Genomic DNA, 57671 nt, shown 5'->3' on the forward strand with positions numbered 1-57671 from the left:
CAAGGTGGGCCAGCAAACCGGCAAGGCCCGCTTTGACGCTATCGAAGAGGCTAGCAAAGCCCTTATCAAGGACTGCGAGACCGACGCCTTTACCCGCTGCCAGGTGCGAAGCTTCCACGGCGGCCTCTCCTACCAGCGCATTACCCAGACCATGTTTAAAGACGTGCGCCTGGTGTACGCGCCCCCAGAGGCCATAGGTAAATTTGGCGGCGACACGGATAACTTCGAATGGCCCCGCCACACCGGCGATTTCTCGGTGCTGCGGGTCTATGTGGGCCCCGACGGCAAGCCTGCCGAATACAGCCCCGACAACAAGCCCTATCACGCCGAGCATTTCCTGCACATCAACGCCCAGGGCGTGCGTGAAGGTGACGGCATTTTGCTGGCTGGCTACCCGGGCTCCACCTCCCGCTACCGCCTGGCCTCGGAAGTCAATTTTGCCAAAAACTGGACCTACCCCACCCAGGCCGCCGACTACCGCCAAACCCTGGCCATTATCGCCAGCCAAAGCCAGGGCCACCCCGAATGGGCCGTGGCTTACGCCAGCACCGTGGCGAGCTTTAACAACCGCATGAAAAAGCTCGAAGGGCTGATAGACGGCTTTAAACAAACCGATATCGCCTCCATCAAGGCCCAAAAGGAAGCGGCCTTGCCCAGCAAAGCCCACCTTGAGGCCCTGGAAAACGCCCTGAAAGAGGCCCAGCCCCAGTGGCAGCGCCAGTGGTATCAGGCCCTAAGCCACCAGTCGGCGCTGCTGGACACCACCATACGCCTCTATCGCAACGCCCTGGAGCGCCAAAAGCCCGATGCCGACCGTAAAGCGGGCTTTCAAGACCGCGACCAAGCCATGCTAAAAGCCGGCCTTGAGCGCCTGCAAAGCCGCTTTGTGCCGCAAATCGACCAGGCCATCTGGCAAGCCAAGCTCAGCCACTACCTGGCAAGCGACTACCGCGACCCGGCCCTGGATGCCCTGTTGCCGATCGTTGAGGGAAAACCCGCCTTAGGCGCCCTTTACCAGCACACCGCACTGCTTGATGCCAAGGCCCGCCTGGCGCTGCTGGACATGGACGCCGCTGCCTTTGCAAAAAGCCAGGACCCAATGGTGAAACTGGCGGTCGCCCTCACCCCGCAGGTGATCGCCGCCGAAGACCAGGAAGAGGCCCTGGACGGTGAGCTCTCGGCGCTGCGCCCGGCCTACATGCAGGACATCATCGCCTACAACGAGGCCCGCGGCCTGCCGGTGTACCCCGATGCCAACAGCACCTTGCGGGTGACCTTCGGGACCGTGGCCGGTTACCAGCCACGCGACGCTGTCTATTACGGCCCCTTCACCTCGGTGGATGGCATCTTGCAAAAAGAGCAGGACAGCGGCGAGTTTGCGGTGCCTGAGGCCCTTAAGGCCGCCATTAAAGACCGGCGCTTTGGCCAGTTCGAGCGCGATACCCTGTCGCCCAAGCCAGCCTGGTACTGCACCTTGCTGCCCTGCCCGGCGGTAAAACCCTTTAACTCGGTGCCGGTGGCGTTTTTGTCCAGCGCCGACACCACCGGCGGCAACTCCGGCTCGCCGGTGATGGATGGCCAGGGCCGCCTGGTGGGCCTTAACTTCGACTCCACTTATGAGTCCATCACCAAGGACTGGTACTTCAACCCGCAGATAACCCGCGCCATTCACGTGGATATGCGTTACGTGCTGTGGCTGCTCGAGTCGGTGTACCCGGCCCCCAATCTCTTGGACGAAATGGTGATAGAGCGCGAGTAACGGCGCTGTCAACAAGCCGTTGGATAATCTATCGAAACACATTAAAGCCTTGATTCAGCCTGCTTTTGGCAGGCTGAATTGCTAACTTATATCCTAAGTTAAATGCCATAGGCTCCCGGCCGACCCCGGCCCTGGTGTGAGCGGAGCAAAGGAGAACACATGAAAGCAGGCAAGATCCTGGCGATAGTGGTGGGGGTCATTCTGGTGCTGGTTATCGCCCTGGTGGGCTTTATCCTCAGCATCGACCCCAACAGCTACAAGGGCGAGATCCAAAAGGCTGTGCAGGACAACACCGGCCGCGAGCTCAAGCTCGATGGCGACCTGGGCTGGACCTTCTTCCCATCCATTGGCCTTTCCATCGAAAAGGCTGCCGTGTCCGAGCCTGACGGCTTTGCCAAAGGCACCACCGCCCAGATTGGCGACGCGAAAGTGTCGGTTAAACTGATGCCGCTGCTCTCAGGCAATGTGGAAGTGAACGGCGTGACCCTGAGCGACGTGGTGGTGAACATCAAGCCCAGCGACACTCAGGTCACCCAGCCCGAGGCGAAAACCGACGCCCAAACCGCCCCTGGCGCCCCAGACTTAAGCGCGCTGAAAAAACTCAACCTCGGCAGCATCACCCTCAACAATATCCAGGTCAACATGCTGGATGCCAAGGGTAAAACCACCCAGCAACTGGTGCTGGATGAAATGACCCTGGACGGCTTTGCCCCTGGCGGCGACTCCAGCCTGCATGCCCGCTTGCACACCCTCGGTGCCCAGCAGGCCGTGGCCACCCTGGACGCCCAGGTGAAATTCAACGACCAACTCACCACTATTACCCTGCCGCGCCTGGCCGCCACCGTGAAGCTCTCCGGCGACGGTTTTGCCAAGCCCATCGAGACCCAGTTTGCCTCCAAGGGCGAGCTGGATCTGGCCGCAGCCACCCTGACCATGGACAGCCTGCAGCTGGACGTGGGCAACCTGGTGCTGACCGGCAAGCTGGCCGCCAAATCCCTGTTTGCCGACCCCATGGCAAGCGGTAGCCTGAAAATAGAGAAAACCGACCTGCGCGGCCTGGCCGAGCGCTTAGGCATTGCCCTGCCAGAGCGCGCCGACAACAGCACACTCTCGGACTTTGCCCTGGGCTTTGACTGGCAATACGGCCAGAAAAAAGCAGCTCTGACCAACCTGGCCGGTAACCTGGACCAAACCAAAATCAGCGGTTCGGCCAAGGTAGACGTGGCCACCGCCGTGCCCGATTTGGCCCTGACCCTGGCCCTGGATAAATTCGACGCCGACCGCTACCTGCCACCAGAGTCAGACAAACCTGCGACCGCCAGCACCCCGGCCGAAAGCGCCGGCCCGCAAATCGAGCCGGATCTTTCTGCCCTGCGCGGCTTTAAGGCCAGCGCTGATTTAAGCCTCGGCGCCCTGACCATCAAGCACGTCAAGATGCAGGACATCAGCCTCAAGGCCAGCAATGACCGTGGCCAACTGGCCCTGGCCCCGCTCAGCGCCAAGCTCTACAGCGGCGCCATCAAGCTCAGCGCCCAACTCGACGCCCGCAAACAACCGGCGCGCCTGGCGGTGCAAAACGAGCTGAGCGGCGTGCAGATTGAGCCGCTGCTTAAAGACTTCATGCAGTCCGACAAGCCGCTGCTGGCCGGCACCACCAGTACCAAGGCCAACATCACCGCCATTGGCCTTACCCCCAACAGCATCACCGAGAGCCTCAACGGCAGCGCCGACTTCCAGTTCCGCGACGGCGCCGTGTACGGCATCAACGTGGCCCATGAGCTGCGCAAAGCCGGTGCCATCCTCAAGGGCCAAAGCGCCCCGCAAGAGGACTCCAAGAAGACCGACTTTGCCGAGTTGTCCGGCTCTGCCACCTTCAAGGACGGCAAGATGAACAACCCGGATCTGCTGTTGTCTTCGCCGCTGCTGCGGGTAACCGGCGCCGGTGATATCGACCTGCCCAAGAAGACCCTGGACTACGCCGTGGCCGCCAAAGTGGTGGGCACCCTCAAGGGCCAGGACGGCAAGTCCATGGATGAGCTCAAGGGCATTACCCTGCCAATCAAGATCACCGGCAGCTTCGACGATCCCAAGGTCCGCCCGGATATGGACGCGCTGTTAAAAGGCAAGGCCAAGGAAAAACTCGACGAAGAGAAAGACAAGGTCAAAGACAAGCTCAAGGACAAACTGGGCGAAAAGCTCGGCGACTTGTTCAAGAAAAAAGAAGGCAACTGAGCAAGGCCCCGCAAGGGGCCTTTTTTTATGGCCAAGGCTCTGGCCCGTGCCCTGCCCGCCATTCCATGCAAGCCCCGCTGCTGCTAGTATCGGGCGATATTTACTCATCCAAGGAAGGAGTCGTAGATGGCGCAGCACGCCCTCTATCCTGCCGGCCCGGCCAAGGTGCCGGCCAGTCTCACCAAACCCCGCCGTTCCTACCAGCGCCAGGCTACCATCGCCATGCTGGGGCTGACCCTCTTTATGCTGGGCTACATCGCCCTTGGGATCTGCTTTGGCATTGTCAGCGTCAGGGGCATCGAGCACCTGCTGGAGCGCTTTGACTGGGTGCGGCTGCTGGTAACGGTGTGCGCCTCGCTGCTCACCCTCTTTATGGCCAAATCCCTGCTCACGGTGCGAAAAGGCGGTAACCCCGGCGGCATCGAAGTGAGCGCCGAGCAGCAGCCGGAGCTGTTTGCCTTTGTCCATCAGCTGGCCGACGACATCGGCGCGCCCCGCCCGCACCGGGTGTTTTTAACCCCGGAGGTGAACGCGGCGGTGTTTTACGATCTGTCGCTGATGAACCTGCTGCTGCCCTCGAAAAAGAACCTCATCATCGGCCTTGGGCTGGTGAATGTGCTGAGCCTGGGGGAGCTCAAAGCGGTACTGGCCCACGAGTTCGGCCACTTTGCCCAGCGGGCGATGATGGTGGGGCGCTGGGTGTACATTGCCCAGCAGATCATCGGCCATATGGTCAGCACCCGCGATTGGCTGGATAAGCTGATCAGCTTTGTCAGCCGCACCGACCCGCGCATCGCCTGGATTGGCTGGCTGCTGGGGCTGGTGATTTGGTCTATCCGGGCGGTGGTGGACAGCCTATTCCGGCTGGTACTGATGGCCGAGCGCGCCCTCAGCCGGGAAATGGAATTTAACGCCGATCTGGTGGCGGTGTCGGTGACCGGCAGCGACGCCCTGGTCAACGCCCTGCATAAACTCCAGGCCGCCGACCACGGCTGGCAAACCGCCATTGACGTGGCCCGCAGCGAAGCGGGCAGAGGCAAGCGCCTGGGGGACTTATTCAGCGCCCAGCACATCACCATGGACGCCATGCGCACCGTGCTGGACGACCCCGGCTACGGCAAGCCCCCCGCCGCCGAGGAAGGCTGCGACCCGGCCCAGCACCGAGTCTTTGATGAAGACATGGCCCGGCCGCCGCAGATGTGGGCCAGCCACCCGGCCAACCGCGACCGGGAAGACAACGCCAAGGCCTGTTATATCGCCGCCGACATCGACCATCGCTCGGCCTGGGTGCTGTTTAGCGAGCCGGAGGCGCTGCGCCAGCAGCTGAGCCGCGATTTTTACAACCCCGAAAAGCGTGACGAGCTGGAGCCGGTGGCAGAGCAAGACGCCGTGATGCGCCGCTTTAGCCGCCAGTCTCTGCACCCGCGCTACCGGGGCAACTACCTGGACCGCGACCTGATGCGCAACTTCGCCTCCCTGGACGAATTGCTGCAAACCGGCGCCGAGCCCGGCACGGCCCTGGCCAGCCTCTACCCGCAGAGCCTTAAGGAAGATCTCGCCTCGGCCCGCAACCTCGATATCGAGATCGCCACCTTAAAGGCCTTGCAGCGGGGCGAGTTGCAGCCCTCGGGCGGGGTGATCCGCCACCGCGGCGAGGAAATCAAAAAAGACGACATCCCGCGGGTGCTAAAAGCCCTGGCCGCCGAGCACCAGCAGTTGGCCCACACCCTCAAGGAGCACGATGCCCTTTGCCACCGCTCACACCTGCAAGCCGCCGCCAGCCTTGGCCAGGGCTGGGAGCCCTACCTCAAGGGCCTGTTGGGGCTGCTGCACGCCTGCGAGCACATGGCGGCGGTGGTACGTAACGAACAAGCCCTGCTGGCCAATACCTGGCTGGTGATCACCGCCGACGGCCAGGTGGGGTATTTTGAGAAAAAACGCATGCTCAAGGTGGCCACCAGCGTTGGCGCCGTGATGGAAACCATCAACCAGGCCATGGCCGAGATGGTGCCCACCCAAAAATTGCTGGCCCACTTCGAGATTGAAAACTGGCGCGACTCCTTCCCCGAGTTTGGGCTGGTGGCAGTGGACAAACACAACTGGGGCGAATGGTGCCCTGCGGCCCATGAGCGCATGGACAGCATCGCCGGGGCGCTGGAATACATTCGCGACCTGCTGCTGGACGACCTTATCGAAGCCGAAGGCCAGGTAGAAAAAATGGCGGCCGGCGAGCTTGAGAGTAAAGCCGCGCCAACGCCTCCGGCAGCGCCGCCCAGCTACCCGGTGCTGATGCCGGGCAGCGAACACCAGTTGCAGCGGCGCCTGGACCTTTGGAACCGCTTCCAGCTGGCCCATGGCACCCTGCCCACCCTGGCAAGGCTGTTGGTGTCCATCGCCATTGTGGGCGGCACCCTCTATGGTGGCTGGGTGCTTGCCTGAGTGAAAACGGCGGCCCAGGCCGCCGTTTTTTATCCCCTCCCCGCCCTCGGCCGAGGCAAATTATTCAGATGCGGCACCTTTGGCCATCTTGCCCCTGCTCATTCAGACAGGCTGACAAAAGTTCATACAATAACCAGCCGTATTCTCCTTCTGGCACCCCAAGGTGCCCGCCGCGCGGACAAGGAAAACCGCGACGCCGAACATTGATGTTGTCTGCCCGGCCCCTGCCAGGAGGGTCATAGGCCTGGGCGAACTGAAGGAGAATTCCATGGGATCCCGTATCTGCGTGCTGGCCCTGGGGCTCATCGCCCTGTCGGCCCAGGCCGCTACCAACAGGCCAGACGGCTACACCACCATTTGCAAAAGCGACGAGAGCTGCTCGGTCAGCCAGGCCACCAACGTCGCCTTTGGCGCCTCGGGGCAGTTTGTTTACAAGGTGCTTAATGGCAGCTTTGTGTGCAGCGTTGCCACCTTCGGCAGCGACCCCATTCCCAGCAAGAGCGTCAAGGAATGCTCAATACCCAGCGACGGCTCCAGCGGTGGCGGTAGTGATGGCGGCAGCGCTGATGCCAGCATTACCTTAAGCGGCAGCGCTGGCGACGGCCAGGTAACGCTCAACTGGACCGACCCAGGCAACGGCTCAAGCTACCAGGTGTATTACGACACCGACAGCGACCCGGCCGGGCGTACCCGCCTAGCCACCCTCGCCTCCACCGTACACAGCTACACCGCCACCAATCTTGCCAACCAGACCCCTTACTGGTTCTGGATAAAATTCACCCAGAGCGACGGCAGCAGCGACAATTCCAATGCCTTTAGCGCCACCCCCAGCGCCTCGGCGCCGGTAGACCCGGACGCCACCGTGGTCAATAGCGCCAGCGCCCTGCTCTCGGCTATCGCCTCGGCCTCGGCCGGTGACACCATTTATCTTCGCGGCGGCACCTATGCCTTTGGCGACCCCATCGACCTTGACCAAAGCGGCACCGCCTCAAGCCCCATCACCTTGAGTAAATACCCCGGTGACAGCCGGCCCCGGCTCAACTTCTCGGCCATGTCGGAAAGCGGCAGCAACCGCGGCATTGAGCTTCGCGGCAGTTACTGGCGCATCTACGGTATCGACGTGGAGTACGCCGGCGACAACGGCATGCACATTACCGGCTCCTACAACACCGTGGAGTTCGCCACCTTCTCCCATAACGCCGACACCGGCCTGCAACTGGACAGCGGCGCCAGCAACAACCTGATTAAAAACGTGGACTCGTTCTACAACGCCGACTCGTCATTGGAAAACGCCGACGGCTTTGCCGCCAAACTGGGGGTGGGTGACGGCAACAAGTTCTACGGCTGCCGGGCCTGGAACAACCTCGACGACGGCTACGACGGCTATCTGCGCGGCGCCGACAATGTCACCACCACCTACGAGAACTCCTGGGCCATCCGTAACGGCTACCAGGAAAACGGCTCGGCCAGTGGCGGCGACGGCAACGGCTTTAAAACCGGCGGCAGCGACGACAAGACCCTCAAGCACAACGCCGTCTATATCAACGCCATTGCCGCCGGTAACGCCGTGGACGGCTTCGACCACAACTCCAACCGCGGCGACATCACCATCTACAACAGCATCGGATACGCCAACGGCCGCAACTTCGGCTTCTCAAGCACCAATGCTGCCAACAGCCTTACCATCAAAAACAGCATCTCGCTGGACGGCAACTCCTCTGACAGCCTTAAAGCCAGCAGCACCAACATCAGCTACAACAGCTGGCAAAACAACCTGTCGGCCAGTTCCAGTGATTTTCACAGCATGGATATCGACGAGCTAACCGGCCCCCGCAAAGCCGACGGCAGCCTGCCCGACGTGCAGTTCTTCCACTTGGTAAACGGCTCTGACCTTATCGACGCCGGCACCAACGTCGGCCAAGACTACCAAGGCAGCGCCCCGGATATAGGCGCGTTTGAAGCGCAGTAATGCAAAAAGCCCCACCTAAAGCGGTGGGGCTTAAAAAGCCAATTAAAAGAAGCGTATTCCTTTAATAATTACAAGTGGAATTTTTATTGAAAAATCAATTCTTGCTCGGCCAAATAGTTGGAAAAATCATTCTATCAGAATATAAAGAGCTGTCATTAAGAAACGACTTAACCAGTTCATCAATATAGCTGGCTTCATCTTCAAATTTTTTTATTTCCTGGGAGTTTAGCCGGACTGTCACATCAAGCTCTGCAACTCCACCTTTTAAAAAGGTTAAAATATAACCTTCATCATCTTCCATCAAGATATAGCTATATGGAACTTTTTTAAGTGTTTTCATTATTGGATACCTTCTTCATAGAGTCTTCAAGATCATTTTCCACGCACCATACAGTGCTGGTATAGACTCAATAAAATGACAAAATACCCCATGAAAATTCACCTTAAAATCCATTTTGAAAATCAGAAATCCGGCCTCATTAATATCTACTATAGAAAATTACCAACCCGAGAATACGCACTAAAACCATCGAAAACAAAACAAATAACCGAAACGTCGTTTTTTGTTTAATTCTAAAAATGCTTTAATTACTCAGAGGCTACAACTCTATAAAATTCTGAGCGGTGATCACCAAGGCACTCACAAAATCCCATTTTTCTCAGACTTTATTGACATAGGATGGTTAAAAATTTAGAATTATTATTTAGGTGACATAAATCATCTAGGATTTTAAATGTGAGATATTTAAAACTGAATCCAATTCAAAAGTCGTCGACACCAACTTAGGAGTTGGTCATTTATAATGTAGAGACGCTATAACCTTTATAAAAAATCGCTAATAGAAAAAGCTGCATTTAGCGTAAATAGAGAATAATTATTATCTAACAAAGCCTTCAAAATAACAGATAAATCGACCAGACTGGAACTCACCAAAGGAAAGAATCAATATTTTTTCATTGAACTTATAGAAGGCCAACTTCAGTCCTTTACGACATCCATGATAAACTTTTGCAAATCCCAAATCTGAAACATCGAAGCCTAAAGCATTAGCAATATTATCAACACCTTTTATCTCTTCATCATTGATCGCATCGACGGCAGAGATAATATTATCAGGATCAATGAAATAGTTATGACCATCCATATTGAACGAGGGCAACTGATTTTTCATATCTTCAATAGTTCCATCAAACACCAGCATTGAACTATTGTTTTTCTCTAGCGTCATGGTACCTCCTTGAGCATACCAAACTTAATCAATTGATTAACAGAGTGCTCGTGTTACATTCCATTCCCGGGTTTATCAAACCAGGGTTTAACCTTTACAACAACTTAAGAATAAGAATGAGATGACAACAAGGCATGCTCCTTGTTGCAAAGTAATCGATGTTATTATCTCCAGATCGCCTCAGGGCCACTCAATATCTCTTTATCAATATCAAGAATATGTTGCCAGAAAAGTTCGCCTTTATAATTAGGTTGGTGCCCTAAAATAACAGTAAAGCCGAAATCTCCTACAATACTTTTCGTGAAATTATAAAACCGACAATTAGCTGGAATTACTAAAAAAAACTTTTTAGAAAGCGTTCCATCAGGATCAAGAACTAAACATAAAGATTCTTCAGATTTAAATACAACAATTTTATTATTTTTCTCATCATAGGCTGCGTATGCAGAAAATGGATACTCCACTTTAATGCATGAGCCTTTATAATCCCAACTAAAGGAGGTATATCCCCTTTTTGCCTCTTCGCTTATGATCATTTTTCCCCTTTTAAACTAGAAATATTTTTTACGCTCAAATATGCATCATCAGTGAAATTATTTCCTTTATTTGGAACCGCATTCCAATAATCCTCATACATTAACTCATATTGATAGCCACCACCTGGAAGATACTTATAAGAACCATCTTTCAATTTATCTATCTGAGGACCAACAGGCCCATGTTTATATGGTACCTCTTTGCCACTCTCTACCTCGTACTCAACAACTTGGTCTAACGTCGGCTTCCATACTTCTTTGATGGCTAATGAGTCTCTACCGTATGCTTCATTTTCAATGATATCAGGGGTAGCGAACTTCCCTGGTGAAGTTTCGCTCCCCAAATTTGTAATCATTCTAAATCTTGTGCCGGCAGTAAGGACACCCTCTTTGGGAATATATCCTATTGGCCACGGAGAAGGAGAAGAGCTATCTCTAAGATCTTCATACGCTAAAACTAAGTCCTCATCAGAGCTAAACATCCCCATATGCTCTTCTTCAAACTGAGCGAACACGGCACCTTGCTCCGGCGGGACACGGTCCCTAGGTGAACCAGAGTGCAGTTCCTGCATAGCAGGAGCGTCTTCTGATACCGGAGACATTGCTCCATTCGCTAGATTAGCAGGCGTAACCCCCACATCTGCGGCGCTTAGCCCCAGGGGATCGATATAGTCCACGGGGTTGGGGGTGTAGCGGTAGCTATTAAGGCCACCTTTTAAACCCAAAGGATCGGGGGTGAGGTAGCGGCCGGTTTTGGGGTCGTAATCGCGAAAACGGTTGAAATAAAGGCCGGTGAGCTCGTCTTCAAACTGGCCGGGCAGGCGCAATGGTTGGTGGATATCCCCTTCGCACTGGTAGTTACCCCAGGCGTCGCTTTGCGCCTTCCAGGCGCACTGGCCTTGGCTGTCCCAAAGGCGGATGGGGGCTTTGCGCCAGTCCAGTTCGTAAAAATACACATCGCCGTTATGGATGGTCAGCAGCGGCTCTTGGGTTTGCGGATCGCGGATAAACCACTGCCAGCGGCCATTGCGCTGCTCGCCAAGGAGGTTGTCTCCTTGCCAGAGGTAATTAACGGTGCCGTCTGGCCCTTTGCGCCAGGCACGGCGATTAAGGGCGTCGTAGCCGTAGCGAAGCTGCAAGCCGCCCCGGTTAAAGGCGATAAGGCCGCCTTCGGCATCGAAGTAGCGCGATTCGTCCCGCTCGCCGCGTAGCTCCACCTCAGCGCCCAGGGCGTCGTAGCGGCGCCAGGCGCTCTCGGTGCGCACCAATCGGTCTTTACCCAATTGGTCTTGGTCGCTGCGGCGGTTGCCCCCTTCGTCGTAACGAAAGTGGATATCGCCGTCGCTTATCAACTGGCCGACACTATCGCGCTCAAAGCGGGTTTCCCCGGTGTCGGAGTCTTCCAACTCTTCGAGGCGCGATTCGGCGTCCCAGCTGTAGCGGCGCAGGTGGCTCTGCTGGCCCTGCCAGCGGCGGTTTACCAGCCGGTCGTGGCGGTCCCAAACCTGGCTTTGCTGGTTGGCCGCACCTTGACGGCTGTGCTCGCGGCCGCTGTCGTCAAAGCTGCGGGTCAGCACCGTCTCGCCGTTGACCTGCACCTGGCTCCAGCGCTCGCCTTCAAAGGTAAAGGCGATTTGGGTGCCATCGGGCAGGGTAAGGCGTTGCAGCTGGTTACCATGGCCATAACCGAAGCTGACGCTGTGGCCGTCTTGGTCGTGGCGCACCATGCGCCCCTGGCTGTCGTAGCGCCAGGCCAGGCGCCGCCCTTCACAGGCGGCGGTGACCATGCGGCCAAGATGGTCGTAACGGAACTGTTTGGCCACCGGCTGGCGACCTTTGCCTTGGGAGTTTTGGCGGGTAACCCGGCCACCGGCGTCCCGTTTTAAGTGCTGGACCCAGTCGCCGCTTTGCTCGCGGTGGACGATTTGGCCGTTGGCGTCATAGCGAAAACGAATGTCCCGCCCGTCCGGCGCCGCAACCCGGTCAACCTGGCCCAGGGCGTCGTAGCCCAGCTGCCAGCGGCCACCGTCGGGGCGCACCAAGTCCACCAGGCGGCGGGCCTTGTCGTAGCTGTAGTGCACGGTTTTGCCGTCGGGGCGGATGTAACGCAGCGGCCGTTCGCGGCCGTCGTATTCAAAGCGGTGCACCTGGCCCAGGGCGTTTTCAAAGCGGCTTAAGCGCCCGGCGCTGTCGTAGCCAAAGTGCCAGCTTTGTTGCTGGGCAGGGGCATTCTCGGGGAACTGATGGCTGGCCACCAGTTTGTCGCCGTCGTACTGGTATTGGGTGACCAGATCGTGCACCAGTTGGCCGGCGGGGCGGCCCAAATCGTCATAGGCAAAGCGGCGCAGATGGCGGTTTTTCTCTACCGCCAGGGGCTGGCCTTTGGCGTCGAGCCCATAGCGCTCCACCCGGCCATCGTCGCACTGGGCTTGTTGCAGCCAGCCGGCGTCGTTGTAGTGATATTGCCATTGGCTGCCGTCGGGGCGGCGTTCGCTTAAAAGGCGCCCGATACCGTCGACTTTACGCTCGATAAAGCGGCCGTCCGGTAAGGTTTCGGCGATGCAGATACCCAGACCGTTAAAGACCCGGCGATGGCGGCGGCCATCGGGCTGCCAGTCGCACACCGGCAGCCCGCGGCGGTCAAACTCGTAACGCCAGGCGCGGCCATCCGGCAAGCGGTGGCGGCGCAACCTGCCTTGGGTGTCGTAGGTCCATTGATGTTCGCCGCCGTCGGGGCCACGGCGGGCGGTGATGCGCCCGGCGTTGTCGTAGCGGTACAGCCACTGGTGGCCAAAGGCATCGGTGACGCTGGTCTGGCGATTAAGGGTGTCGTATTCGAAGGCGTAATCGTCGGAGCCGTCTTCGCCGCGGGTGCGGATGCAGCGGGCGCCGGGGCCTGTGCCCTGCCAGTCCAGCAAGAAGCGGTAACCGGAGGCGAGGTGGCGCTCGCTCAACAAATGCCCACGGTAACGGTACTGCTCGCTGAGCTTTTGGCTGCGCGCTTCGCTGAGATTGGCGTTGTCGTCGTAATGGTAATGGGCCAGAGCCAGGGTTTTCTTGCCCTGTTTAAGGCCGATACTGGCCAGGTGGCTATCTTGCCAGCCCAGCACCAGGCGCCGCTCCGGGGCCACGTCGATGGCCGACAACCGGCCTTTGTTGTCGTAATAAAACAGCCAGCAATGGCCTTGCAGGTTGTGGATGGCATCCACCCGCCATTGCCCCCGGCCATGGGGCAAGAACACCCACACCAGGCCGCCGGGCTCGGTCAGCACCATGCGCCCGTCGGCTTTGTGCTCAAGGCGATGGCCGGTGGCGGCCTGCCAGCCCACTTCCTTGGGTTTTAAATGCGGGAACCGCAGCTGGCGGCCTTCGTGGTCGAGCAGGTAGGCGTGGTCGTCGTCCTGCCACAAGGGGCGCAGCAGATCGCAATACCAGCCATAGCCCAGGCCGCTGTCGCGTTCGCAAAGGCTGGAGCGATACCAGCGCTTAAGCGCCAGTGGCATCGGCCCTTGGATCTCAAAATCAATCAGTTGCAGCAGCTCTTCGCCGCTGGCCGGGGCCACCGGATCGCCCAGGGTCTGGGCATCGGCGGCATCAGGGGCCGGGGCATCGCCGCTGGCACCTTTGGACTGCGCCGCGCCGCCGCTGCTGCCGGCACCGGCCTGGCTGGCACCGCTATTGGCGCGGGAGCTGTCGGAGCCACCGCCGGCATCGGCGCCAGCCGGGGCTTCGGGTACATTGGGCAGGGGTAGGCGCCAGGCTTCCAACTCGCCTTGGGCCAGGGCATTGGCCAGCACCGAATAAGCCTGGGAAGGAGACTGGGCGCTCTTGTCGAGCTTGAGCATCTTCATCACCTTCGAGAAATCGTCCAGATTCTCGTCGGCGGTGATCATGAAGGTGGTGTGCAGCCAATCCATCCAGGCCAGGACGTCATCGTCCGGCACCATGACCTGGTTACCCACGCCACCGCTGCCGGGCAGTGCCAGCATCACATCACAGCCGTGAGCCTGGATTTCGACGGAACTGATCGTACTCATGCTATCCTTCGCTACCTTGCCACCGCACTACGGCCAACCCCATCATGGGGCTGTCATCCAATTCCACGACAACAGCATCTCCCTGCCATTGCCCCCAAGCCAGACCCTGCGCCATCCAGGCCCAGGTAAAAAGCGCGCCGGCGGTTTCAAGCGCCATGCCCGCCTCAGCAAACTGCCAGGGCACGTCGCTGCCGGTCCAGCCCGCCATCTCGCCGAAAAACGGCATCAACCGCTCCAGGCGATTGTCGGCCCCAGAGCCCGGCATCAGCACCGCCGCCGGTTGCGGGCAATGCTGGCGAGCCCGGCGCAGCACCGGGCCAAAATCTGGGTTGGCGTCCCAGCGCCCGTCCATCAGCAGCTCCCGGCAAACAATGCCTTCGGCCGCCGGGGTGATATCGAGCGCCAATACCCCTTGGCGGTGCGGGGCGATAACCCTGGCCCCTTCGCCGGATTTTTGCAGCTGGCTAAACACCAGCGCCAACCCGGCCCGGCCTCTTGCCAATTGCGCCTGGGGCGGCACCGGCCTTTGGTCGCCATAGGCCAGCAGGTACCAGTTGGGCTTGTCAGCGCACAGTAGCGCCTCGGGCGCCTCGGGCGCCGGGGCATCCTCTGGCATGGGCGCCATGCCGGCCAGCAGCGCCTCGGCGCTCACGCCGGCCAGCTCGCCACTGAGGTTCAGTTGCCAAGGCATAACCGCCCCCCAAACAGCGACCAGGGCGCGCCCCGGCCGTCTCGCCCCACCAGGGCCCACAGCCGCTGGCGAAACTTCAAGGTTAATTGCGCCGGCGCCAATTTCAGCCAGTCCCCTTCCAGGGCCTGGCCCCAACATTGGCGCTCGGCAATACGTTTGTTGTCACCGCCGGTGAGATACAGCTGATTTTCCATAACCACCTCACTCAGTTGCGGTTGGCGAAGGGTGCCAAGCCAGGGCAGGAACCGGCCCAGATGGCTGCGCCCCATCAGCTCCACCAGGGTGACTTCGTCCACCAGCGGCGCCAGGGCATTGATGCTGGCCACCACTTCTGCCTCGCTGGCCTGCTGCCACAGCGGCGGCAGCCAGTATTGCCACTGGTGCCCGGCGCAAAGCGCCCAAAGCGCAGGGACCAACTTGCCCAGCTGTTCGCCCCGGGTGGCCAGCAGCCAATCCTGCCAGGGCCCTTCCAGGGACTTTTGCCTGAGCCAACAGGCTCTGGCCTGTAACCAGCCGCCATCATTCTTTGGCATCGGCAGAGCCGGGTAACAGGCCGCCAGCCACCAGGCCAGCAGCTGCCCTTGGTCAATAGCGCACAGGGCTTGGTGCAGCCGCGAAAGCTCGCCGGGCCAGAGGCAATCTCGCCCCTCAACCACCACCATCGCCTCCAGCGGGTCTGCCGCCTCGGCCAACAGCGTTGCCGCGCTGAGCCCCGGCAGGCTCACCGGCCCCAGCTGCCCCTGGGCCAACTCGCCCAAAAAGCGCCGGTCCAGTTGTTTTAATACCCCCAGATCGGCTTCGTGACTGGCCAGAACGGCTTTTCTCTGGGCAAAGAAACGGGCCAGTGCTTCCATCAGTTGAGCTTGATCTGCGAGCCTTTGAGGGTGATCACCGAGCCCTTGATACTGATCTCACCAGAGCTTTTCATCTCGATTTTGGCGCCGCCGCACTTGAGGGTGATGGAGGTGCCGCCGTCCAGGGTGATGGTCTTGGCCACGGTGATTTTCTGGTCGCCGTCGATTTTCACGGTCTGGTTGTTGGTGACGTTCAGGCTGTCGTCGTTCAGTACCTTGCCGCTGCGATCGTTTTTGATCTCAAAAATCTGATCGTTCTTGATCAGCAGCTTCATGTCCTTTTCGGCCTGGACGTTAACCAGCTCCTTGCCCTTGGTGTCGTCGAACTGCAACTCGTTGTAGTTGCTGGCGCCACCTTTGACGGTCTGGGTCTTGATGCCGTAACGGTTTTTGCCGTCACCGTCAGTACTGTACGGCAGGTTATGGGTGCCGTTGTAGACGGCGCCGGTAACCAACGGCTGGTCCGGGTCGCCGTTTAAAAAGGCGATCACCACCTCTTCGCCAACCCGCGGGATGAACTGGGCACCGAAACCGGCGCCGGCCCAGGGGTGGGCAACCCGCACGTAGCAGGAGCTTTCGTCGTTGTTCTTGCCTTCCCTGTCCCAGTGGAACTGCACCTTGATGCGCCCGTCCTTGTCGACGTGAATTTCCTCGCCGCTCTTGCCGGTAACGGTGGCGGTTTGGATGCCGGGGATCAGCGGCTTGGCACGGCGTTTGGGCACAATGTCCTTGTCGCCGGGCATGCATTGGAAGGCGTTGGCAAACTGGAAGGCATTGGCACCGCTGGCGCCGTCGCTGTTGAGCGGCACCCGGGCGGTGAGGGTCATCTCGACGATGTTGAACTCGTTGGGCGAGGGGATTTTGTCCTCGTGCTCTTTAAAGCCGAAGCTAAGGCCCACGCCCAGGGAGCGCAGATCGCTGCGCGCCTCGATAAGGCTGGTGTCGTTGATTTGCGCGCTCAGGTGCTGCTTGGCGCGGCTTTTACTCTCCAGGGCGCGGTTTTCCTCGCCGTGGTAGTAGAAGGCCTCTTGCTTGCCAAACTTGTCGCCGGCCGGTTTGCCGTCGGTCTTTTCATCCACCCGGTCATTAGGGGCCGAGTAGTTGTAGGCGCGGTCTAGCCACTTGGCGGTGGCGGCCTGGCTGCTCACCAGCCAGCGGCTGATGTGGGCTTCGCCTTTTTTCTTGGTGCGGAAAATCACGTCTTTTTCCGCCGCCGGCTCAAAGGCCTTGGCGGAGCTTGCGATCACCAGCTTGTGGCTGCCCTTTGCGTGCTTGAAGAAGAAAAACAGGCCGTCGTTGGCCAGAATGCGGCACACAAAGTCCCAGTCCGATTCCTGGTACTGCACGCAGTACGGCAGGGTGTAGGGGGAAAAAGACTTCAATGACTCTTCGATGGCCTGGCTGTGTTCACCCAGCACCTTCTTGGCGATATCCACCGAGGTCATGTTCTGAAATACCCGGCAGTTGACGCGGCGGGTGGCGGACCAGGCGCGGGGTACTATAACCGCCTGATAACGCTGACCTTCGTCGCTGTGCTGGGCTTTGCCAAGCTCGCTGATGCTGAGCACATGGCCGTTGAAATAGCGCTCTTTGGCCCCCGCTTTATCGCCAAGGCCGAGGCTGACAGTAACATTCTCTCCGACCAGGCTATCGAGATCGCTGATACGGGAGTTTGCAAAAAAGCCCACCTGGATGTTGAACAGTCGCGAGAGTCCCTCGCTGACATCAAGTCGTTCCAACACCAGGGCGTCCTGCCCAAGCGGTGACTGGATCTTAAGAAAATGATGTTGCAGTTCCTTGCCCATGTTTCTCTACACCATCCAAGTGTTTGAAAATCAAAGATGGGGAGGGCCTGAACCCTCCCCAAGGGGACATCAGGGCAGTAAGCCTTACAGCTTCTGACCTTTGACGCCGCTGTAGCCGTAGACCAGAGGGGCCTGGGCAGCGTTTTTGTCGTCGGTAGGAGTCACGGTCATTACCATTTCGGTGTAGGAAATGGTCACGGTTTCAACCGGACGGTCACCAGCAACAGACAGGGAGTAGTTGGAGATCATGGCGTCGGTCAGTTCGATCTTCATGATCTCTTCGATCTTCTCGCCCTGCTTGGTCATGTGGAAAACGGCTTTTTTGCCTTTACCGATGGTGGCTTCTTTGAAGAAGTCAGGGGAAGCTTTGTCCTGCAGTTTGGTGATGGTGATATCGCCCAGACGGGTAGCAGAAGCTTCACGGTCCATGGCGGTACCGGTGTAAGCGCTGATTTCACGGTGTACGTTGAAGTCCATAGACAGGACAGTGACCATGTCCTTGTACTGTTCTGCTGTGGCTTCGCCCTTGATACCTTCGTAGTTCAGGTAAGTATTGGCTTGCATGGTATAGCTCCTTTCGATTGCGAGTTACGTCCTGTAACGAGGACAAGTTTACCCAGCCCGGCCCTCCCGGGCAGGGTTGGGTCACACTGCGGCGCCCTCGACGTCCACTGTCAGCTCGCCGTCGACGACGGACAGCCTGACACCGGCCACCGGAGTTTCCGAGGCCAGGCAGCGCAGTATTTGCTCCGACATTTGCGGCAGAACCTGCCGCTGTAGAATTTGTTGAATGTTGCGGGCACCAGAGCTGGCTTCGGTGCAGCGCTCGACGATGGTGTCTACCACTTCGTCGCCGTAGCTAAACGGCACCTTGTGGTGGCGCGCGATACGGTCGCTGACCCGGCCCAGTTGCAGGCGGGTAATTTCGCTCAGCTGCTCGGCGCCAAGAGGCTTGTAGGGCAAGACGCTACAGCGGCCCAGAAACGCCGGTTTGAAGATGCCCAGCAGATCGTCCCAGATAGCCTCTTTGACCTTGCCCATGTCGTCAGGGGCGGTCAGCTCGTCGGCGAACAGATCGGTGATGCTGTCGGTGGCGGCATTGGAGGTCATCAGGATGACGGTGTTTTTGAAGTCCACGTCACGGCCTTCACCGTCACGCAGCATGCCTTTGTCAAAGACCTGATAGAAGATGTCCTGCACCCCGGGATGGGCTTTTTCCATCTCGTCGAGGAGCACAACGCTGTAGGGCTTACGGCGCACGGCTTCGGTCAGAACGCCGCCTTCGCCATAACCTACATAACCTGGAGGGGAACCCAGAAGTTGTGACACTTTATGTTCTTCCTTGAACTCTGACATGTTAATCACAGTCACGTTGGCTTCACTGCCATAAACCTGTTCCGCCAGGGTAAGGGCGGTTTCGGTTTTACCTACCCCGCTTGGCCCTACCAGCAGGAAGACCCCAAGGGGTTTCTTCTCGTCAGCCAGGTTGGCCCGCGCGATGCGTACGGTACGGGCGATATCATCAAGAGCGTGGTCCTGCCCTTTCACCCGTGCTTTGAGGCGCTCGTCCAGGGCCAAAATCCCTTGGACCTCATCGGCCTGCATGCGTCCCAGCGGGATGCCTGTCCAGTCCGACAGCACCTCTGCTACCAGTTGCTCGTCAACCTGCCAGTGCACCAAGGGTTCGACCCGGGCGCCCAGTTGGCTACGAAGCGAGTTCAATTCGTTCAGTAGCGCAGCGTCGTCACTTTCGCTCAACTGCTCGCCAAGAGACAGAGCATTGGCCACCATCTCCTGCTCGTATTGCCAAGTGCTACTTAATTGATTAACGGTTTGTTGAAGTAAGGCCATCTCGGTGCCGAGCTCGTCACGGCGCTTGCCGTGGTCAAAACCCTTGCGCTGTTCCTTGTCGAGGATGGCCGCTTCGGTCTCAAGGGCGGTCAGCCTTGCCTGGGCCCGTTCCAGGGCGGCCGGCAGACTGGCCTGGCTCATGGCCACCCGGGCACAGGCGGTGTCTAAGAGCGCCACCGATTTATCGGGCTGCTGGCGGCCAGCGAGATAACGGCTCGACAGCACCACGGCGCCGCGCGCGGCTGAATCGGTGATGTGCACCCCGTGGTGCTTTTCCAGCACCGGCATCAAGCCGCGCAGAATTTGAACAGCTACCTCTTCGGTGGGTTCTTCCACTTTCACGACCTGGAAGCGGCGGGCAAGAGCGGCATCTTTTTCAAAGAATTTCTTGTACTCAGCCCAGGTGGTGGCGGCAATGGTGCGAAGCTCGCCCCGTGCCAGCGCCGGTTTTAACAGGTTGGCGGCATCGCCCTGCCCGGCCTGGCCACCGGCACCAATCATGTTGTGGGCCTCGTCGATAAACACCAGCACCGGCTCGGGGGAGGCCTTCACCTCGGCTATCACCTGCTTTAAGCGGTTCTCAAATTCCCCTTTGACCCCGGCGCCCGCTTGCAGCAGGGCCAAGTCCAGGGTCAGCAGGCGGCAGCGCTTGAGGGCGTCGGGCACGGTACCTTCGGCAATGCGCTGAGCCAGGCCTTCTACTACCGCCGTTTTACCGACCCCGGCTTCGCCGGTGAGGATGGGGTTGTTCTGGCGGCGGCGAGTAAGGATATCCACCATCTGGCGAATTTCATCGTCACGGCCCAATACCGGGTCCAGCTTGCCTTCGCGGGCCTGAGCGGTGAGGTCGATGCAGTATTGGCCAAGGGCCTCTTCTTTCATCGGCCCTTTGCGAGCCGGGTTGGGCTGGCTGTTGCCGAGGCTGTCACGCAGGCTGGGCCAGTCGGCCAGCAACCGGGCCGAGTCCAGTTTGTCCAGCTCCTTGGCGTGGCGAGTACCGAGGGCAGCCATGGCATCGTCGTTCAGCAGCGCATAGAGCAAGGTGGCGCCGCGGATCTGCTGCTCGCCAAACTCGATGGAGCTGTCCATCCAGCATTGGCGCAGCAGCTCTACCAGCCGGGGAGACAGCGCCGGGGTGGCGCCATTGCCGGATTTAAAGCTCTCCAGGGCCTGGTTGAGCTCGCTGCTAAGGCGCTCAGCCGAGAGGCCATAATGGCTCAGCACCGCCAGCACGTCGCTGTTTTCGGTTTCCAGCAGCGCCTTTAGCAGGTGTTCGACTTCGACACTGTGGTGGGTACGTTGGTAACACAGGCCCACGGCCTTCTCCAGCGCCTGGTGGCAACCGGGTTCCATGCGCTCGACCAGCGCTTTTAAGGTCATAGAAGACATGACTTCATCCTTTCCTTGGCGTAAAGCCCACAGTCAGTGTCCTGTCGGGCTGGGTAACGGCTTTTAAAAAACTGTCGGCACCGAGGCGCCCCTGGCTGCCCAGGCGTGCGCCGGGCAGGTAACCGGCCTTGGTGGTCATCTGGTACTGCACCTTGACCCGGCTGCCAGCAAAACTTCGGCTCAAACGGGAAATGGTGGCGCTGTAGCGGCCATCGGGCAGCAGGTTCAAGGCCTGCTCTTTGGTACTGGGCGCAAAGGCCAGCACCATGCCCCGGTCGGCCACCCAGGTCTTGCTGCCCAGCACCGCCTCACCAAGCCGGGCAAAGCGCCCCTGCGGCAAGGCCTTGCTGGGCATGGCGCTTTGTTCATCAGGGGCGATGGCTTCCCAGCCCCCTTGCAGCGGCTGGTGGCTGACTGCGCTGCCGGTGAGGTCGCTCAGCACCTGGCACAATACCGAGCCACTTTTGGGGCCGCGCATCATGGCGGCGCCGTAATAGAGCTGGCTCTGGTCGCTGACCCCGGTCAGGGCCTGCATGATGGCGCTAAACGGGTCCTGGCCATGGCGCTCTTGCTCCACCGCCGGCTGGGTACGGGCCCAGCTGCGGTAAAAAAGCGACAGCAGCCGGTGGTTAAAGAGGTCTAAAAAGTCCTGCAGCGCCGGGGATTTACCCTTTAGCTGCTGCAGCACCAGCTCGCTGTAGTGGCCCGGCAATACACCGCGAGCGCCGGTCAGGCTCATAAAATCCACGTCCAGCACGGCGCGGGTCTTGCCATCGCTGGTACGGTCATGACGAGCGCGCACTACGTCCTGGCCGGCAAAGCCCTGGTGCTGGCGGGCACGAAACTTCACCAGCTCTTTTTCGGGCCAGCCGTCTTCGCCAACCCGGTGCCAGCTGTCCTTATCGCTTTTGATCTGCCGCTCGATGCGCCAGATCTCCCGGTACAGGGCGCCGTTGTCCAAAGGGTCGCGATGGCCGGTCATAGCAGCTCCCGCTCCCCGACTCGGGTCGGCCAGACGTGGTAGTCCTGGTTATGGCCGGTAAGCTTGATGCGCAGCCGGGTAAAGGTGTTGAGCTGGGCGAACTGGGCAAAGAAGCGGTCCAGCACCGCCGAAAAGAGATACACGCTGGCACCGGCATAGCGGGGCTTGGAGAAACGAATGCTGATGTCGTTGCCCTGGCAAAGGCCCTTGCGCACGCCGCTGCCCACCCGTGCTACCGCCGGTTTGATGCTGACACTCTCAATGCCTTCGATAAGGGCACGGGACTCCGGGGTTTGCTTAAAGTCATGCAGGTGCAGCACGGCTTTTAAGCGGTCGAGGGCGTCGGGGCCGGCAAAGTGCTCCAAAGAGAGGTGACGGATAAACTGCCAGCGGCTGGCGTCGCCAAGCTCGGGGCGCACCGTGGGGCTAGGGGCCAGCAGCACTTTCACGTCATGGATATAGGCATCTTCCGAGCGCATCTTCGGCTGGCCACCGCCAAAGGGCAGCTGGGCCGGGGCGTTACGGTTACAGGCCAGTACCTTGACTCGCAAAAAGCGGTCGCGGGGCAACTCGTCTTCGTCTTGGTGCTCAAAATCTTTGTTCACCAGCGACAGGTAGGTCTCGGTGCCGGGCTCGTATTGGCCGCCGGCCCAGTCGTTGTAACGGCGCCGGGCGTGCCAGTAGAGGCTGACACTGTCTTGCCAGCGCGGGTGGTGCAGGCCGTAATAAGGCGCCAGCGGCAACACTTCGTCGGATTTGACCAGCTCAACCCCCATGATCCGTACCACTTCGCCGGAATCGGCGTTGCGGTAGTTGGGCACCAGCCGGTATTCCAGGGCCTCTTCTTCAAAGCGCAGGGTTTCGCAGAGGGTCTCGAAGGTGTTGACCATAGGCACGCAGCCTAGGCGCAGGTGGTCGGGCACCAGGCTCTTTTCCTGCTCGGCCGAACCCTCGGCAAGGTAGATATAGATATCCAGCTCTTTGTCGTCTGGCCAATCGGGGTCGAGGTCAGCAAGGTCGGCAAAGAGGAATTTTTCGGCAAAGAGAAAGTGCTCCACCAGCAGCCGGTAGCCGTCGAAGCTGCGTTTGCTGTAGGGCACCACTGCGTCTTCGGCGTCAAAGCCCACCGCCTTGATGTGCTCTTTGCCGTAAAAGCGCAGCTGGCGGCTGTCGCTCGCCGGGGCAATGGCAAAGCCCAGGGCCGAGCGGTGGATAAGCTCGTAAAGCTCGTGGCTGTGGTGGGTCTGGCCGTGCAGGTAAAAGCGCAGGTACGGCAGCTTTATCTCGGAGAAATTAAGCGGCGCCGACAGACGCAGCTTGATAACCGCCTGGGCGCCGCTGCTGCCCTGGGGGCGCGGCGCATCAAAGGGCGCGTTCTCGAAATTGGCGCTGTCGACACTGACATTGGCCAGCACATGGTTGCCCACGGCGCTGAAATAGCACTCGGGCATGTTCTCCACCAAGGTGGTGAAGTTGAGCCCGGCTTTGACATCCATATGGGACGACAGCGCCGGCGCCGGCTTGAGCTGGGCCACGGTCATGGACGGAATGGGCGACTGGTAATCGGGGTAGAGACTGCCCAAGAGCACGTCGGCCAGCTCGGGGAAGTGGCCGTCCAGGCGCTGGCGAATTTGCGCGGTCATAAAGGCCACGCCTTCTAAGAGGCGCGAGACATGGGGGTCTTCCACCGCCTCTTCGCTGATGCGAAGGCGCCCCGCCACCTTGGGGTACTGTTTGGCGAACTCGGCGCCCTGGCGGCGCAAGTAGGCCAGCTCCCGGTTGTAGTACTTGAGCAGTGCTTCACTCATCGCAAACTTTCCTGCAAGGTCACGGACAGGTTGATGGGCTCCATCTCCGAGTCAAAAGCCACCGGCAGCGGCACCGGATCGGCCAGCAGCACGGCGTCGATGCGCAGCCTGAGCACCCTGTCTTCCGGGGTGTCCTTGTCTCTGAGGCTCACTTCCACCTGGGTCAGCCGGGGCTCGAAGCGATTGATGGTCTTTTTGACCTCTTCGCACAGCCACAGCCGGCTCTCTTCGGTAGACAGTTCCATCACCGTAAAATCGGGTAGGCCAAAGCCCAGCACCGAGGTGTCCAGCTCGTTAAGGCTCTCGTCCCAGGGCAGCCAGCTGCGCCGGGCGTTCATCAACCACTCGAGATCCCGGCGCACCGACTGGCGCAGCTGGCTGACCGAGAAGCGCTGGGGCTCCCCTTCATCCAGCAGCCGGTCAAGCACGCTGAGCTGGGCCAGGGTTTCAGCCGGCATGGCTGGTCTCGGCGATATCGCTGGTGGCCAGTTCCAGCAGGGTCATGGCCTCATCCCCGACCAAGAACAATTTGAGGCCAAGGCCGGTAACCAGCTGCCCTTGCTCCTGCCAGTCGGTTTCGCGGCCCAGTTTTTGGCGGCTGTCGCTGCTGGCGGCGTAGGTGAGCGGAATGAAGACTTCGCCTTCGCGGCCGTCGTTGAGGATCACCTGGGCGCGGCGCCAGATGGTCTCGATGGGAGAGGTAGCCCCGTGCAGCTGGATGGCGGCGATTTCATCAAAGCGCCACAGGTAGAACTTGCCGTCGGTGCCCAGGCACTCAAGGTAGGGGCCGAGGCTGTCGTCACAGTCCCGCACCTCGGCAAAGGGGCCGTCGCCGCCACGGGTGGCTTCCAGGCGCTCGGCAGCCTTGGTGGCGCCTTCCACATCACCGGCGAAAAGCTTGGCCTTGAGATCCACCAGCGCTTCGAGGGCTTCGCCGGGGGCGGCCACTACGTCGTCAGCCAGCTGGCCTTGGTGAAAAGCAACACGAGCCTGCTGGGCGCGCAGCAACTGGCGCAGGTTGGCCGCGCCGCCCAGCCATTCGGGCTGGCGTTTAACCAGGCTGGCCAGGGAGTCGTCGGCCCGTTCCAGCTGCCCGTCCAGGCACAAAAGCTCAATCAGCTTGGCCCGTAAGTCCAGGTTGGCCGGGTCGTCTTTGACTAGGCTCTGGGCCTGATCGATGGCGTCTTGGAGTTGGCCGGCGGCCAGTGCGTCGATGATCCCTTTCATACAATCGTCCTTCAGGCCCCGTTGACCGGGGTCAGTTCAGTGATGAGCTTGACCCCGGTGACCAGCTGGTCGAGCTGGAAGTGGGGTTGTAAGCGAATAATGGAGTAGTAGCGGCCCGGCTCGCCGGGGCGCTCCCTGACCGTGACCTTGGCTTCGCGCAGCGGAAAGCGGGCGCGCATTTCGTCCGACGCCCCTTCCGAGGCCATGGTGTAGCCGTGCAGCCAGCGTTGCAGGAACGACTCGCACTCCTCGGGAGTGCTGTAACCGCCGACCCGGTCGCGGCCCATGACCTTGAGAAAATGGGCAAAGCGCGACACGCACAGGGTGTAATGGAGCATGGTAGAGAGGCGGGCGCTGAGCTGGGCAGTGGTGTTGTCGTAATGGCGCGGCGCCTGTACCGATGCGGCCGAGTGCAGCACCAGCATCTCGGTGTTGGTAAGCGGCAGCAGCGGCAAAAAACCCTCTTCGGCCAACATGCGTTCGAGGCGGTCAGACACCTGCCATTCCACCGGGGTGCGGGTCTGATAAATGGCGCCGCTGCGGGTGAGGTTTTGAATAGCCGGCAGGTTGTCGATAGCGCCGAAGGTGACCCGGCCACGCTGGTAACCGCGAATATTGGCAAACCAGCCGGACTCGCAAAAGGCGCGAATGATCACGGTGCCGGCGGCAAAGGACGCGGGCCCCCACAGAAAATCGCGCTGCGGGTTGGCCCGCGATTCGATAAAACGAAACGCCTCGGGGCCCTCCCCTTCGCCCCGGTAGGGCGGGCGCATCATCACCCTGGGCATGGCCAGGGCCAAAAACCGTGAGTCGTCCATCTCCCGAAGGGCCCGCCACTTGGCAAGCTCGGGGGAGGCAAAATAGCTGGATAGCTCACGCATGCCGGTAAGATCGGCAAATTCGTCGACACCGAAAAAGCTCGGCTCGGCATTGAGCACCACAGGGGCAAACGCGGCGGCCGATACCCGGCTCAATTCCTTAAGGGTATCGAGGTTGCTCTGGCCGCCTTTGCTGCGGTGGCTGAGGCTGTAAGCCCCAATAAGCACGCCGAAGGGTTCGCCCCCCGGCATACCGAATTCGTTGGAGTAAATCTTTTGAAAGAGCCGGGACTGATCGAATTCGATAGCCCGGGTCAAATCCTTGGAGAGCTCAGCCCAGTCCAGATCCAATACCCGGATCTTCACCAGGCCTTCACTGTCGTCGTGGGCGGCCTGCTCGGTGAGCAGCCACAAGCCACGCCAGTTGGCCTCGACGGCCTGCAACTCGGGGTGATGCAAAATGGCATTGAGCTGGGCGTTGATAAGCTCGTCCAGCATGACCAGCGTCTTGGTCAGCAGCGCCTTGACGCTGTTATCGGTCCAGTTTTTTTCGGGGTTAACCCGGCCAAGCCACATCAACAGCGCCTTGAGCTCATCGGGCTCAGCCGCCACCCTGGCCATGAAACCCATGGGCAACAGGGGGCTGGCCTTGACCGGCTCAGGCTGTTCGAGATAGTCCTTGGCGACAAACTGCAATGCCATGTTCATACGCATCCTTGCGGGGCGGCCAGGCCGCCCCAGGCATTATCAGCCGCCGATCTCGGGGATCTTGGCCACCAGGCGCAGCGAGGTGGTCAGCTCTTCCATCTGCAGCCAGGGGCGTAGCCAGGCCACCGCGTTGTAAGAGCCAGGGCGACCGGGGATCTCCTTGACCTGTACCTTGGCGTCGGCCAGGGGGTACTTGGCACGGATCTCCTGGCCACCGCCCTCGGAGGCGTTGACGTAGGTGAGGATCCAGCGGTTGAGCCAGGATTCCACATCCGCCGCTTCCATGAAGGAGCCAATCTTGTCGCGGGCCATTACCTTCAGGTAATGGGCGAAACGCGAGGTGGCCATCATGTAGGGCAGGCGCGCCGAGATGGCGGCGTTGGCGGTGGCGTCCGGGTTGTCGTAGATCTTGGGTTTCTGGCAAGTCTGGGCACCAAAGAACACGGCGTAGTCGGTGTTCTTGTAGTGGCACAGCGGCAGGAAACCGAGCTTGGACAGCTCTGCCTCGCGGCGATCGGTAATACCGATCTCGGTGGGGCATTTCAGATCCGGGTCGCCATCGTCACTGGTGAAGATGTGAGTCGGCAGGCCTTCCACTTTGCCGCCGCCCTCAGCGCCGCGGATAGCGGTGCAGAAGCCGTACTTGGCAAAGGCGTCGGTCATGCGGGTGCCCAGAACGTAGGAGGCGTTCATCCAGCAGTACTTGTCGTGCTCGGTGGTACCGGCGCGGCCGGTGGTCGGGTCCACGTCGAACTCTTCGTAGCCGAACTCTTCGATGGGCTTGGTGTTGGCGCCATAAGGCAGACGCGCCAGCACCCGCGGCATGGACAGGGTCACAAAGCGCGCATCTTCAGAGTCGCGGAAGGAGCGCCACTTGGTGTACTCCAAGGACTCGAACACTTTTTCCAGATCCCGCGGTTTGGTCAGTTCGGTCCAGTTGTCAAAACCGAACAGTGACGGGGACGCCGCCGACAGGAAGGGGCAGAAACCGGCTGCGGCCACGTTGGACATCAGGCTCAGGGTTTCCATGTCGTTGGGGTGGTTAGTGAACTCGTAGTCGCCAATGATGGCGCCGTAGGGCTCGCCGCCCGGGGTGCCGAACTCGGACTCGTAAATTTTCTTGAAAACCTGGGACTGGTCGAACTCCACCGCCTTGGACAAGTCCTTGTGCAGCTCCTTTTTCGGCAGGTTCATCACCCGCAGCTTCATGGCGGCACTGGTTTCGGTGTTCATTACCAGGTGGTGCAGGCCACGCCAGGAGCCTTCGAGCTTCTGGAACTCGTCGCTGTGCATCACTTCAGCCAGTTGGCTGGAGATAAGCTGGTCCAGGGCGTTGATGGCCTGGTTGAAGGTGACCGTCAGGTTTTTATTCCAGGTGACGGTGCCCTTCATGGCCTCTTCGGTAAGGGTACGGATAAGCTCTTCGGCGCGGCTGGACTCGGTTTGCTTGGTAGCACCGATGGCCTGCTCCAAAAGCGACAGGGAAATTTCTTCTTCCGTAGCGACGGCGGCGCTTTGCTGTTCGGCACTCATTGCTTGTCCTCCCCGTTACCCAGTTCGGTGGCCAGCTTTTGCAGGTCGTCCGAATTGTTCAGTACCCGCTCGAGCAGCACTTCGAGCTCTTCGGAGCGGTCGACCTTGGTCATCAGATCGCGCAGCTTGTTGCGGGTTTCCATCAGTTGGCGCAGCGGCTCAACCTGGTTAACCACCGCAGCCGGCTCGAAATCGGCCATGGAGTTGAAGGCCAGTTCCACACTCATCTGTGTACCGTCATCACTCAGCTTGTTGTCCACCTTCAGCTTGATTTTCGGGCTCATCCGACGCATTACGTCGTCAAAGTTGTCCCGGTCAATCTGGATGAAACGGCGATCCTTGAGGGGTTTGATATCGGTATTGTTGTTACCGGAAAAATCCCCCATTACGCCGACCACGAAGGGCAGTTCCTTCTTGACCATGGCGCCTTCGGTTTCGACGTCGTAGGTGATGTGAACGCGGGGTTTGCGGACCCGGTTCAGTTTCTGGTGAATGCTATCCATGTCATGGTCTCCTGAGGCAATTCACGGTTTAAGGGCCCGAGCTACTCCTGGGATCCGGAACCCGGCACGCCCGTTAACCGGCAGAAACCGGCGCGGGCACCATCGTCACTGATGAGCTCTTGCATCAGCTCGGGAAGCGTCAGCTTGCTCCAGCGGATGGCCTGCTCAATGGCGTAGGACACGGGAGAGTGGGGTTCGGTCTGGCGGAAAAAGTCCGCCAGTCGAGCCAATTGTTTCACCGCCTGCTCGCGGCCATGGATAGCAACCTCGATAGGGTCGCCGCCCCTGGCTGCGGCTGGTGCGTCGGCGTCACCGACTGCGGCGTCTTCATCCAGCGCCACCGGTTCGGCCTGGGCGCGGGCCTTTTCAATGACCGCGCCGGCGTGGAACCAAAGGGTGTCGTGGCAACGTTGCAGCGCCTTGGTGATCTGGGTGGTGGGCTGGGGCTCCTGGCTGGCGTTGTCCATGGCATCGGACAACCGCTTGAACGCCGCCTGGGCACCTTCAATATGGTCGGCAAGGGCCGCCAGCTCGCTGGCCGGCATTTCCTTGACCGTTTGGTTTATCTGCTCGAACGAGGCCGCGCCTGCCTTTATCTTCTGCTCGGCTTTGTCTTTATCCAGCCGGTTTATTTCGGCGGCCTGCTCGCAATGCCAGGTGGCAAAGGGGCCGAAGCTCTGGCCGAAAAAGAGCGGAATAGACAGCAGCGGCTGAATCAGGGCGCCTTCGGCGTCCAGGCCGTTAAGCCCCACCAGGGGCGCCAGCCGGGTGGCGATGCCCTCTTCGTCGGGCATGGGGTAGAGCTGGTCCCAATACTGCTCGATAAGGTTAGCGGCTAGCAAGAAGCCGTCTTTGAGGCCTAAAAAGCCGTACTCGCGGCACCAGGCTTCAATCAGCCAGGTTACCAGTTCCAAGTCTTTGGACTGGCCGGAGACGATATCGGGGATCTGTTGGCTCAGATCGCGCCACTGGCTGGGGGGCTGGTAGTCTTCTTCCAGCACCGCCTGGCGCTCAATGGCCCGGGCCTGGCTGCGAATGTCTTTGAGGGTAAAATAGGGAGAGACCGGTGACTCGTCCTCACGGAGATCGACGCCGCACGGACTATCCTCGGAAATAGACGCCATCAGTGCGTCAAAATCAAAGAGAGAAATGGTAATTTCGCTCACAAGCTATCCCTAGCAATTTAATTCCAGACACCTAGCGAGAGTAAATTGGGATGGTTACATCATCACCGTTTTCGCTAGAAAATCCAGCATAGCAATCCTGCTGTGCCTTCACAAGAACACAGGTAATATTATCTTTTGATTTTTTAACTAAAGCTGAATGCATCATGGCCATTCCGGCTTCTTCCAATTCACCGACGGACAAAAAGGCATTTAGCTCTTCCTGATTAAATTCCTTGCTAATGCCGTCACTGCAAATAAGGAAGATATCCCCGTCTTTGACCTCGCCATTGAGGTACTCGGCGGCCAGCTCGTCATCCACCCCAACCGCCCTGGTGATCACGTGTGCCAAGGGATGGGACTCGGCATCCGCCTCATCCAGGAGGCCTTGTTCAACCATTTCAGCCACTTGCGAATGGTCGCGGGAAACTTGCCGAAGCTGGCCGTCGCGGGCTAAATAGCAGCGGCTGTCACCCACCCAAAAAAGGTGAAATTGATTACCCACAACCATTAATGCCACCACGGTGGAACCTATGGTTTGATCATCTAAAAAACGGGCGCCGTAATCACGTATCTTTTGATTAGAAAGGGATAAAGCCTTTTCCAAATCATTTACCGTGAATTTGCCTACGTCTTTTTTTCTGATCTCGCTATCAACGGTGTCACAAATTAATTGGCTAGCCACATCACCGGCCTGATATCCACCCATGCCATCGGCCACTACCCAGATGCCCCTGTCGGTCACATCCAGGTAGGCGTCCTCGTTATGATTACGGGTGCCACCTCTGTGGGTAAAACCGGAAGAAAGATAACGCATTGTCTTATTGCTCCATCAAGGTCGCGGTCTGCCATCCCTGTTCCTGCCATTGTCCGGCCAGGAGTGCCGCGAACTGTCCCACCTGGGGAAGGCCCCGGGTGGAGAGCCAGCAGGGTTCGACATAAGCCGAGCCCTGGGTCCACCAGAGGGTCTTTTCTTCTTCTTTATTCAAAAGGGCCGCCAGCAATTGGCGCTCCGACACTTCGCCGGGAAGCACCAGGTTGCCTTCTTCGTTGGGCAGCCGCAGCCGGCCGGGGGTTGGCGCCGGGGGTTTTATCTCCCCCAGCCCCTGTTGCCAGGCCGCTTCGTCCCAGTGGTCGTCCAGCACCGCCAGCACTTTTTCTTCCAATTGGCCGGCCCATTGCGGGTCACGCCAGGCATCGAGTGCGCGCCCCGGATACTGGCCAATCACCATAAACGGAAAGTGCCGCCCTACCCTGTCCACCGACGGGATAAAGGTGCCCACCAGCCCGCTTTCACTCAGGGTGTCGGGGCTGGCCGCAAAGTGCCAGATGGGCGCCGTGAGGTAGGCGTCCAGCCAGTTCTCGCCCAGTTGTTCGCGGCTAACCGCCAGGCCCGCCTGGCACCACTCGAAAAACAGGTCGCGAATGGCGGGGGGCAGCTGGTGGCTGATGAAATCCCCGCGGTTTGGCACCTTACCGAAATATCCCCACATCAGTCCGTCCTACAAGGTTCTGGGTAACTGGAAGCTCTCCAGCATGCTGGTATTAAAGGGTTGCTTGACCGAGTTGGTGACCAGCTCCAGCTTGGCCTGGTATTCACCTAGGCTGATTTCCACCAGCTCGTGGCGGTCCTGGGTGGACAGCCGCGCCGATTCTTGTAACAGCTTGAAGATGGCCCAGGGCCCCTGGTAGCTGGCCGCCAACGGTGACGAGCTGCCGGTGGGGGTAAACACCACCCGGGTCAGCTGGGCGCCGGTGCGCTCGGGCCAGTTAAAGCTGATAAAGCGCGGCGGATCGTGGCGGTAGATGAGATCCTGGCCGTCAATTTCCAGCATGAACTGACTGACCCTTGAGTCCAGGAACACCGGCTTGAGGCTAAAGCCCAGGCGCGGCTCGCCGGAACCGCGCGGGAAGAACACGTCGCGGATCTGCTGGGCCTTTTCAAAGAGCGCCAGGCTGCTTTGGCTGATGCCAATGTCTTTGGTGAGGGTCCAGGGGCTGCGCTGGGTGTCCACATAGGGCTTGAGCTGGTCGTTAAAGAAGCTGTCCAGGGTGCCGCCGTAACCGAAGAACCCGGCAAAGTCCTGCAAGGCCACTTCCGAGTCGGCCTGACGGCGGAAGGGGTATTTGCCGGCAATGGCGCTGCGATAATCGCGGTATACGCTGGAGCGCCAAATCTCGTTGATGGAGCGGCTCACCGACTGGCGCACCACCTTCTTGGCATCGACGATAAAGTCGCCCATCAGGCCGTCCAGTTGGTCGGTTTCGGAGTCCGCCAAGGCGGTGTAGAAATCCTTGAGTGCATCGTCAAACTGGCCGCGATTGACGGTGGCAATGGCGTGGGGGCGCGACAGCCCGCCTTGCTCTTCAAAGTAACGGGCCGCCACTTTGATATCGCCTTGCATCTGCGCCACCAGCTCGTCGGACACGGCGTTCAGGCGTTCGAAGGATTTTTCCACCGGGGTGGCCTCGGGCTCGTCCTGGGCGATGGTGGAAGCCACCAGGCCGGAGAGCTGGCGCTTACGCTCGGACAAGCGGGCGTTGGCGATGTCTTTGGCCTGATCAGCGGCGGCATCGAGCTTGCCGGCCTGTTTGGGCTCGGACAAATCGGTGTTTTTCTTCACTGCCGACAGCAACCGGCTCACCGGCGCCTCGGGGCCTGACAACAGGTTGGCGATACGGGCGCCGTCGCGGGCGTTGTCGAAGGGCTTGATGCGCAAGTCCTTGATGAACTCTTCCCAGACATAGACGTAATCGCGGAAGTAACGCTCGGCCACGCCTTTTTGGATGGCGTTCTCGTCGAGGTTTCTAAAGTCGTTGTCTTCCTGGCCGTAGACCCAGGAGTCCTCCACCAGGCGCTTAACGATCTTGTCTTTTTCCGGCAAGAACACGCCGTTGTAACCGTTGCGGGTATAAAGCCCGGGAATGCCAGCGTTGAGATCGGTGCCTGAGCGGCGCTCAAAGACCCCGTCTGCCACCGAGCCCAAAATGAGCGGCAGGCGGAAATCGGGCAGCCGCGAGTTCTGGGCGTCGAGCTTCATGCGGTGATAGGCGCGCTCGGCAAGGGGCATGGCGGTGAGCTCAGCCTGGGCATTGGCCACCAGTTGGTTGTCTACCGGCAAGGCCTGGCCCAGGGCCAGCAACCGGCCCAGGTGATTGTTCAAAGACTCACGGGTAGCGCGATTAACCTCGCCGGGCAGCTGGCGCTCGAGCATCAGCTCGAACCAGGCGTGGACCTGGTCGGCATCCAGATGGGCGCGCTCATGCAGCATCAGGTAGGTCTTGAGGGTCTCGTAAAGGTACTCGAGGTTATCGAGGTTGGAACCAATCTCAGACTCAAGGCTCGAGGTCAGCGCCTTACCCAAACGCATTTGCAGCAGGCGGCCATAGGCGCCTTCGGCGGCCTGGCCCAGCTTATTACCTTGGAACAAACCCAGTTGCTGCGGGCCACCGGCCGGCATCGGCTGGCCTTCTACCCCCGGCATGGACGACACCGCCGTCAGCAGGCCGTCGAGCTTGACCCAATCGAGGTCTTGCTCGTCCAGGGTGGGTTGCAGCTCTTTGAGGGTCTTGTCGTAACCGGCCACAAGGTTGCTGTTCCACTGGAAGGAAAGATACCAGCTCACCCCCAGCGCCACGGTGCAAACGGCGGCGGCCGCCAGGGCCACCCGGCGTACCCACACGAAACGTTTTTCGTGGGCGACATCGGTGCTGGCCAGGTTGTGCTCGGAGAAGATGATGTCTTCAAAAAGGCGGCGCAAAAAGAAGCCGTCGCGGGTGCGGGCCACGGCCGGCGCGGCCGGGGCCTTGACCTTGAACTGGCTGTCCACCAGCTTGGAAACCTTGTCCTTGGCCTGGCCGCCCTGCTCGGACGACACCAAATAGATGCCCCGCAGCAGCGGCACTTCTTCATAGGCAGAGGGGAAGAACACCTCTTTGAGCATGTCCCACAGCGGCGCCTGCAACAGTGCCAGTTGCTTGGAGAACTGGTAGATGCGGCGCTGGGCGTTGGCGTTGCGCTCTTGCTGCAAACGGTGCAGGGCGAACTTGTCTACCCGTTGCAGCATGTTGATAAATTCCGCCTCAAAGGCGCCCGGCAGGCTCTTGGGGTCGCGCACCGATTGCAGCGGGAAGGTCATGCCGAACACTTCTTCGCGCTCTTTTTCCGAGAGCTGGGCAAAGACGTCGTTAAAGCCTTCCAAGAGGTCGAACTTGGTGAGCAGCACATAGACCGGGAAGATAAGCCCCAGGCGGTTTTTCAGCTCCTGGACCCGCTGCTTGAGGGCGCGGGCATGGAGCATGCGCTCGGTGGGGGTCTGCTCCAGCAGATCGGCCACGCTCACCGACAGCAGCACGCCATTGATGGGGCGGCGCGGGCGGTTTTTCTTCAACAGCCCCAAAAAGGAGTTCCAGCCGCGGGCGTCGCGTTTGTCGGCGCTGTCCTGGGTGGTGTAGCGGCCGGCGGTATCAATCAGCACCGCCTTGTTGGTAAACCACCAGTCGCAGTGGCGAGTACCGCCAACGCCTTTGACCGAGTCGATGCCCATTTGCTCTTTTAACGGGAATTCGAGCCCGGATGAGAGCAGCGCCGTGGATTTACCACAGCCGGGGGCACCGATGATCATGTACCAGGGCAGCTCGTACACCGAGCGAAAACGCCCCGGCTTCCACTTTTTCACCAGCGCCAGGGCTTCGCGCATCCGCTCGCGCAGGGTCTCTACTTCTTCTTTAAGCAGCTCATCGTCGGTGTTGGCGCCGCTGAGCATTTCGTTAACGACCTGTTCGTTGGCCTTTTTCTCGCGCTTCATGCGCAATAGGTACACACCTACCCACACCAGGGCGATCAGCAGCAGGAAGATCACCCGCGCCGCCACCGAGGCCAGGGGCTCCCAGCCGGCGATGGCTAATAGCGGGCCGCCAAACCAAATGATAAGGGCCAGGGCCAGAGCCCCCAGCACGATAACGGTGTAACGGGAGGTCAGTATCGCTCCGAGGCGACGGATCCATGTCATGCCTTTCATCTATCTAGCCTCAGGGGATCAAATCAATTTCCACCCGCCGGTTAAGGGCGCGGTGTTCGTTACTGTCATTGGGGTACAAAGGTTCGGCTTCGCCGCGACCTTCCGGCCAGAGCCGCCCGTCAAGCTTGCCGCCGCTGGCCAGCACATTGGCCACCGCATTGGCGCGGGCCAGGGACAAATGCCAGTTAGACGGGTACTTGCTGGTGAAGATGGGCTGGTCGTCGGTGTGGCCGGTAACCAGCACCTTGCCGTGGGTGGATTCCAACGCCCGGGCAATTTTGTTCAGTACCGGGGTCATGTCTTCGCGCACCGTGGCCGAGCCGGAACCGAACAGCGCCTCGTTGCCGATACGCAGGCGAATGCGGTCCGGCAGGTACACCATCTCCAGCAAACCTTTGTCTATTTCGGTTTGCAGGATCTGGCGCAGGTATTTGGCGTCGGCCGAGTCTTTCAGGTCGCCCTGCTCGTCCCCTGCCACCGGCTGGGACGCCACCGACACCTTGGAGAAGTTCAAGAAGGTGGTCTGGGACTTTTGGTTAATTTTGTAGACAAAGCCCATGTACAGCAGCAGCAACACCACCCCGCACAGGGCAAAGGCCACCCACAACGGGAAGCGCTGGGCCAGCTCGTCACCGGGCACCAGCTTTTGCTCCCAATCCCCTTCAAAGGGGGTGGCGTAGCGGCCCTTGTCGGCACAGATTTGCTGGTAGATGCGGTCTTTGAGGCCATCCAGGGCTTCCTGCCCCAGGTTCTCGACCCGGTATTTGCCCTTAAAACCCAGGCTCAGGCACAAGAACTGCAGCGTCAGCAGCGGCACGTCGTTGGTGCGCTGGGCCTTTTCCACCAGTTCAAAAAAGTGGATACCGGCCAGGGTCTCGGAGTGAAACTCCGACAGCAACGAACTGGCGGCCCATTGGCCGCTGCCGCCCCAGGGGCTGTTGAGTACGATTTCGTCCAGCAACGCGCACAGGCAGTAAGACGCCATGTTGACGGTGTCTGGCGCCACCTGTTGGCCCTGTAATGCGCGCAGGTATTCACGGATAAGATCCATGCTCTGGCGCTTGAGGGCGCTGATGTCGTCAACGCTGCTGGCCTGGCCGAGGCGGTCGGCCAGAGACAAAATCTTGGACGCCTCGTCCACCAGCACATCCAGGTGGGTGGCGGGGAGCCGGAACCGGCCGCGCTGAAACTCGTCGCTGACCGAGGCCAGGGCGGTTTTGTCGTCATGGCCGGCCGGCTCTTGGGCCGGGCGCGGGGGCGCCTGGCGAGCGCCGGGGCGCGGCTTGATTATGGTGCTGTCATTCATACTCACATCCCTGTGGGTGCTGGTTTATTGCCTGATGGCCCAAAGCTCCAGGGCCAGGCCCGGGTAGTTACCGGACACGTGCAATGCCAGACCGCCGCTTTGCTTGAGCTGCTGCCAGCGCTCCGACTGGCTGTCGAGCAGGAAGTAGTGGTAACCGGCATGGTAGGGGATCTGCCGCGGCGCGACCGGCAAGGCGCTGACGCCGATACCGGGCAGATGGTTGTTCACCAAGTCGCGGATATGCTCCACCGGCCCCAGCTTGATCTGGGTGGGCAGGCGGCGGCGAATGTCTTCGGTGGTCAAATCGGCCTTCACCGCCAGCACCAGTTGAGCACTGGCCAGCATGGATTTGTCGGTGAGCGGCGCCACCTTGATACCAAACTGCGCTTCCTCGAGTTTGAGGGCCACGGCGGTTTGTTCCAGCACCGTCGACAGCGACTGGCTGATCACCGCCATCAAATCACCAAAGGTCTCGGTGAGGCGGTCGTGCTGGTAAGACGGCAGGGCCGGCGGGCGCTTCTCGGCGCGGGTAAAGGTGGCCATTTCACCGGCTAGGGTCACCAGCAGGCTGTAGAGCCGCTCGGGGTGCACCTGAGGGCTGTCTTTGAGGTGTTCGAGATTGGGCTGCCAGCGGTTAAGGGCTTGAAGCATCAGCACGTCCAGCAAGGTGGTGGACTGCTCGGCGCCCTTTTGCATACGCATGGCCAGCGCCTGGGCCCGCTGTTTGACCATGGCCAGCACTTCGCGCAGTAAAGAGGCCAGCGGGGTTATGGCGTTGATATCCAGGCACGGCGCCATGTAGCTGCGATCCAGCTTCACTTCTTTTTCGTTGATCACTTCAATGATGCGCGCCAGCGGCAAGGTGGCAAAGCCGGCCATGTCTTCCCGCTCCAGCTTGAGGCTGGGGTTGAGGTAGGCAAGGCTTAAGTCTTCTTCGTCGCCATCGTCCAAGGACTCGTCCAGCACCTTGACGTCGCGCATCACAAAGCGGCCGATGTGGTGGGAATCGGCGGCCACAATATTGGCGCCAGCCAGCTTTTCCAGGGGAATGGCCAGGTACACCAGCTCGTCGCGGGCATCGGCCGGCACTTCTAAAAGCAGGTTGTCCTGCTGGTCAAACTCGAACGGCAGGCCGTCGGGGAAGAGCCCGGCGCCTTTAATAACGCTGACCTGGCCCAGCGGCAGGGCTTGCTCGTCCAGGGTCAGTTGGTTGACCCCATAACCGAACGGGAAGATGCGGCTGTGGCGAAGCCTTGCGGCGTGATAGTGAAAACGGTCTTGTTGCTGAAAATGCTGCGGGCGCAGCAGCATACCTTCTGACCAGGCGACCTTTGCCAAACGTTCCATGTTGCCTCTCGTTATCCCTTGGTGCTGATAGCCAGCGCATCCAGTTTCAGACTGACATCCTTGTAACCGGTGGGATCGGCATCCAGCACCAGGCGCCATTGGGCGTTCTCGATATCGCGGTAGGCCACCACCACGCCGATAAAACGGGTTTTGCCACTCAGGCGCAGTTTGATGTCGCGTTTCTCGCCCGGTTGCAGCTCAAAGTCGTCCACTTTGACCAACTCGTTGCCAAGGGCACTGGCGGCGTCGCCGTAAAGATTGAAAAAGTCGCTGGCATCAAAGGCGCTGCGGCCATTGAGCTGGTAGACCTTCATCACCACCGGCGAGGGCCGGCCGGTGTAGTCGGGGTTGAGGTTGTCTACAGCACTGACATTGAGATCGGTGCTCGGCTCGTAAACGGCGTTAGCCACCACGCAACCGGCCAGCATCACCAGCACGGCAGACATAAAGAAAGGACGCAGCCACTTGGCGTACATCGGATCACTCCTGTTTCAAAGTACGGATAGCGTTTTCGTAGGCATCAACAAAGAGATCGGAACGCATCATGCGCTCGGCATCGCCATATTCATGCTTGAGGTGGTCTTGCTGGCGCTGCCAGCGTTCAAAGGCGCGGGCCTTACCAATCACCGGCATTTTGTCCAGGGCGCTGTCTTCCACCACCGCATCGGTTTCCAACAGCGACACCACTACCCTCTCCACGGCCGCCATCAGGGCTTGCTCGTGGTGGCGGATATCGGCAAAGGCTTCTTCGATGGCCTCCTGGGGGCCAAGGAAGGAGTTGTGGCGGCGGATAATCAAGGACTCCAGGGCGTCCTGGGCGGTGGCAGAGAACTTCAGGGGGTTGTTTTCCTGGCGACGGAAGGTGGTTTGCTGCACCCGCAGCTTCTGCTTTTGCTCAGCGCGCATGTGCAGCAGATCCAGCAGCCTTTCGAGCATGATGCGGGTGAGGTTGCCCAGCTCCTTCATCAGCGCCGCATCCGGCGCCTTGTCGGTAAACTGCTTTTGCATGCCCAGGCCTTCGAGCAGGGCCTCTACCAGCTCCGGCTTGGCCTGGGGTTTGGGCGCCTCTTCCTTGGCAGGCTCTTTGTTGCCCCAGTTCCACTCGGTGGGAATACCGTCAGCGCCGGTACTTTTGGGCATGTCTACATGGCTGTCGGCCGAGCCGGGTTCGGCCAGGGAAGAAGCCAGGCTGCCAAAGCTCAAACTGGGCTCAGGGGCCGGGGCCGGCGCCGCCGGTTCGGCCGGCATGGGGGAAATAGGCGCAGAAGCTAATTCAGTGTTTTCTGAAAAAGAATTAACTGAAGCCGTTGAATGTGTTACCGGTTCTGGCTTGTCATTATTTTGACTTACCAGCTTCACGGCAATTTCATAATCGCCGATACGAAGCACGTCACCGTCATTAAGTTTTGAGGGGTTTTCTTTACCCAACGGCTGGGTGGAATTATTCACAAAGACACCGTTGGTCGAAATATCTTTCAACCAGTAGGCATTATCTTTTTTTACGATTTCAGCGTGCTTAGAAGAGATAACCCGATCCGGGTCAGGCAGCTGCCAATCACATTGCTCTGAACGACCAAGCAATTGATTTTCATTGGAAAAACGCTTAACAGACTGAATAGAGGGAGACAGCCTGTGGTAGCTTGTTATTTCAAGCTCCAGTTCCATGGCACTTTACCTTTCCTTGATAACAAACCTGCCTATTTGCCTTTCTCCTGAAAGACAACGGCTCAAGATTACGGATCCCCTAATGGACTGTCAACGCGATCCATTTCATGTTTCACTTAACTTTGTGGAAAATAAAATCACCGTTATAGTACAGTTCATGTTGAAAGTTCAGGATGTGAACTTTACTTTTGCCCCCTCTTAATTAATGAAACAAAGGATGTTTCAGCATGGAAGCCAGCGCCCAGACTCACACCACTGTGTCCGGTCAACTTGAGCCCGTTGCCAACCACAACGATCATCAGTGGACCGACAAAACCCTCAAGCAGCGTTACCGTATTGAATCCCTGATTGGCTCCGGGGGCATGAGTGACGTCTACAAGGCAACGGACCTGCACCTGGAAGAAGCCGGTGCCCGCGACGCCCAGGTGGCAGTGAAAATCCTGCGCGCCGAGCTCACCAAAGACAGCTCGGCCCTGAGCCTGCTGGCCAGAGAAGCGGCCAAATCCAAGCGCCTTTCCCACCCCAATATCATCCGCGTGTACGATCTGGACCACGACGGCGACACCTGGTTTATGGTGATGGAGCTGCTGGAAGGCGAGCCTCTGTCCAAGGTTATCCAGCGGGCCAAGCCCCAAGGCCTCAAATGGAAGGGCGCCGCCAAGGTGCTGGAGCAAATCCTCTCGGCCCTGGCCTTCTCCCATGCCCAGGGCATCGTCCATGCCGACCTCAAGCCGTCCAACATCTTTGTGACCAGCCAGGGCAGCATCAAGATCCTCGATTACGGCGTCGCCCAGGCCCTCAAGCCCACCGGCCACGAAGACTTCCTAAACGAGCAGCAAAGCGACGAAACCACCGTTTACGGCTACACCCCGGCCTATGCCTCCACTTCGCTTATCGCCGGTAAAGAACCGACGGTGTGCGACGACCTCTACGCCATGGCCTGCGTCTCTTACGAACTGCTGAGCTCACGCCACCCCTTTGATCGCAAAAAGCTCAGCGAAGAAGAGCGCCGCCAGTTCAAGCTGACCAAACCGGCCAATATGCCCGGGCGCCTCTGGCAGCCGGTGCGCAAGCTCTTAAAAGAAGAAAAGCCGCAGCCGACCCTGCACCGCCTGCAAAAGGTGATAGAGCCGCTGCGCCTGGGCAATATCCTCTACCCGGTGGCCCTGGCCGCGTCGGTACTGGTGGCATTCAGCCTGTGGAGCCACGGCAAGGATGAGGTGGCAAGCCTGCAGGCGCAGCTTGACGCCATCAACGGCCACCAGCAAAACCTCGAAGCCATCAACCTGATGCCGGTTGAAGATCTGCTGGCTAAGCTGCCCAGCCTCTCCCCCCAGGAGCAGGCTGGCCTGCTGCGGGTTAACCGCAACCGCATCCTTGACCACTACGAGCAGCGCATCGACAGCGCCTTAAAAGAAGCAGACCGCCCGGATCTCCCCAACTTCCCGGCCGCCGCCTTGGTACTCAAAGAGCTGCTCAGTATCTTCCCCAACGATGACGAGGTGCGAAATCTCGACCTGCGCCTTGAGCAGCGCCGCCAGTCCTTGCTGAGCGCCTTGACCGAAGAATACAAAGCTCGCCTGGAACAGGCCGCCTACAACGATAAAGCCGCCATTGAAGAGCTGGACGCCCTCAAGGCCGACCTGCACTTTTTGAACCCGGCGCCCATCGTGCCCTCCGAGGCGGCCCAGCAAAAACTGGCCGAGAACCTGAACCAAGCCATGGCCAACGAAGACGCCCCCGCCATCAGCCGCCTGATGGATGTGGCCGGGCGTTTCTTCCCCGCCTCCGATACCCTGGCCGAACCGCTGGCCAAGGCCGGCGCCCTCAAAGACGCCATCGGCCAGTTGGCCGATTACCAGCAGCAGGTGGATAACGGCCAGACTCCGCAATACCCGGTGCAGGCCGCCGAAGCCTTCTACCAGACCAAGCTGTCGGGCTGGCAGCAGCGGATAACCGACGCCAAAGAGCCCAAGGAATTGGACGCCGTTTATGACGAGCTGAGCGCCTTTGAAACCGCCCTACCGGCCAAGCTGCCAAGCGTTACGGCATTGAAAAAGCAGCTGGCCAACGCCTACCTGGCCCAGGCCAACGAGCTATTGAGCCATCGCCGGGTGGTAGCGGCTCAGCCGTTGATGGAAAGAGCCAACCAGCTGATGTCTCAATAAAAACCGAGTTGAAGGTGATAAAAAAGCGGCCCTCGGGCCGCTTTTTTAATGGCTGTGACTGTGCCCTGCCCCCGGCTTTAACTGCCGGTAAAGGCTCGCCAGCATCAACAGCGCCAGCACCAGCGCCGAGCCGATGCTAAGCCACTGGGGCAGCAAGGCATGGCTGCCGCCTTGGGCGGCGATACCGGCAGGCCAGAGCCCGGCCAGGTAGTTGGTAAGAAAACCAAAGCCGATGGCCGGCACTATCACCCCGGCGAGATAAGCCAGCAGCGCCCGGTTGCCCAGCTCTTGGCGCACTAGGCCAATGGCGGCGGCGTTGGTAGCGGGGCCCGCCAGCAAAAACACCAGCACCGCCCCCGGCGATACCCCGCCCAGCAACAGCCCGGCGGCAATAGGGGTGCTGGCGGTGGCGCAGATATACATGGGGATGCCAATCAGCACCATCACCACCATGGCGGTAAGGCCGCCGCCCCAGCGACTGAGAAAATCGGTAGGTACATAGCTGACGACCAGCGCGGCAAACACCAGGCCGATAAGCAGCCATTTGACTGAGTCGTCCACCAGATCATGGGTGACAAAATCCCAGCCCTGGCGCCACTTGCTTTTGCTGCTGTCCACCGGGGCGCAGCAGCTGTCTGCTGTGCAATCGCTCGCCTTGGCCACCACGCTTTCGCCAGCGCAGCAACTTGCGGCTTTCGGCGTCTCGCTGGCGCAACAGCTGCCAGTGTCTTTAGGCTTGTCACCGCCGCAGCTCGCTTTTGCTGGCGCTGCGGTGTTACCGCCACAACAGGAGGCGGCCTCGGCTTTGGGGCCGCAGCAACTGGCCGGTTGCGGGGTGAAAGATGCAAACACCGGCGCTTTGGCACGCCCGGCCAAAAGCCCGGCCAGCAGCGCCGAGGTGATGGCAGCGATGGGCCGCACTATGGCCAGCAAGGGGCCCAACAGGCCATAAGACACCGCCACCGAGTCCACACCGGTTTCCGGGGTAGACACCAAAAAAGACACGGTGGCGCCTTTGGAGGCCCCGGCCCGGCGCAGGCCCATGGCCGCCGGCAAGACCCCGCAGGAGCACAGCGGCAGCGGCGCACCAAACAGGGCTGCCTTGGCCACCGGTTTAACCCCTTCGCCGCCCAGGTGGCGGCCCAGCCAATCGGCCGGCAACCACACCTTGATGGCGGCGGCGGTAATAAAGCCCAGCAGCAGCCAGGGGGCTGCGTCCATAAAGAGTGCTAAAAAGTGCGTCAGTAATGTCATATCCACCTTGTCCGCTTCGAGACATGGAACAAGCCTAGCCTTTAACGCTACTCCAGGGTCAAGAGGCCAAGGAATTTCCCCCGCCGCTCCCCCTTCGGAAACGTTTTCGTGTAGAATACCGCCCGCTTTTTCCTATTCTTATCGCCAGCCATAGAGACCAACTGATGCAAGACGCTCGCCCCATCCGTCGCGCCCTTATCAGCGTATCTGACAAAACCGGTATTACCGACTTCGCCAAGGCCCTCACCCAACGTGGCGTGGAGATCCTGTCCACCGGCGGCACCTACCGCCTGCTGAAAGACAACGGCATCAATGTCACCGAAGTGTCCGAGTATACGGGCTTTGCGGAGATGATGGACGGCCGGGTGAAAACCCTGCATCCCAAAATTCATGGCGGCATCCTGGGCCGCCGCGGCGTAGACGATGGCGTGATGAGCCAGCACGGCATCAACCCCATCGACCTGGTGGTGGTGAACCTCTACCCCTTCGCCGCCACCGTCGCCAAACCCGATTGCAAGTTTGAAGACGCGGTTGAGAACATCGACATCGGCGGCCCCACCATGGTCCGCTCCGCCGCCAAAAACCACAAAGACGTGGCCATTGTGGTGAACGCTGGCGACTACGGCCGGGTTATCGACGAGATGGACCAACAAAGCGGCAGCCTCTCTTTTGAGACCCGCTTTGATTTTGCCATCCGCGCCTTCGAGCACACCGCTGCCTACGACGGCATGATTGCCAACCACTTTGGCGCCATGTTCGGCGAATCCAAGTTCCCGCGCACCTTCAACACTCAGTTTGTGAAGAAGCAGGATCTTCGCTACGGCGAAAACAGCCACCAGCAGGCGGCTTTCTACGCTGAAGCCGAGCCCAAAGAGGCCTCCATTGCCACCGCCATCCAGCTGCAAGGCAAGGAACTGTCCTACAACAACATCGCCGACACCGACGCGGCGCTGGAATGCGTCAAGGAGTTCGTGGAGCCTGCCTGCGTTATCGTCAAGCACGCCAACCCCTGTGGTGTAGCGGTGGGTGCCAGCATCCTCGAAGCTTACGACCGCGCCTTTAAAACCGACCCCACCAGCGCCTTTGGCGGCATCATTGCCTTCAACCAGGAGCTGGACGGTGACACCGCCAAGGCCATTATCGAGCGCCAGTTCGTGGAAGTGATCATCGCCCCCAAAGTCTCCGCCAGCGCCCGTGAAGTGTGCAGCGCCAAAACCAACGTGCGGGTACTGGAATGCGGCGAATGGACAGCGCGCCCGGCAGCCCTGGACTACAAGCGCGTTAACGGTGGCCTGCTGGTTCAAGACAAAGACCAGGGCATGGTGAGCGAGAGCGACCTGAAAGTGGTTACCCAACGCGCCCCCACCGCGGAAGAAATGAAAGACTTGCTGTTCGCCTGGAAGGTGGCCAAGTTCGTGAAATCCAACGCCATCGTCTACGTCAAAAACGAGATGACCGTCGGCGTCGGCGCTGGCCAGATGAGCCGCGTATATTCCGCCAAAATCGCCGGCATCAAGGCCGAAGACGAAGGCCTGGAAGTGCCCGGTTCAGTGATGGCTTCTGACGCCTTCTTCCCGTTCCGCGACGGTATCGACGCCGCCGCCAAGGCCGGTATCACCGCCGTTATCCAACCGGGCGGCTCTATCCGTGACGACGAGGTCATCAAGGCGGCCGACGAAGCCGGCATCGCCATGGTATTTACCGGCATGCGCCACTTCCGCCACTAAGGAGTCAGCATGAAAGTTCTGGTTATCGGCGGCGGCGGCCGCGAACATGCCCTGGCCTGGAAAGCGGCGCAGAGCGAAGAAGTTGAAATCGTCTTTGTGGCGCCGGGTAACGCCGGCACCGCCCTTGAGCCCAAACTTGAGAACGTCAGCGTCACCGGCAATGCCAACCTGGTGCAGTTTGCCAAGGACAATAACGTTGAGCTGACCATAGTGGGCCCCGAAGCGCCGCTGGTAGCGGGGGTGGTGGACGCCTTTCGCGCTGAAGGTCTGGCCATTTTCGGCCCCACTGCCGCTGCGGCCCAACTGGAAGGCTCCAAGGCCTTTTCCAAGGACTTCCTGGCCCGCCACGCCATTCCTACAGCCCAGTACCGCACCTTTACCGAGGTCGCGCCAGCCCTGGCCTACCTTGAAGAGCGCGGCGCGCCTATCGTGGTCAAGGCCGACGGCCTGGCTGCCGGCAAAGGCGTGATTGTGGCCATGACCTTGGATGAAGCCAAAGACGCGGTAAACGACATGCTCTCTGGCAACGCCTTTGGCGATGCCGGCGCCCGGGTAGTGATTGAAGACTTCCTGGACGGCGAAGAAGCCAGCTTTATCGTCATGGTCGACGGCAACAACGTCACCCCCATGGCCACCAGCCAGGACCACAAACGGGTTGGCGACGGCGACACCGGCCCCAACACCGGCGGCATGGGCGCCTACAGCCCGGCCCCTGTGGTGACCACCGAAGTCTACCGGCGCATCATGGACGAGGTGATCTACCCGACCGTGGAAGGCATGAAGGCCGACGGCATCCCGTACACCGGCTTTTTGTACGCTGGCCTGATGATCGACCAGAGCGGCGCCCCCAAGGTTATCGAGTTCAACTGCCGCTTCGGTGACCCGGAAACCCAGCCGATCATGATGCGCCTGAAATCCGACTTGGTGAAACTGTGCCTGGCCGCCACCGCTGGCCAGTTGGACAAGTTCCCCGAAGCCCATTGGGACGAGCGCCCGGCAGTGGGCGTGGTAATGGCCGCCGCCAACTACCCCGACACGCCCCGTAAGGGCGATGCCATTTCCGGCCTCGATGAGGTACCGGAAGGGGTTAAGGTGTTCCACGCTGGTACCGCCGAGCAGCACGGCCAAGTGGTCACTAACGGTGGCCGGGTGCTGTGCGTAACCGCCCTTGGCGACAAGGTGGTGTCTGCCCAGCACAACGCTTACCAAGGGGTAAGGGCCATCCACTGGGACGGCGCCTTCTTCAGAACCGACATCGCCTACCGGGCCATCGCTCGGGAAATGGACTAAAAAAAGCCGGCACGAGCCGGCTTTTTTATCCGCTATCTTGCACCAAAGGGCGCTTTCTCTTAGGGTTGGCGCCTGTTTTTTATGGGGTTTTCGATAATGCATGTTCCCGGCTGGTTACGCTATCGCCTCTACGCCATCCTGGTGGCCTGCCTGATTGGCGGCGCCTTTATTCCCGAATTTGGGGAGCTGGCTGGCAGTTGGCACACGCCGCTGCACCTGCTGACCTTCGCCCTGGTGGCGCTGATGGGTTGCTGGGCCTGGCCCAGCCTTAAATGGTACTGGCAACTGGTGCCGGCGTTGCTGCTACCTGTTATTCAGGAAGTGTGCGAAATGTATGGCTACGGCCATGGCCTGGAATGGGGCGACATCCTGGTGGATATGGCCGGTGGCCTGATTGGCATTGCCCTAGCCGCCCTGCTGCTTCGCCGCCGTTAACCCAGCAAGAAATTGCCTTGCTGGGTAAGCGCCGTGTCCATGGCGCTTTCGTCTTTTAACGCCACGCCGCTTATTCCCCGGCGCCAGGCCTCGCTCATCAGGTAGCCCTGGCGTTTGGCCGCGTCCTGGTAACTGAGCCCCGCTGGCCGCACGTTGGAGATGCAGTTGCGCCGCTCATCGGTGCAGCCCACCTCTGGCTCGTAAGTAAAATAGAGCCCCAGGCTATCCGGGGCGCTAAGCCCCGGGCGCTCGCCAATCAGCACCAATACCATCCGCGCCCCTAAAAGGCTCGCTACCTCGTCCCCTATGGCGACCCGCCCCTGGGTTACCACGCTAAGGGGCGCCAGGGACCAGTCTTTCAGCTCGGGCCTTAGGGCCGCCAGAAAAGCGGCAGCGTTTTCTTCGATGGCCAGGGCCGAGAGGCCGTCCACTATCACCAGCGCCAGATCGTAATCACCCTGATGGCGCTCGGCTATTTGCCGCGACGGCGCGTCCAGGCGCCGGCCCCAGTCGGGGCGCTTAAGGTAACTGGCGCGATCCGGCGCCTGGCTGGTTAAAAAGAGCACCGGTTCGGGTAGTTGGCTCTCCAGTTTGGCCACATCCAGCGCCTTATGGACCGCGTCGCGGGCACGGGCGTGGTCAAGCTGAAAAGCCAACTGCTTTGCGGTAGGCAGGCTCACCCCGGCCCGCCCTTGGCCGATGCGGGCGGCGGTAAATTGTTGAAGCTGTTGCCAGGCATCACTCATAGCTCAGCCCTCCAGGCGTTTGATGGCAGGGGCAAACAGCGGCGGTACCCCTTTGGGTAGCCGAAACTCCCTGTCCAGGATCTGCATTTTCTCCAGCCAGGCTTCAAACTCCGGGGCCGGGCGTAGCCCCAGTACCCGGCGCAAATACAGGGCGTCGTGAAAGGAGGTGCTCTGGTAGCCGAGCATGATGTCGTCCGAGCCCGGAATGCCCATGATGTAGTTGCAACCGGCCACTCCCAGCAGGGTCAGCAGGTTGTCCATGTCGTTCTGGTCGGCCTCGCAGTGGTTGGTGTAACAAACGTCTACCCCCATGGGCAGCCCCAGCAGCTTGCCGCAAAAGTGATCTTCAAGGCCGGCGCGGGTGATTTGCTTGCCGTCAAAGAGGTATTCGGGGCCGATAAAACCCACCACGGTGTTTACCAGCAGTGGCTCAAAGGCGCGGGCCACGGCGTAGGCGCGGGCCTCCAGGGTTTGCTGGTCTACCCCGTAATGGGCGTTGGCCGACAGCGCACTGCCCTGGCCGGTCTCGAAATACATGACATTACTGCCCACCGTGCCGCGCTTAAGGCTAAGGGCCGCCGAGCGGGCCTCGGCCAACAAGTCCAGGGTGACCCCAAAGCTCTGGTTGGCCTTTTGGGTGCCGGCGATGGACTGAAACACCAGATCCAGCGGCGCCCCCTGCTCCATCACCTTGAGGCTGGTGGTGACATGGGTCAGCACGCAGGACTGGGTAGGAATGTGGTACTGCTGAATAACCCCGTCCAGCAACTCTAAAAGGCGGCGCACCTGGCCGACGTTGTCGGTGGCCGGGTTGATGCCAATCACCGCATCGCCGTTGGCGTAGAGCAGGCCGTCGAGAATACTGGCGGCAATGCCGGTGGCGTCATCTGTGGGGTGGTTGGGCTGCAACCGGGTGGCAAGACGCCCCGGCAGGCCAAGGCGGTTACGAAAGGCGGTCTCGACCCGGCATTTTTTGGCAACCAGGATAAGGTCCTGATTGCGCATGATTTTACTGACCGCCGCCGCCATTTCCGGGGTAATGCCGGGGGCGATGGCCGCCAAGTGCTCGCTGTCTGCTTCATCGCTTAGCAGCCAGTTGCGAAAGTCCCCTACCGTCAGCTGGCTAATGGCAGCAAAGGCGCGGGCGTCGTGGCTGTCGATGATAAGGCGGCTGACATCATCTTCTTCATAGGGCACCACCAGCTCGCTTAAAAAAGCCTTGAGCGGCACCTCGCTCAGCGCCAGTTGGGCCAGGGCCCGCTCCTCATCAGAGGCGGCCGCCAGCCCGGCCAGCTCGTCTCCCGAGCGCAGCGGCGTGGCCTTGGCCAGCAGGGTTTTAAGATCAGGAAAAACAACCGATTGGCTGCCGAGCTGGTAGCGAAAAGCCATGGCAGGCTCCCGAAAATGGCGTTCTTTTAACCATCCCGGTCGCCGCTGGCGCCGTCAAGCGCCGCCATCAAAAAACCGGCCCTAGGGCCGGTTTATATGGGGGTGATCACCTTGCTGAAGATCCTTACCAGCGGCTCCAATTCGCCGTGAAATCCCCATCTATTGGCCAGTAACCACTCTTCTTGCTCGACTGGCGTCCAATCCATCAGGTAACCGGCATTGGCCGCCAGCATATCGAAAAGTACCCTCTGGGCCCGGCCATTCCCCTCCCGGAACGGGTGGATAACATTCAACTCGTTATAAAAGTCGGTCATGGTCAGAACGAAGGCATCGGTATCCAAGCCTTTGAAATAATAGGCATCAGCCAGCTTATCAAACAGCTTTTTCGCCTCCCGTTGCACATGGGGCTGATGGCAAAAGTGTTCGTCGTCTTTACTGATATCCACCGAGCGCAATTCGCCCGCCCAGGCATAGATATCCCCAAACAACTGGCGATGAATGCGCTGGAGGGTCGATAAATCGAATGTATCAGGAAGGGTGTCGAATTCACTGGCTCGAATTTCGGTCAAATGCCGCTCGGCTTCTTCCAGTGCAAGACTATCTTGGATGTTCAGCAGGTTTCTAAGGACGGTGGAACCGGGATAACAATAAGGGTCCTGCTGGACCCCGTATTTATCGTGCATATTTGGCTTTGGCTTCGGCTATGCGGACCGCTACCGGCCGCTCATCCTTGGGCACCGTGTCTTTGCCTGCACTGAACCCCTCAAGCCGCAAACTGGCCTGGAAGTTGGCGTCACGGTTTTTAATGAAAGCCGCTCTTTTTTGCTCAGCTGTCAGTGCCATAACCTCACCAAATATCGAGAAATAAGCCGCCTAAGTATATCTAAAAGCTGTACCTCCTTGGTACAGCTTTTAACCAGTAGGCAGGTGGTGTTCAGGGCAGCAGCACCGTCGAGCCGGTGGTTTGGCGGCCAGCAAGGGCGATGTGAGCCTCGGCGGCGTCTTTGAGGGCAAAGCGCTGGCCTATCTGCACTTTTACGTCGCCATTGGCCACCACACTGAACAGGTCTTGGCACATGGCCTTGAGCCGCTCGGGGGTGTCGGCGTAGCCGTTGAGGCTGGGGCGGGTCACGAACAGCGAGCCTTTTTGATTCAAAATCGCCAGGTTCACCCCTTCCACCGGACCGGAGGAGTTGCCAAAGCTCACCATCAGGCCGCGCGGCTTGAGGCAGTCCAGCGACGTCAGCCAGGTGTCTTTACCCACCGAGTCGTACACCACGTCACACATGGCGCCGCCGGTCAGTTCTTTGACCCGCTCAACCACGTCTTCTTTGCTGTAGTTAATGACTTCCCAGGCGCCGTTGGCACGGGCCAGGGCCGCCTTTTCTTCGGTGGAGACGGTACCGATAAGTTTTACCCCCAGGGCCTTGGCCCACTGGCAGGCAAAGGTGCCCACGCCACCGGCGGCGGCATGAAAGAGCACCACGTCACCGGCTTTAAGCTCGGCGGTCTGGCGCAGCAGATACTGGCAGGTCAGGCCCTTTAGCATCATGGCGGCGGCGGTTTCAAAATCGATGCTGCCTGGCAGCGATACCACTTTGGCGGCGGGCAGCACGTGGTATTCGCTGTAGGAGCCCAGCGGGCCCTGGGCGTAGGCCACCCGGTCGCCAACGCTCAGGCCAGTGACGCCTTCGCCTACCGCATCAATCACCCCGGCGCCTTCGGTGCCAAGGCTGGTTGGCATGACGGGGGCCTTGTAGAGGCCGTCACGAAAGTAGATGTCGATGAAATTCACGCCCACGGCGTGGTTTTTTACCCGCACTTCGCCGACTTTGGGTTCGGCCGGGGTCACCTCGGCCCATTGCAGGGCCTCTGGGCCACCGTTTTGTTCGATTTGAATACGCTTTGCCATTGCTAACTCCTTATTGGCGTTGGCTTAGTGATACCACTTTGCCGCCCTTGCGATCCATTGCACTTTAGCAGGAGCCAGGCGCTTTTCGGCCCCTTTGGCGCCGCCTATAATGGCGGCATCCGGGGCCCGGCAGGGCCATCACCACGCAGCGAGACAACCCATGGGCGCTCAATGGAAGGCCAAGCACAAAAGCGCGGCGGCCAATGCCAAAGGCAAAATCTTCACCAAACTGACCCGCGAGATCATGGTGGCGGCCCGTAGCGGCGCCGACCCAGACATGAACCCTCGGCTACGCATGGCCATCGAGGCAGCCCGCAAGGCGTCCATGACCCGCGACACCTTGGAGCGCGCCATCAAAAAAGGCGCCGGTCTCTTGGACGAAGTGGTCAATTATGAGCTGGTCACCTACGAAGGCTTTGCTCCCCATCAGGTGCCGGTGATTGTCGAGTGCCTGACCGACAACAAAAACCGCACCGCCTCCGGCATGCGGGTGGCCTTTCGCGGCGGCCAGTTGGGTAACTCCGGCTCGGTAAGCTGGGACTTTGATTATCTTGGGCTGATTGAGGCCGAAGGCAGCGCCAATGCCGAAGAAGCCGCCATTGAAGCGGGCGCCCAAGACTTGGAAGAACACCAAGAAGGGGTGACCTTCTACACCGACCCAAAAGATCTGGACGCGGTCAGCCGCGCCCTGCCGGCATTCGGTTTCGAGGTGCTCTCGGCCAAGCTCGGTTACAAAGCCAAAAACCCCCTTAGCCTCGGCAGTGACGCCCTGGCAGACGTTGAGGCCTGGCTTGAAAAGCTCGACGAGGACGACGACGTGCAGGAGATCTACGTCGGCCTTGCCTGATGAAAAAGCGCCCCGCAGGGCGCTTTTTATTGCATGCCGTTACTGAGCCACACCCGCAAGCGCTTTAACTCGTTGGCCGAGAAGTGGCGCGCCTGGTATTCGGCCAGGGCCTGGGCCTTCTCGGCGCTGGGTAGCGCCGCCAGGCTTTTTACCTTGTCACGATAGGCCGCCACCTTGCCCTGCCAAGCCTGCTGCTGCGCCTTGGCGGCCATCAGCCGGTCGGCGGCGCCGTCGCCATACTGGGCTGCCAGTTGGTCACGGCTGGCCCCGCTCATCTGCTGCAACTGCGCCAACTTCAGGCTGGGGCCGTAGGCTTGCTGCACCGTTGCCGGTGCCTGGGCCAGGGCGTCTTCCTCCCATTTGAGCTTTTCGCCTTCGCTCAGCCCGAGACTCTGGATCTCCAGGCGGCGCAGGGTGAAATCCTCCACCGCCGCCTCGTCGCCCCACAGCTGTTTGATCTCAGCGTCCGAGTAAAACTGGCGGCGCAGGGCGTCCCGCTCGGCCCAGGCTGCCTTTAGTTCGGCGGCCGTAGCCGCCTGGGGCTTGGCAACCTCACTTAAGGCATCCAGATACTGCTGGTAGTGGGCAAAGGCGGCTAGCGCTGCCTTGATATCCGCCTCGGCCCAGCCGTCCTGGCGCAGGGACTGGGCCAGTTGCTCCGGCAGCGCCGAGAGCGGCAATTCGCCCACGGCGCTCAGCCAGTAGTCAAAGCGGGCCTTGAGGGCGGCGCTCATGCGGTAGCGGCTGCCCACGGCGCCATCAACCTGGGTGTCAGCCAGGCTGGCGGCAGCCTCCACTGGCGCCATGGGGTGGCGCTCGGGAAACACCAGATACAAGAGGCCGGCCACCGCCAACACCGGCACCATGATCTTGAAGGGCTTCATGTTAAAGCCCCAGGTTTTTGAGCCTGTTTGCCTGGTTGCGATAAAGCGTCTTGGGGTTGGTTTCAAACAGGCTGACCAGGCCGAAGGTCTGGTTCACTTCATCGAGGTGGTTCATGGCGTAGTCGTCACGGATCACCTTACCCAAGTGGCTTGAGCAGCTGGACACCAGGCCGTCGTTGCTTTCGCCAAACACCAAGGAGGTGAGGCCCAGGGCGGCGTCGGTAACGTCCAGCACATTGGTGAGCGGGCTGGCGCCACTCCAGGAGAAGTAATAAACGCCGTTGGCCGCCTGCATCTGGCCCTGGCCGCAATACTGGCTGGGCATGCCTTCGGGGTAGCTGGCGTTAAAGGCCAGCGAGCCGGCGGTGGTCAGGGCATTGAGCGCCGCCACCGAGTCTTGCGGGTCGGCCGGGGTGCCAGAGAGGAACTCGATAATGCTCGAAAAGGCGTTGGCGGCGGCGCCAATCACGCTTTCCGACACGCTACCGGGCGCTATGGTGCCGCGCAGGGCATCGGCAAAGCGCGAGCCCCAGTTAACGCCGCCCACAGAAGTGACCGACGCCACCTTGCCCGGGCTGATGGACGCCGCATAGCGGGCGGTAGGGCCGCCGTGGGAATGGCCAATCAGGTTGACCTTTTTGGCGCCGGTAAGCGCCAGGATGTTATCGATTTGCGCCAGCAACTGCTCGCCCCGCACTTCGGTGCTGTTGGCCGCCGACACGTTCACCACATAGACAGTGGCGCCGTCTTGGCTAAGGGCTTGCGGTATGCCGTACCAGTAATCGACCCCGGCCAGGGAATCAAAGCCGAAAAGGCCGTGAACCAGAACGATAGGGTATTTGGTTTGGGTATAGCCGCTGGCAGCGGCCGGTTGGACAGGCAAGGCGCACAGCAGCGCCAGCCCCAAAAACAGAGACTTGAGTGACATAACTCCCCCTTGTTGTGCTGCATTTCCGTTGTGGGTCGGCCTGCCTTATTGGTTGGCTGCAACAGGTCCGCCCAGTGAGTAAAAGTTGCACAACAGTTTCACTCTGGCAACTGTAGAAATGCTCAGGAGGGGCAACGCAACTCGGTTTTGTTGTATTTGCGGCGTACCCAGTTCACCGCCTTGAGCACCGAGCTTTGGCCAATCACCGCCCGCTCCAGGCGGTATTTTCCGGGGAAATCCGACACCACCAGGGCGATCAAAATGGTCAGCAGCCCCTGGCCCGGTAAAAACAGCATCAAAAAGCCGGCCACAAACAGCACCAACGCCAGCAGGTTGCGCAGCAGCCACAAGAGCGCGGTCCATAGCGTCCAATGGCGCTGGTGGCGCTCACGAACAAAGTAATCGGCCGGCATTTTGACGATAAGAAAGGGGATCACCACCATGGACGCCAGCATCATCACTAGGCCACCAATACCGATGGCCGGCAGATAAGGGCTAATGGCGTCAATCAGGGTGTCCAACCAGGCGGGCATAACGGGCTTTCCTTAAAAGAGGGCCCTTGCAGTTGACGGCATTTTGCCTTTTCGGGCAAGTGCTTGGCGCTTTGGGGGCATTCACCGTTAAGATAAGGCAAAGCTTTTACGCCAGGGACTCCATGCAAAGCGGCCTCTCCATTATTCAGGGCAATAAACTCGACGATCTGCGCGATCTGTTGGTGGCCTTCCTGGCCCAAAGCCCCCTCTCCCCCTTGGAAAACGAAACCTTCCTGGTGCAATCCAACGGCATGGCCCAGTGGCTGAAATTAGGCCTGGCCGAGAGCGCCGGCATTTGCGCCGCCGTAGACATGCAGATGCCGGTGCGTTTTCTCTGGCAGGCCTACCGCGCCGTGCTGGGCGCCCATAACGTGCCCCGCCATAGCCCCTTTGACAAACCCCGGCTGCGCTGGCGCCTGCTGCGGCTGTTGCCCGGCCTACAAGGCGACACCTACGCGCCCCTTAAACGCTTTTTGGAAGGGGACAGCGACCAGCGCAAGGCCTGGCAGCTGGCCCAGAAAATCGCCGACATCTTCGACCAATACCAGATGTACCGCGCCGACTGGCTGGCAGAGTGGGAAGCGGGCTTTGACCGGGTCATCAGCCCCCGTGGCAAGGTTGAAGAGCTAGGCAGCGAGCACCGATGGCAACCGGCGCTGTGGCGAGTGCTGATGGCCGACATGCAAAGCGAGCAAACCGGCATTTCCCGCTCGGCGCTGCACCAGCGTTTCTTGGCCGCCGCCAAAGCCTTGGACAGCCGCCCGGCGGGGCTACCCAAACGGTTGATAGTCTTTGGTATTTCGTCCTTGCCAAGCCAAGTGTTGGAAGCCCTGGACGCCATTAGCCAGCACTGCCAGGTACTGCTGTTTGTAGCCAACCCCTGCCAGCACTTTTGGGGCGATATCGTCGATGGCCGCGATTTGCTGCGCCTTGAGCAAAAGCGCCAGCAGCGAAAACCCGGCCTGCCACTTGAGCCCAGCGACGACGAACTGCACGCCAGCGCCAACCCACTATTGGCCTCCTGGGGCAAGCAGGGCCGCGACTACATCGGGCTGTTATCCCGCTACGACGAGCCGGACCACTACCGTGCCGATTTCCAGCAAATTGACTTGTTCAGCGGCTACGGCGAGTCGGTGTTGGGGCAAATCCAGCAAGACATCCTCGATCTCAACCCGCTGCCCACCGAAAAACGCAGCGAGGCGGACGATTCCATTCGCCTCGTCTCGGCCCACAGCCGCCAGCGGGAAGTGGAAATACTGCAAGACTTTCTGCTCACCCAGATGGAAAAGGGCCTAAAACCCCGGGACATCATAGTGATGACCCCGGACATCCAGGCCTACGCGCCCCATATCGAGGCGGTGTTCGGCCAGTTGGACTGGCGCGACCCGCGTTTTATTCCCTTTACCCTGTCTGACCGCACCGAGCGCGACGTCAACCCGCTACTGGTGGCCCTGGATAAACTGCTGACCCTGCCCCAGTGGCGCTTTGCAGTGAGCGATCTGTCCGATCTTCTGGACCTGGCGGCGGTGCGGGCCCGCTTTGGCCTGAGCGAAGCGGATCTCCCGCAACTGAAAGACTGGATAGCGGGCGCCGGTATCCGCTGGGGCCTTAACGGCCAGCAGCGCGCCGCCCTTGGGGTGCCGGCCCTGGAGCAAAACAGCTGGCAGTTTGGCCTTAAACGCTGGCTGCTGGGCTATGCCCAAGGCAATGCTGGCCGCTTTGCCGATATCGAACCCTATGACGAAGTAGCGGGCCTCGCCGCGGGCGCCGCCGGGAGTCTGGCCGACCTGATTGCGCTGCTGGAAGGTTACTGGCAAGCCTTTCGCCACCCCCAAAGCCCAGAGGATTGGGCGGCGCTGCTGCGCCAGCTGCTGAGCGACCTTTTCACCGCCCAAGACAGCGACGAGCGCCTCACCCTCGAGCAGCTCAGCCTGGCGCTGGACGCCTGGCTGGAGCACTGCACTGAGGCCCATTTTGACAGCGCCATCGAGCTGCACCTGGTGCGCGACGCCTGGCTTGGCATGCTGGACGACGGCGGCCTGGCCCAGCGCTTTTTGGCCGGTTCGGTGAACTTTGCCACCCTGATGCCCATGCGCGCCATTCCCTTCAGGCTGGTGTGCATTTTGGGCCTTAACGACGGCGACTACCCGCGCTCAGTGGCGCCGGTGGATTTTGATTTAATGAGCCTGCCCGGCCAATACCGGCCCGGGGACCGCTCCCGCCGCGAAGACGACCGCTACCTCTTTTTGGAAGCGCTGCTGTCGGCCCGGGATTGCCTGTATCTGTCCTGGGTGGGGCGCAGCGTGCAAGACAACACCGAGCGGCCACCGTCGGTGCTGTTGGGGCAATTATTAGATTATTTAGAAGGGGGCTGGCAGCAGCCACCGGCCATTATCCAGCACCCCTTGCAGCCCTTTAGTCGCCGCTACTTTGAGGGCGGTGAGTTCACCAGCTTTGCCCGGGAATGGCGCCAGGTGCTGGACAGCCCCGAGCTTGAAGCCAGCCACAGCGTGGCACCGCTCACCGAAACGCCAGCGGCGGATCTCAAGCTGCTGGCCAAGCTGCTGCGCTCCCCCTGCCAGCTGTTTTTTAACGAACGGCTGAAGATTTATTTGGGCAACGAGCAAGAAGTGCTGGCCGAAGACGAGCCCTTTACCCTCAACGCCCTGGAGCAATACCAGCTTACCGACCAGCTGTTGGCCGCCAGCCTGGATGGCACCCTGAACCGGGAACTGGAACGCCTCAAAGGCAGCGGCGCCCTGCCCCTGGCCGGCTTTGCCGAGCCCGCCATTGGAGGCGTGGTGGAAGCGGCGACGGAACTCGCCGCCAAGGCCCAGGGAATTCTCGCCAGCTACCACCCGGCCAAGGCCCTGGAGCTGGCCACCGACGGCTTTGCCGACTGGCTGGAGGTGCGGCAAAGCAACAGCGGCGACCAGTTGCAATTGCAATTGCGCCCCACCAGCGTCATGGCCGGCAACAAGGTGAAGTACCACGCCCTGCTGCGGCTCTGGGCCGGGCATCTGTTGGCCAACGGCACCGGCCACCTTGTGGACAGCACACTCTTGGCCCCCGACGCCGAGCTGCACCTGGCCCGTGGGCCACAAAACGCCGCCCCTATTCTGGCCGCCTTTAAAGCCGCCCTCGATGGCCCGCTGCCGGTGGCGCCCCGCACCGCTTTTGCCTACCTGGCAGCGCTGGATAAAGGCGAAGAGGCCGCCATCGCCGCCGCCCAAAAAGCCTATGACGGCGACGATTTTAGCCCCGGCGAGCGGCTGCAAGACCTTTACTGCGCCCGCGCTTACCCAAGCTTTGCCGATATGGATGTGGACCACTTCAAGGCCCTGGCCCAGAGCCTTTACGCGCCGCTGACGGAGGCCGTGCAATGAGCCAGCACCTTAACCCCCTGACTTTTCCGCTCTTTGGTACCCGGCTCATTGAAGCCAGCGCTGGCACCGGCAAAACCTTCACCATTGCCGCCCTTTACCTGCGGCTGGTGCTTGAAGGGCTGACCCCGCCACAAATTCTGGTGGTGACCTTCACCGACGCCGCCACCAAGGAGCTCAAAGACCGCATTCGCGCCCGGCTGGTGGAAGCAGCCAAGGTGTTTCGCGGCACTTTGGCGGGCGACCCTTTGGTGGTCGCCCTTAAAGGCCAATATCCCGAGGACCAATGGCCGGGCTGCGCCCGCCGCCTGGAACTGGCCGCCCAGTGGATGGACGAAGCCGCCGTTTACACCATTCACGGCTGGTGCAACCGCATGCTGGCCACCCACGCCTTTGCCGCCGACAGCCTCTTTGAACTGACCCTGGAGACCGACCAGCGCCACCTCTTTGAGCAAGTGCTGGCCGATTATTGGCGCAGCCAGTATTACCCCCTGGCCGATGTGTCGGTGGTGGCAGAGCTGTGGAACAGCCCTGCCAAGCTCCATGCCGCCATCCGTCCCTGGCTGCCCTGGGCCGAGCCGCCAGTGGTGAGCGCCAGCGAGGTGCTGGCAGATCTCGCCGAGCGCCAGCAAGCACTGCTGGCGCCGGTGAAAGACCAGTGGCGCAACTTAGTGGACGACTTTAGCGCCGCCATGCTGGCCGCCCACGGCAATAAGGATTTCAACGGCAACAAGGTGCGCATCGCTACCTTGGAAGGCTGGCTTGAGGCATTAAAAGCCTGGGTACAGTCCGACGCCCTGCTGCCCGAGATCTCCGACAAACATTGGGAGCGCTTTAGCCCCGAAGGGCTGGAAGATGCCGCCAAGGCCAATGTGGCGATCATGAACCACCCCGGCATTGACGCCCTGGGGGCCATTCTTGCTGCCCGCGCCAAGCTGCCCAAGGCCGATATTGATTTGGCCAAACACGCCGCCGGCTGGATAAAGGCCCGGCTGGAGCAAGAGAAACACCAGCGCGCCACTTTGGGCTTTGACGATCTCCTCACCCGCCTGGACCAGGCCCTGCAAAAAGGCCCAGAGCTTAGCGAGGTGATCCGCCGCCAATACCCCATAGCCCTGATTGATGAATTCCAAGACACAGACCCGACCCAGCTTCGGATCTTCGCCAACATCTATGACCTTGAGCATGCCGGGGAAGACACTCCTCGCGATGAGGAAGCCTCCATTGCTGGCGCGGAAAACAGCCGTTCTGGCGTGATGAGCGAAGCCGAGGCGCTTAACGCCGCCAGCACCAGCGCAGCAGG

The 57671-nt window shown here is 60.1% G+C and carries 44 protein-coding genes (2 of these 44 cut by a window edge); 11 read left to right on the forward strand and 33 right to left on the reverse strand.

Translation table 11 applies throughout. The annotated features are described in order from the left end of the window. The 4 genes from AC22G1_RS16635 to AC22G1_RS16650 all read left to right on the forward strand — a co-directional run. Positions 1-1759: the 3' portion of a S46 family peptidase gene (locus AC22G1_RS16635; protein ID WP_487314358.1), read on the forward strand. The gene continues 404 nt to the left of window position 1, outside the view; only the last 1759 of its 2163 coding nucleotides appear in the window; its start codon lies beyond the left edge, outside the window; it ends in the stop codon at positions 1757-1759. Between the two features lie 159 nt (positions 1760-1918). Next, positions 1919-3991, forward strand: coding sequence for an AsmA family protein (locus AC22G1_RS16640; protein WP_487314359.1), 2073 nt, complete (start codon positions 1919-1921; stop codon positions 3989-3991). Between the two features lie 126 nt (positions 3992-4117). After that, positions 4118-6430 (forward strand): M48 family metallopeptidase, encoded by a 2313-nt coding sequence (locus AC22G1_RS16645; RefSeq protein ID WP_487314360.1) that lies wholly within the window; start codon positions 4118-4120, stop codon positions 6428-6430. A 268-nt stretch (positions 6431-6698) separates the two neighbouring features. Beyond that, positions 6699-8399: a right-handed parallel beta-helix repeat-containing protein gene (locus AC22G1_RS16650; protein WP_487314361.1), complete on the forward strand. Its 1701-nt coding sequence runs from the start codon at positions 6699-6701 to the stop codon at positions 8397-8399. 94 nt (positions 8400-8493) lie between these two features. On the opposite strand, the gene AC22G1_RS16655 is transcribed toward AC22G1_RS16650, so the two are convergent. The 24 genes from AC22G1_RS16655 to tagH form a co-directional block, all read right to left on the reverse strand. Beyond that, positions 8494-8739 (reverse strand): hypothetical protein, encoded by a 246-nt coding sequence (locus AC22G1_RS16655; RefSeq protein ID WP_487314362.1) that lies wholly within the window; start codon positions 8737-8739, stop codon positions 8494-8496. Positions 8740-9277: 538 nt separating this feature from the next. Then, the gene (locus AC22G1_RS16660; protein WP_487314363.1) at positions 9278-9628 is read right to left on the reverse strand and encodes a hypothetical protein; all 351 of its coding nucleotides are present in this window, start codon (positions 9626-9628) and stop codon (positions 9278-9280) included. Between the two features lie 164 nt (positions 9629-9792). Beyond that, positions 9793-10164, reverse strand: coding sequence for a hypothetical protein (locus AC22G1_RS16665; protein WP_487314364.1), 372 nt, complete (start codon positions 10162-10164; stop codon positions 9793-9795). Then, positions 10161-14201 (reverse strand): RHS repeat-associated core domain-containing protein, encoded by a 4041-nt coding sequence (locus tag AC22G1_RS16670; RefSeq protein ID WP_487314365.1) that lies wholly within the window; start codon positions 14199-14201, stop codon positions 10161-10163. The genes AC22G1_RS16665 and AC22G1_RS16670 overlap by 4 nt, the downstream gene beginning before the upstream one ends. Position 14202: 1 nt before the next feature. Further along, entirely contained in the window at positions 14203-14892 is a 690-nt protein-coding gene (locus AC22G1_RS16675; RefSeq protein ID WP_487314366.1) for a hypothetical protein, read from the reverse strand. Further along, a complete protein-coding gene (locus AC22G1_RS16680) occupies positions 14877-15746 on the reverse strand; it encodes a hypothetical protein (RefSeq protein ID WP_487314367.1) in 870 nt (289 codons plus the stop codon). The genes AC22G1_RS16675 and AC22G1_RS16680 overlap by 16 nt, the downstream gene beginning before the upstream one ends. Beyond that, the gene (gene tssI / locus AC22G1_RS16685) at positions 15746-17551 is read right to left on the reverse strand and encodes a type VI secretion system Vgr family protein (RefSeq protein ID WP_487314368.1); all 1806 of its coding nucleotides are present in this window, start codon (positions 17549-17551) and stop codon (positions 15746-15748) included. Before tssI ends, AC22G1_RS16680 begins: the two co-directional genes overlap by 1 nt. 84 nt (positions 17552-17635) lie before the next feature. Continuing rightward, entirely contained in the window at positions 17636-18115 is a 480-nt protein-coding gene (locus AC22G1_RS16690) for an Hcp family type VI secretion system effector (protein WP_050657883.1), read from the reverse strand. A gap of 81 nt (positions 18116-18196) precedes the next feature. Next, a complete protein-coding gene (gene tssH / locus AC22G1_RS16695) occupies positions 18197-20791 on the reverse strand; it encodes a type VI secretion system ATPase TssH (RefSeq protein ID WP_487314369.1) in 2595 nt (864 codons plus the stop codon). A gap of 4 nt (positions 20792-20795) precedes the next feature. Further along, positions 20796-21773: a type VI secretion system baseplate subunit TssG gene (gene tssG / locus AC22G1_RS16700; RefSeq protein ID WP_487314370.1), complete on the reverse strand. Its 978-nt coding sequence runs from the start codon at positions 21771-21773 to the stop codon at positions 20796-20798. Then, entirely contained in the window at positions 21770-23581 is a 1812-nt protein-coding gene (tssF, locus tag AC22G1_RS16705) for a type VI secretion system baseplate subunit TssF (RefSeq protein ID WP_487314371.1), read from the reverse strand. Before tssF ends, tssG begins: the two co-directional genes overlap by 4 nt. Further along, positions 23578-24039, reverse strand: coding sequence for a type VI secretion system baseplate subunit TssE (gene tssE, locus AC22G1_RS16710; RefSeq protein ID WP_050657887.1), 462 nt, complete (start codon positions 24037-24039; stop codon positions 23578-23580). The genes tssF and tssE overlap by 4 nt, the downstream gene beginning before the upstream one ends. Further along, a complete protein-coding gene (locus AC22G1_RS16715) occupies positions 24029-24808 on the reverse strand; it encodes a type VI secretion system accessory protein TagJ (RefSeq protein WP_123420426.1) in 780 nt (259 codons plus the stop codon). The genes tssE and AC22G1_RS16715 overlap by 11 nt, the downstream gene beginning before the upstream one ends. An 11-nt stretch (positions 24809-24819) precedes the next feature. Then, positions 24820-26334: a type VI secretion system contractile sheath large subunit gene (tssC, locus tag AC22G1_RS16720; RefSeq protein WP_487314372.1), complete on the reverse strand. Its 1515-nt coding sequence runs from the start codon at positions 26332-26334 to the stop codon at positions 24820-24822. A 39-nt stretch (positions 26335-26373) separates the two neighbouring features. After that, on the reverse strand, positions 26374-27867 hold the full coding sequence (tssC, locus tag AC22G1_RS16725) for a type VI secretion system contractile sheath large subunit (RefSeq protein ID WP_050657890.1): 1494 nt from the start codon (positions 27865-27867) through the stop codon (positions 26374-26376). Then, entirely contained in the window at positions 27864-28370 is a 507-nt protein-coding gene (gene tssB / locus AC22G1_RS16730; protein ID WP_050657891.1) for a type VI secretion system contractile sheath small subunit, read from the reverse strand. Before tssB ends, tssC (AC22G1_RS16725) begins: the two co-directional genes overlap by 4 nt. Positions 28371-28411: 41 nt before the next feature. Next, positions 28412-29536: a type VI secretion system protein TssA gene (tssA, locus tag AC22G1_RS16735; RefSeq protein ID WP_487314373.1), complete on the reverse strand. Its 1125-nt coding sequence runs from the start codon at positions 29534-29536 to the stop codon at positions 28412-28414. A gap of 31 nt (positions 29537-29567) precedes the next feature. Further along, positions 29568-30350 (reverse strand): PP2C family protein-serine/threonine phosphatase, encoded by a 783-nt coding sequence (locus tag AC22G1_RS16740; protein ID WP_050657893.1) that lies wholly within the window; start codon positions 30348-30350, stop codon positions 29568-29570. A 4-nt stretch (positions 30351-30354) separates the two neighbouring features. Further along, entirely contained in the window at positions 30355-31026 is a 672-nt protein-coding gene (gene tagF, locus AC22G1_RS16745; protein WP_050657894.1) for a type VI secretion system-associated protein TagF, read from the reverse strand. Between the two features lie 9 nt (positions 31027-31035). Continuing rightward, positions 31036-34545: a type VI secretion system membrane subunit TssM gene (gene tssM, locus AC22G1_RS16750; protein WP_487314374.1), complete on the reverse strand. Its 3510-nt coding sequence runs from the start codon at positions 34543-34545 to the stop codon at positions 31036-31038. Positions 34546-34564: 19 nt separating this feature from the next. After that, positions 34565-35860, reverse strand: coding sequence for a type VI secretion system protein TssL, long form (tssL, locus tag AC22G1_RS16755; protein WP_487314375.1), 1296 nt, complete (start codon positions 35858-35860; stop codon positions 34565-34567). A gap of 24 nt (positions 35861-35884) precedes the next feature. Continuing rightward, positions 35885-37207 carry a type VI secretion system baseplate subunit TssK gene (tssK, locus tag AC22G1_RS16760; RefSeq protein ID WP_050657897.1) on the reverse strand — a complete coding sequence of 441 codons (1323 nt, stop codon included), beginning with the start codon at positions 37205-37207 and terminating at the stop codon, positions 35885-35887. Positions 37208-37218: 11 nt separating this feature from the next. After that, positions 37219-37683 carry a type VI secretion system lipoprotein TssJ gene (gene tssJ, locus AC22G1_RS16765; protein ID WP_487314376.1) on the reverse strand — a complete coding sequence of 155 codons (465 nt, stop codon included), beginning with the start codon at positions 37681-37683 and terminating at the stop codon, positions 37219-37221. Positions 37684-37687: 4 nt separating this feature from the next. Next, positions 37688-38872 carry a type VI secretion system-associated FHA domain protein TagH gene (gene tagH / locus AC22G1_RS16770; protein ID WP_487314377.1) on the reverse strand — a complete coding sequence of 395 codons (1185 nt, stop codon included), beginning with the start codon at positions 38870-38872 and terminating at the stop codon, positions 37688-37690. Between the two features lie 227 nt (positions 38873-39099). Between tagH and AC22G1_RS16775 the strand changes: the two genes are divergently transcribed. Next, positions 39100-41040 (forward strand): serine/threonine-protein kinase, encoded by a 1941-nt coding sequence (locus AC22G1_RS16775; RefSeq protein WP_487314378.1) that lies wholly within the window; start codon positions 39100-39102, stop codon positions 41038-41040. A 45-nt stretch (positions 41041-41085) separates the two neighbouring features. On the opposite strand, the gene AC22G1_RS16780 is transcribed toward AC22G1_RS16775, so the two are convergent. After that, a complete protein-coding gene (locus tag AC22G1_RS16780) occupies positions 41086-42294 on the reverse strand; it encodes an SO_0444 family Cu/Zn efflux transporter (RefSeq protein ID WP_487314379.1) in 1209 nt (402 codons plus the stop codon). Between the two features lie 164 nt (positions 42295-42458). Here AC22G1_RS16780 and purH point away from each other — a divergent pair, with 164 nt between their 5' ends. The 3 genes from purH to AC22G1_RS16795 all read left to right on the forward strand — a co-directional run bounded on the left by purH (position 42459) and on the right by AC22G1_RS16795 (position 45746). Further along, positions 42459-44021 carry a bifunctional phosphoribosylaminoimidazolecarboxamide formyltransferase/IMP cyclohydrolase gene (purH, locus tag AC22G1_RS16785; RefSeq protein WP_487314380.1) on the forward strand — a complete coding sequence of 521 codons (1563 nt, stop codon included), beginning with the start codon at positions 42459-42461 and terminating at the stop codon, positions 44019-44021. Positions 44022-44030: 9 nt separating this feature from the next. After that, positions 44031-45311, forward strand: coding sequence for a phosphoribosylamine--glycine ligase (gene purD / locus AC22G1_RS16790; RefSeq protein ID WP_487314381.1), 1281 nt, complete (start codon positions 44031-44033; stop codon positions 45309-45311). Between the two features lie 96 nt (positions 45312-45407). After that, positions 45408-45746 carry a hypothetical protein gene (locus AC22G1_RS16795; protein WP_487314382.1) on the forward strand — a complete coding sequence of 113 codons (339 nt, stop codon included), beginning with the start codon at positions 45408-45410 and terminating at the stop codon, positions 45744-45746. Here the strand turns inward: AC22G1_RS16795 and eutC are convergent. The 5 genes from eutC to AC22G1_RS16820 all read right to left on the reverse strand — a co-directional run bounded on the left by eutC (position 45743) and on the right by AC22G1_RS16820 (position 49793). Then, complete coding sequence (gene eutC, locus AC22G1_RS16800) at positions 45743-46492, reverse strand: ethanolamine ammonia-lyase subunit EutC (RefSeq protein WP_487314383.1); 750 nt, start codon at positions 46490-46492, stop codon at positions 45743-45745. The genes AC22G1_RS16795 and eutC overlap by 4 nt on opposite strands. Before the next feature lie 3 nt (positions 46493-46495). Beyond that, complete coding sequence (locus tag AC22G1_RS16805; RefSeq protein WP_487314384.1) at positions 46496-47881, reverse strand: ethanolamine ammonia-lyase subunit EutB; 1386 nt, start codon at positions 47879-47881, stop codon at positions 46496-46498. A 92-nt stretch (positions 47882-47973) separates the two neighbouring features. Further along, positions 47974-48564: a putative adenosine monophosphate-protein transferase Fic gene (locus AC22G1_RS16810; protein WP_487314385.1), complete on the reverse strand. Its 591-nt coding sequence runs from the start codon at positions 48562-48564 to the stop codon at positions 47974-47976. After that, complete coding sequence (locus AC22G1_RS16815; RefSeq protein WP_487314386.1) at positions 48554-48724, reverse strand: YhfG family protein; 171 nt, start codon at positions 48722-48724, stop codon at positions 48554-48556. Before AC22G1_RS16815 ends, AC22G1_RS16810 begins: the two co-directional genes overlap by 11 nt. A 91-nt stretch (positions 48725-48815) precedes the next feature. Next, positions 48816-49793 (reverse strand): quinone oxidoreductase family protein, encoded by a 978-nt coding sequence (locus tag AC22G1_RS16820; RefSeq protein ID WP_487314387.1) that lies wholly within the window; start codon positions 49791-49793, stop codon positions 48816-48818. A 160-nt stretch (positions 49794-49953) separates the two neighbouring features. On the opposite strand from AC22G1_RS16820, the gene AC22G1_RS16825 reads away from it, so the two are divergent. Then, positions 49954-50640, forward strand: coding sequence for a YebC/PmpR family DNA-binding transcriptional regulator (locus AC22G1_RS16825; protein WP_487314388.1), 687 nt, complete (start codon positions 49954-49956; stop codon positions 50638-50640). 26 nt (positions 50641-50666) lie between these two features. On the opposite strand, the gene AC22G1_RS16830 is transcribed toward AC22G1_RS16825, so the two are convergent. The 3 genes from AC22G1_RS16830 to AC22G1_RS16840 form a co-directional block, all read right to left on the reverse strand. Continuing rightward, entirely contained in the window at positions 50667-51524 is an 858-nt protein-coding gene (locus tag AC22G1_RS16830; RefSeq protein WP_487314389.1) for a lipase secretion chaperone, read from the reverse strand. A 1-nt stretch (position 51525) separates the two neighbouring features. Next, positions 51526-52452, reverse strand: a complete 927-nt coding sequence (locus tag AC22G1_RS16835; protein WP_487314390.1) for a triacylglycerol lipase — start codon at positions 52450-52452, stop codon at positions 51526-51528. 122 nt (positions 52453-52574) lie between these two features. Continuing rightward, positions 52575-52985, reverse strand: coding sequence for a hypothetical protein (locus AC22G1_RS16840; protein ID WP_487314391.1), 411 nt, complete (start codon positions 52983-52985; stop codon positions 52575-52577). Between the two features lie 122 nt (positions 52986-53107). On the opposite strand from AC22G1_RS16840, the gene recC reads away from it, so the two are divergent. After that, positions 53108-56371: an exodeoxyribonuclease V subunit gamma gene (gene recC, locus AC22G1_RS16845; protein ID WP_487314392.1), complete on the forward strand. Its 3264-nt coding sequence runs from the start codon at positions 53108-53110 to the stop codon at positions 56369-56371. Next, positions 56368-57671 carry the beginning of an exodeoxyribonuclease V subunit beta gene (gene recB / locus AC22G1_RS16850; protein WP_487314393.1) on the forward strand. It continues 2323 nt past the right edge of the window, so 1304 of the gene's 3627 nt are visible here — the first part of the coding sequence; its start codon is at positions 56368-56370; its stop codon lies off the right edge, out of view. Before recC ends, recB begins: the two co-directional genes overlap by 4 nt.

The organism is Gallaecimonas zhanjiangensis, from assembly GCF_057624825.1.

Bases quoted from the DNA above. Each gene is read 5' to 3' on its own strand.
- AC22G1_RS16640 (WP_487314359.1), top strand. From the start codon at position 1,919: ATGAAAGCAGGCAAGATCCTGGCGATAGTGGTGGGGGTCATTCTGGTG.
- AC22G1_RS16645 (WP_487314360.1), top strand. From the start codon at position 4,118: ATGGCGCAGCACGCCCTCTATCCTGCCGGCCCGGCCAAGGTGCCGGCC.
- AC22G1_RS16650 (WP_487314361.1), top strand. From the start codon at position 6,699: ATGGGATCCCGTATCTGCGTGCTGGCCCTGGGGCTCATCGCCCTGTCG.
- AC22G1_RS16655 (WP_487314362.1), bottom strand. From the start codon at position 8,739: ATGAAAACACTTAAAAAAGTTCCATATAGCTATATCTTGATGGAAGAT.
- AC22G1_RS16660 (WP_487314363.1), bottom strand. From the start codon at position 9,628: ATGACGCTAGAGAAAAACAATAGTTCAATGCTGGTGTTTGATGGAACT.
- AC22G1_RS16665 (WP_487314364.1), bottom strand. From the start codon at position 10,164: ATGATCATAAGCGAAGAGGCAAAAAGGGGATATACCTCCTTTAGTTGG.
- AC22G1_RS16670 (WP_487314365.1), bottom strand. From the start codon at position 14,201: ATGAGTACGATCAGTTCCGTCGAAATCCAGGCTCACGGCTGTGATGTG.
- AC22G1_RS16675 (WP_487314366.1), bottom strand. From the start codon at position 14,892: ATGCCTTGGCAACTGAACCTCAGTGGCGAGCTGGCCGGCGTGAGCGCC.
- AC22G1_RS16680 (WP_487314367.1), bottom strand. From the start codon at position 15,746: ATGGAAGCACTGGCCCGTTTCTTTGCCCAGAGAAAAGCCGTTCTGGCC.
- tssI (WP_487314368.1), bottom strand. From the start codon at position 17,551: ATGGGCAAGGAACTGCAACATCATTTTCTTAAGATCCAGTCACCGCTT.
- AC22G1_RS16690 (WP_050657883.1), bottom strand. From the start codon at position 18,115: ATGCAAGCCAATACTTACCTGAACTACGAAGGTATCAAGGGCGAAGCC.
- tssH (WP_487314369.1), bottom strand. From the start codon at position 20,791: ATGTCTTCTATGACCTTAAAAGCGCTGGTCGAGCGCATGGAACCCGGT.
- tssG (WP_487314370.1), bottom strand. From the start codon at position 21,773: ATGACCGGCCATCGCGACCCTTTGGACAACGGCGCCCTGTACCGGGAG.
- tssF (WP_487314371.1), bottom strand. From the start codon at position 23,581: ATGAGTGAAGCACTGCTCAAGTACTACAACCGGGAGCTGGCCTACTTG.
- tssE (WP_050657887.1), bottom strand. From the start codon at position 24,039: ATGCCGGCTGAAACCCTGGCCCAGCTCAGCGTGCTTGACCGGCTGCTG.
- AC22G1_RS16715 (WP_123420426.1), bottom strand. From the start codon at position 24,808: ATGAAAGGGATCATCGACGCACTGGCCGCCGGCCAACTCCAAGACGCC.
- tssC (WP_487314372.1), bottom strand. From the start codon at position 26,334: ATGAACATGGCATTGCAGTTTGTCGCCAAGGACTATCTCGAACAGCCT.
- tssC (WP_050657890.1), bottom strand. From the start codon at position 27,867: ATGAGTGCCGAACAGCAAAGCGCCGCCGTCGCTACGGAAGAAGAAATT.
- tssB (WP_050657891.1), bottom strand. From the start codon at position 28,370: ATGGATAGCATTCACCAGAAACTGAACCGGGTCCGCAAACCCCGCGTT.
- AC22G1_RS16740 (WP_050657893.1), bottom strand. From the start codon at position 30,350: ATGCGTTATCTTTCTTCCGGTTTTACCCACAGAGGTGGCACCCGTAAT.
- tagF (WP_050657894.1), bottom strand. From the start codon at position 31,026: ATGTGGGGATATTTCGGTAAGGTGCCAAACCGCGGGGATTTCATCAGC.
- tssM (WP_487314374.1), bottom strand. From the start codon at position 34,545: ATGACATGGATCCGTCGCCTCGGAGCGATACTGACCTCCCGTTACACC.
- tssL (WP_487314375.1), bottom strand. From the start codon at position 35,860: ATGAATGACAGCACCATAATCAAGCCGCGCCCCGGCGCTCGCCAGGCG.
- tssK (WP_050657897.1), bottom strand. From the start codon at position 37,207: ATGGAACGTTTGGCAAAGGTCGCCTGGTCAGAAGGTATGCTGCTGCGC.
- tssJ (WP_487314376.1), bottom strand. From the start codon at position 37,683: ATGTACGCCAAGTGGCTGCGTCCTTTCTTTATGTCTGCCGTGCTGGTG.
- tagH (WP_487314377.1), bottom strand. From the start codon at position 38,872: ATGGAACTGGAGCTTGAAATAACAAGCTACCACAGGCTGTCTCCCTCT.
- AC22G1_RS16775 (WP_487314378.1), top strand. From the start codon at position 39,100: ATGGAAGCCAGCGCCCAGACTCACACCACTGTGTCCGGTCAACTTGAG.
- AC22G1_RS16780 (WP_487314379.1), bottom strand. From the start codon at position 42,294: ATGACATTACTGACGCACTTTTTAGCACTCTTTATGGACGCAGCCCCC.
- purH (WP_487314380.1), top strand. From the start codon at position 42,459: ATGCAAGACGCTCGCCCCATCCGTCGCGCCCTTATCAGCGTATCTGAC.
- purD (WP_487314381.1), top strand. From the start codon at position 44,031: ATGAAAGTTCTGGTTATCGGCGGCGGCGGCCGCGAACATGCCCTGGCC.
- AC22G1_RS16795 (WP_487314382.1), top strand. From the start codon at position 45,408: ATGCATGTTCCCGGCTGGTTACGCTATCGCCTCTACGCCATCCTGGTG.
- eutC (WP_487314383.1), bottom strand. From the start codon at position 46,492: ATGAGTGATGCCTGGCAACAGCTTCAACAATTTACCGCCGCCCGCATC.
- AC22G1_RS16805 (WP_487314384.1), bottom strand. From the start codon at position 47,881: ATGGCTTTTCGCTACCAGCTCGGCAGCCAATCGGTTGTTTTTCCTGAT.
- AC22G1_RS16810 (WP_487314385.1), bottom strand. From the start codon at position 48,564: ATGCACGATAAATACGGGGTCCAGCAGGACCCTTATTGTTATCCCGGT.
- AC22G1_RS16815 (WP_487314386.1), bottom strand. From the start codon at position 48,724: ATGGCACTGACAGCTGAGCAAAAAAGAGCGGCTTTCATTAAAAACCGT.
- AC22G1_RS16820 (WP_487314387.1), bottom strand. From the start codon at position 49,793: ATGGCAAAGCGTATTCAAATCGAACAAAACGGTGGCCCAGAGGCCCTG.
- AC22G1_RS16825 (WP_487314388.1), top strand. From the start codon at position 49,954: ATGGGCGCTCAATGGAAGGCCAAGCACAAAAGCGCGGCGGCCAATGCC.
- AC22G1_RS16830 (WP_487314389.1), bottom strand. From the start codon at position 51,524: ATGAAGCCCTTCAAGATCATGGTGCCGGTGTTGGCGGTGGCCGGCCTC.
- AC22G1_RS16835 (WP_487314390.1), bottom strand. From the start codon at position 52,452: ATGTCACTCAAGTCTCTGTTTTTGGGGCTGGCGCTGCTGTGCGCCTTG.
- AC22G1_RS16840 (WP_487314391.1), bottom strand. From the start codon at position 52,985: ATGCCCGCCTGGTTGGACACCCTGATTGACGCCATTAGCCCTTATCTG.
- recC (WP_487314392.1), top strand. From the start codon at position 53,108: ATGCAAAGCGGCCTCTCCATTATTCAGGGCAATAAACTCGACGATCTG.